Raw genomic sequence first — 56027 nt, 5'->3', positions numbered from 1 at the left:
CGTGACCATCGAATACAAGGAGTTCGGTATCCGCCTGACCCTCACGCCCACTATCGTCGACCGCGGGCGTATCTCCCTTAAGGTTGCCCCGGAGGTCAGCGAACTGGACTACAGCAACGCCGTGACCATTGCCGGGACCCAAGTCCCGGCGCTGACCATACGCCGCACCGATACCAGCATTTCCCTGGCCGACGGCGAAAGCTTCGTCATCAGCGGCCTGATCAGCACCAACAACAGCTCTCAAGTGAACAAGTTTCCAGGGCTGGGGGACATTCCGGTGCTCGGTGCCTTCTTTCGCGACACCACGATCAATCGCGAAGAGCGTGAACTGTTGATGGTAGTGACCCCGCACCTGGTCCAGCCCCTGGCCGCCGATGCCAAGCTGCCGGCCCTGCCCGGCGAACGGCTGCGCAACTACGACCCGAACTTCTACCGCATGTTCTTCCTCGAGAACGGCAACTTCGACAAGCGCAGCGGGTTGTCGCAATGAACCAGGACCTGAGCCAGACGTTTCTCGCCATCACCCGCAACAGCACCGACCTGGAGTGGCTGCAAGGCGCCCTGGCGCCCCTGGGCCAGGTCGTGGGTGCCGATGGCAGTCTCGACGAACTGCTGGCACTGGTGGATGTGACCTTCGCCAACCTGGTGTTCGTCGGCCTCGATCGCGAACACGTGGTGGCCCAGGCGGCCCTGATCGAAGGCGCCCTGGAGGCCAAGCCGATGCTGGCGATCGTCGCCCTCGGTGATGGCATGGACAACCAGCTGGTGCTCAATGCCATGCGCGCCGGCGCCCGCGACTTCGTCGCCTATGGCTCACGCTCCAGTGAAGTGGCCGGGCTGGTCCGGCGTCTGAGCAAACGCCTGCCGGCAGTGACACCCAACACGCAACTGGGCGGCCTGACCGTGCTCTATGGCGCCCAGGGCGATGGCGACGGCGCCCTCCTGGCCAGCCACCTGGCGCTGGTGGTGCAAAAGAGCGGCCAGCAGACCCTGCTGCTGGACCTGGGCCTGCCCCGGGGCGACAGCCTGGCGCTGCTGGGCCTGGAAAGCTCGTTCCACTTCGGCGACGCCCTGCGCCACCTGCGGCGCCTGGATGCCACGCTGATCGACAGCGCTTTCACCAGCGCCGAGGCAGGCCTGCGGATCCTCGCCTACGCCAGCCACGACGCGCCTCTGGAGCACACCAGCGCGGCGGAGCTGTACATGCTCCTCAGTGCCTTGCGCCAGCACTTCCAGCACATTGTGGTGAACCTTGTCGGCCAGCCGGACAGCGAGGCCCTGCGTACCTTCGTCAGCCATTGCGACAAGCTGCTGTGGTGCACCGACCAGAACGTGCTCGACTGCCGGCGCAACCTGGCCATACTCAATCACTGGCGTGAAAAAGGCATGAAACTCGAGCATGCGCGCTTGCTGGTCGACCGCTACCTGCGCACCGTGGCACCGGATTCCGAGACCCTGGGCAAGACCTTCGGCCTGGAGGTGATCGCGGTGCTGGCCTACAGCCCCGAGGTGCGCCTGAACGCCAAGAACCAGGGCGTTACCCTGTTCGAACTGGCCCCGCGCGAGGCCCTGAGCCAAAGCCTGCGTACCCTAGGCGAGCGGCTGGCGAAACGCTCCCAGGGCCTGCCCAAGCCCAAGGCCGGCTGGCTCAATCGCATCATGGGGGCAGATGAGCGGCGAAAAACTCTTTGGCGCCCCACCCCGCGCAGGCGCCGGCAACAGCGACCACGAAGGCCTGAAGCTGGTGCTGCATCGCTACATCATCGATGCCATCGAAGAGTCGGGGAAAAACCTGCTGGAAAGCTCCCGGCAGAACCTCTCGCAATTCGTCACCGACAAGGTGGCGGAGTACATCGCGCGCATGCACCTGGCGATCTCGCGCTATGAAATGGAGCGGCTGGCCGAGGAGATCGTCGACGAGCTGACCGGCTTCGGCCCCCTGGAAGTGCTGTTGCGCGATCCGGCGGTGACCGAGATCCTGGTGAACGGCCCGCATCGGGTGTTCGTCGAACGTGAAGGCGTGCTGCACCAGAGCGACCTGCGCTTCATCGACGCCCACCATGTGGAGCGGGTGATGCAGCGGATTCTCGCGCCCCTGGGCCGACGCCTCGACGAGTCCTCGCCAATGGTCGATGCGCGCCTGCCGGACGGCAGCCGGGTCAACGCGATCATCCCGCCCATCGCCCTGGACGGGCCCTGCCTGTCGATTCGAAAGTTTCGCAAGGACATGCTCAAGAGCAGCGACCTGATTGCCATGCAGACCATCGACCTGGCGATCTTCGAATTCATCCAGGAAGCGGTGGGCAAGCGCTGCAACATCCTGATCAGCGGCGGCACCGGCACCGGCAAGACCACCCTGCTGAACATCCTCAGCCAGTTGATCAACCCCCATGAACGGCTGGTCACCATCGAGGACGTGGCCGAACTGCAGCTGGGCCACCCCCACGTGGTCCGCCTGGAAACCCGCCCGCCCAATGCCGAGGGGCACGGCGAGGTGAAGGCCAGCGATCTGATCCGCAACGCCCTGCGGATGCGTCCGGACCGGATCATCCTCGGCGAGATCCGTGGTGTGGAAGTACTGGACGTGCTGACCGCAATGAACACCGGCCACGACGGCTCCATGAGCACCGTGCACGCCAACAACGCCCAGGATGCCCTGCTGCGCCTGGAAACCCTGGTGGGCCTGACCGGCCGCCAGATCGCCGAGCGCACCCTGCGGCAGATGATCTGTGCCGCCCTGGATGTGGTGATCCAGTTGACCCGCATGCCCGATGGCCGGCGTTGCGTCAGCGAAGTCGTGGAAGTGGTGGGCATACGTGACGACATCTACGTCACCAACACCCTGTTCCGCCTGGATCGTCGTACCGGCTTCGGCTTCCTGCGCGAGGCGATGAACCCTGCGGGTGACAAACTGCGCCGCGAAAGCGGGCTGGGCGTCAATTGAACCGGCGAGGTGGCCCATGATCGGTCTGCTGTTTACCTTGATCTGCCTGCTTCTGCTGGGGCTTTCCGGCTGGCTGTTCTACCACGGCGTGCGCAAGACCGAGCGGGAACGAGTGCTCAACCGCCTGGCCGAAGGGCAGCCCGACCTGACGCCGCAACGCACCTCCTGGGGTGGCCTGGAGCGCGCGTTCGCCCGGGCCGGCCTCGGCCAGCCCAGCGAGCGCCTGGGCCTGTGGCTGGCGGTGTGGGTGGTGCTGATGCTGCTGGGCTATGTACTGGCGAGCTGGCTCGGCCTGTTGGGCGGCATCCTCCTGCCACCCCTGCTGCTGCGGCTGTATATCGCCTGGCTGTATCAGCGCCGGCTCAAGCGCATGATCGAACAACTGCCGGCCTTGCTCGATCACAGCGTGCGCAGCCTGAAGTCCGGGCGCACCCTGGCGGACGCCGTGCTGGGTGCCATCGAGGCCAGCAACGACCCGCTGAAGAACGCCATGGGCCGCATCCAGCGCAACGTGCAACTGGGGGTCAACCTGCCGGACGCGGTCAGCGATTTTGCCGAGTTCTACGAGCAGGACGAACTGCGCATGTTCGCCCTGGGCCTGAAGGTCAATCATCGCTACGGCGGCAACGCCAGCGAGTTGCTGGAAAACCTGATCAAGCTGATCCGCGAGCGCGAGCAAGGGGCGCGGCAACTGAGCGCGATGACCGGGGAAACCCGCATGACCGCCTGGGTCCTGGGAACCCTGCCGCTGTTGCTGGTGGGCTACTTCATGCTGACCAACCCGGGCTACATGCTGGGCATGTGGCACGACTCCGCGGGGCAGAAAATGCTGATCACCGCGGTGTGCCTGCAGATCTTCGGCTGCCTGGCCCTTTGGCGCATGTTGAGGAGCATCTGAAATGCTGGTACTGGCCGCTGCACTGATGTTTCTCGGGGCGTTGCTGCTGCTTGGCAACGGTTTGCTGGAACAGCGCCGGCGCGAGCGCCAGATCGCCCAGCGCTTGCAGGGCAACATGACCCGCGACAGCCGCCTGGGCAACTGGCTGCGACTGCTGGGCGACAGCCGCTTCGGGCAGCGCGCGGTGAGCATGGACAGTGAAACCCAGACCCTGCTCAACCGTCTGGGCTGGCGCCGCGCCAGAGAGCGCTCACTGTTCGCCGCCAGCCAGATCGCCACGCCGGTGCTGGCCGTGTGCCTGGTGATCTTCATCCAGGAAGTGGCCTTTGCCCAGACCCAGAGCAAGTGGCTGGTACCCATGCTGGCACTCGGTGCCGGCTACCTGCTACCCAAGCGTGCGCTGGCCTACGCCGCCAAGCGCCGGCAGAAGCACATCGCCCTGGAGATCTCGACCTTCATTCCCCTGCTGCGCATCCTGTTCGAGTCGGGCATGGCAGTGGAGCAAGCGTTACGCGTACTGAGCAGCGAAGCGCAAAAGCTGCTGCCGGAACTGACCCAGGAACTGCGCCTGATCCTGGCCCGTGTCGACTCGGGGCTGGAGCTGGGCCATGAACTCAACCAGACCGCCACCCTGCTGGCGGTGGACGAGTTCACCGACACCTGCGTGATTCTCCAGCAACTGATCCTGCAGGGCGGCGGGGCAATGAAATCGCTGCAGGCGCTCAAACAACTGCTGGACGACCGGCGCCTGACCCGCCTGCAGGAATACATCTCGAAAATGTCCGCAAAAATGTCGGTGGTGATGATGCTGTTTCTCTTCCCCGCCCTGTTGATCGTGCTGGCCGGGCCAGGCTTCACCGCCATCGCCCGGGCCTTCGCTTCCTAAGAGGGAACCTGATGAAAGCCATGATTGCCGTTGCCAGCCTGTTGCTGCTCGGAGGATGCGCCAGCAACGGCCAGACGCCCTGGGCGGCCCTGACCAACTCCAGCAGTTGCGCCAAGCTCAGCTCCGAGCAGGAACTGGCAGTGAACCTCGCCGACGAAATGGCCACCGATGGCAAGCTGCACGCCAGCCTGGCCAACCTGCAGAACCTGCCGGACAACCTCGCCGAGGTGCGCGTACGCAAGGCGCGAGTCTATCGGTTGCTGGGCCGCAGTGAGGCCGAACCCTTGTACCGCAGCCTGCTGGGCTCGTGCCTGGCCGCCGAAGGCGAGCACGGCCTGGGGCAGTTGGCGGCAGCCAGGGGCGACAACGGCCAGGCCCAGGCGCACCTGCAACGGGCCGCGCGCCTGGCGCCGACCAATGAAAGAATCCGCAATGACCTGGGGGTGGTCTACCTCAACCAGTTGCGCATCGAGGATGCGCGCTTCGAGTTCCTCACCGCCATTGAGCTCAAGCAGTCCGAGCCCCTGGCGGCCATCAACCTGGTGACCCTGTTGCTCTACCAGGACAACTGGCAGCAGGCCGCGCAAGTGGTCAGCCAGGCAAGCCTGAACCCGCAGCAGTTCGCCCAGGCCCAGGCCCGCGCCGAAGAGCTCAAGGCCCCGACCGCCCCGCGCGCCAAGGTGACCCAGGTCGCCAGTGGCGCTACCACCTTGCAGCCAGACACCGCACCCGCCAAGGAGCGCTGATGATGAAACTGCCGATGTTCTATTGCACTGCCCTGCTGGCGCTGCCCCTGGCCGCCCAGGCCATCGAGGCCGGCCCTGCTTCGCCCCAGCAACAGGAAACCGAAGCCTGGCTACTGTTGCAGAACCGCAACCTGGCGTCCTCGCCCCAGCCTCAGACGGCCACGCCCACCGAACGCGAGCTGGCGCTGCAGCGCTGGATGAAGAAATACAAATACGAGATCCCGGACCTGTACGACCCGGACGCCGGCGGCAAGGTGGAAACCAAGTAGGAGAAAGCCCGCAACCGGCGGCGAACGGCTCGCCGCCGCAGGCTCAGTGGGCAGTCACCCGCTGGCGCAGCCCGGAATTGCTCGGTGACAGGGCCAGGGCCAGCTGTGTGCGGTTATGCATGTGGGTCAGGCGCAGTACCTGGGAGACATACAGCTTGACGGTGTTTTCGGTGATCCCCAGCTCGCAGGCAATCTGGTAGTTGGTCTGGCCCTTGCCCACCAGTCGGGCCACATCCAGTTGCCGCGGCGACAGCTGGTTGAAGATGGCCGGGATCTCGATGGCATCCCCTTCGCCGGCGCCTTCGCCCCGGGGCTCTTCGCTGCGGCTGGTAGCCGGGCTGCGCCGGACCTTGTCCAGGTCCTGGTACAGGTCATCGATGGATTCGGAAAGAAACTGCAGCTTCTGGTTGAGGTGCCCCAGGTGCAGGTTCTTCTGCCGTTCCTGCAAGGCGACCTCCTGACGCTGCAGGCCTTCGAGGAGTTCGTCCAGGTCGATGGGCTTCTGGTAGTAGTCGGCGATGCCGGCGCGCAGGGCCTTGATCACGTCCTGCTTGTCGGACTGCCCGGTGAGCATGATGGCTTCGAACACCCGCTGCTTGCCGGCCATCCGTTGCAGTTCCTGGACCAGCTGAATGCCGTCCATATCGGGCATGTGCAGATCGCAGAGCACCAGGGAAATTTCCGGGTCCCTGTTGAAGCACTCCAGCGCCTGGCGGCTGGATTGGCAAGGGACACAACGGTAACCGCTGCTTTCGAGGAACTCGCAAAGCTCTTCGACAATCAGGGGCTGATCGTCGACCACGAGCACCTTCATCTGTGAGGTGAGCTTGTTCACGTGCTACTCCGTGCGGGCCAATCGCCGATTGGCCACTCCTGTGCTGCCACGCATGATCCGGGCAGCCACGACTTAAAACCTAGACCTACTTTCCGACTATGTACATAGCATTAATGGGTCCGGCGACTAGTGGATCACGCTCACAGTTAAGACCATTCCAGCCAGGACAAAGGGGGCAAAAGGGTATTTTTTTGACCCCCTCCCAGCGCGCCCTGCCACGGGGGTATCAAGTGCTTGTTTCTGCTGGGGCCAGAGCCTGAGCACAAGCAGCCAGAGCAGGCTGCACAGACCGGCGGCGATGAACGTCCCCAGCAGATACAGGGGGCCGGAGGCCAGCCCCAGGGCCGCCATCAACTTGACGTCGCCGGCGCCCATTCGTCCGCTGGCGTAGCCGGGCAAGGTGAACAGCAACGCCAGCAACAACGCCCAACCGCCCTGGCTCGCGCCGGCCCCCAGCCAGGTCGTGCCGCTCCACAGCAGGTAGACCGTCGCCAAGAGCGCGGCGCCAAGAGTCAAGCCATTGGCAATATGCCGCTGACGCAAATCCTGCAGCGCACAGATTGCCAACCAGACCCACAAAACCCAGAAATGCATCAGCCAGAACGGTCCCTTTTGCCGGAATGGTCCTATGCTCAATGGACATAGTGGTTGTCAGGGTAGACGCACTCATGAAACCGGGCCTCCCTAGAAAGCAGAAAGGCGCTGTGGCGATCGAATTCGCCGCGGTGTTCGTGATCTTTTTCGCGGTGTTCTACGGTCTTGTCAGCTACAGCCTGCCGCTGCTGATGATGCAGTCGTTCCACCAGGCCACTGCCGAAGCGGTGCGGCGCGCGGTGATGGTCGACCCCAATACCCCGAACTACGCCACCACGGTGCAGAACCTCGCCAACAGCGTGGTGCAGACCCAGACCCAGTGGATTCCCCCGCCCTTCAACTTCGCCGCCACCGACTACAGCGCGGTGTACAGCGCCGGGGTGCTGACGGTCTCGGTGAACTACCCCACCAGCAAGCTGAACCAGGTGCTGCCGCGGCTGGTGCTACCGGGAATCGGCCCGGTACCCAGCCTGCCCACCACCCTGACCGCTAGCTCGAGTCTGCAATTTTGACCTCTGGCGACAAGCTGCTCGGACGTCTACTGGGCCGCCAGGCGCTTCCCGCCGCCCCGCCGCACAGCCCGCTGCCGCCCCAGGCGGTGGGCCTGCAACTGGTGCTCGATCAACAGGGGCGCATCCTCACCAGCCACGGCCCGCTGCGCCACAGCCTGATCCAGCTGCCCCCCTCCCGGGAGCCACCGCACCTGCTGGACTACGTATTGCCCGGCAGCGTCCTGGCCCTTGAGGGCGGCCCTGCCGACTGGAGCGGCCAGGTGCTGGACCTGGACCTGCGCGGCGCCGGCGGCCAACCCCTGCACCTGCGCGGCTGGGTCCAGCGCTGTGGGCAGGAATGGCACCTGCAACTGCTGGATATCGGCGACCTGGTCCAGCAGCGGCAACAGGCCCTGGGGCGCGAGCAGTGCCGGGTGTTTGCCGCCCAGGCCAGCGAACAGTTGCGCCTGTGCAACCTGACCCGCCTGCCGGACGTGCTCCACGACCAACTCACCGACCTGGCCCGCTATTGGCACATTCCCTGTCTCGGCCTGGCCCTGCTCGACGAGCAGGAGCAGGGCTGGGTGATCCACAGCTGCTACAGCGCCCATGACGCCCCACGCCTGTGGCAGAAAGGCCAGGCCCTGGGGGCCGGCCTGGACAGCCTGAGCGGCAACACCCCGCAGCACCTGAACCAGATCCAGGGCCTCAACGAACACCCGCGACTGCAAGGCATCTTCGGCCATCGCGAAGGCTTCCTGGTGCCGTATCGGGATGATCACGGCGTCGCCGCCTGGCTCTTGTGCGGCTGCTACGCGGTCCAGCAGCATGCCCCGTACCTGCTGGATCGCGACTGGCTGATGCTCGCCGCAGCCCTGGCCGGGCCCTTGCTCAGTCGCCTGCGGGAGCATCGCCATCACCTGCACCTGGAACGCCTGGAGGCCCTCCAAGGGCTGCTGGGCGCCGGCTGGTGGGAGCTGTGCCCGGACACCGCCGAAGTAGTGCTGGCCAGCCGCCTGGCCGCCAGCCTGCACCTGCCTGAGGATGGCGCTCGCCTGAGCGTGCAGGCATGGCTGGAACTGATTCATCCCGCCGACCGCGGCGAACTCAGCAGCCGCCTGCAGGAACTGAAACTGGGCAAGCCGCTGCTGCTCAATGTGCGCCTGCACGAGCCCAACCCCAGCGCCCCCCAGCGCTGGTATCGCTTGCAGGGCCAGGCCCTGGGCCGAGGGGAAAGCCAACGCCTGGTGGGTTTCATGCTGGACATCAGCGACATCAAGAACCAACAGCAGCAGGCCGCCGCCGCCCATGCCCGGCTGGACAACCTGATCGCCAGTTCACCGGCGGTGATCTACGTCCAGCGTTACCAGGAAGGCGCCTTGCAGCCGAGCTTTTTCAGCGCCAGCCTGCAACCCCTGCTGGGCTGGAGCCTAGCGGACTGCACGGCGCAGCCCCTGGCGGAGTGGGTGCACCCCGACGACCGCGACCTGTATTTCCAGCGCTGCCGCCAGTTGCTGCGCGAAGGCAGTGTGCATACCCGCTATCGGCTGCGCGATCGCCACGGGGCATACCACTGGGTGCTGGACGAAGCCAAGCTGCTGCGCGACGACCTGGGGTTGCCGGTAGAAGCCGTCGGCCTGTGGCTGGACGTCACCGAGGCAACCCTGGCCGCCGAGCAGGTGCGCCAGAGCGAAGAGCGCTATCGGATCCTGGTGGAAGATTCGCCGGCGATGATCTGCCGCTATCGCCCGGACCTGACCCTGACCTTTGGCAACCGGCCGCTGGCGGCCTACCTGGAATGCGCCCCCGAGGAACTGCCGGGCAGCAACCTGGGGCAGTGGCTGTCCGCCGAACAGCGTGAAGGCTTCGAGCGCCGGCTCAAGCTGTTGAGCCCGGAATATCCCGTGAGCACCGCCGAGATCAACCTGCAATTGCCCGGGCGCGAACATGCCTGGTGGGTGTGGTCGGATCGCGGAGTGTTCGATGAACAGGGGCAACTGCTGGAAATCCAGGCCGTGGGCCGCGACAACACCGAAGTCCGGCGCGCCCAGCAGCAGCTCACGCAAAGCGCGAAAATGGCCACCCTGGGGGAAATGGCCACCGGGCTTGCCCACGAGATCAACCAGCCGCTCAACGTGATGCGCATGGCCATCGTCAACGTGCTCAAGCGCCTGGGCAATGGCGACGTGCAGATCGACTACCTCACCGACAAGCTCAAGCGCATCGACGCCCAGGTCCAGCGTGCGGCCCGGGTGGTGGACCACATGCGGGTGTTCGGCCGACGCTCGGAAGTGGAACAGCAGCCGTTCAACCCGGCCCACGCCATCGAAGGCACCCTCTCGCTGCTGGCCGAAGGCATGCGTGGCAAGGGTCTGGAGTTGCGGATCAGCGAGCTGGGGTTCGAGGTCCAGGTGCTGGGGTTTGTCGACCAGTTGGAGCAGGTATTGATCAACCTGCTGGTCAATGCCCGGGACGCCCTGCTGGGCAAACAGGAAAAGCAGCACGACTTCAAACCCTGGATCGCCGTGTACGGCCAGCGCGACGAGCAGTGGGTACGCCTGTGGGTCGAGGACAATGGTGGCGGTATCGACCCGCGCCTGCTGGAGCGGATCTTCGAGCCGTTCTTCACCACCAAGCCGGTGGGCATCGGCACCGGGCTCGGGCTGTCGGTGAGCTATGGCATCGTGCAGAACATGGGGGGCCGCCTGAGCGTCAGCAACAGCCAGGACGGCGCGCGCTTCTGCATCGAACTGCCGATCGCCGAGGCAGATCAGATCACCAGGTAGGCCTTGCCGGTCTGCCCGCAGGTGAGGTTGGCCCCCACTTCCACGTCCATCAGGTTGATCCCCAGCGCCGTCAGCAAGTTGTTCAACAGCGGATCGAGCAGGGGGCTCAGCAGGTTGCTGATCAACGGCATGATCAGGCTGGTGACACCGTTGATCACTCCTCCCGCTACTGCCACCACCGAGCCAAGGAGGTTGGCGCTGACCGGCTGGTAAACCTGCAGGCTGATCCCGGCAATAGTGCCCGACAGGCTGTTGACGAGGTTGTTGGTCGGGGCGGCGTTCTGGTAGGTCGGCGCCTGGTTGACATTGCGCGGTACGGAAAAATCCGGCGCACCGCTTGAGTAGATCAGATCCCGCCCCACGTTCGGTCCGGTCTGGCTGAGCCCCAGCGAACTATCGACCTTGATGCCGATGCCCCCTGCGGCGAAAGCCGTGCGCGCCGGCCCGCAACTGCCGATCCCCAGAATCTTGTGACAGGTCCAGATACCCAGGTCGATGATCGGCAGCGGCGTCACCACAGGTTCCGTCGAGGAAGAGAACGCGGTGTTGGGATCAATCTGCCCCACCTTGATGTCGGCCAGGGACGACTCGCTGTGCACCGTGAGGCTTTTGGTTCCGGTGTTACCCGTCGGACAACTGTAGTTGGTGACATAGGCCTTGGCGCCCCCCAGCTCCAGGTTGATATCGATTCGCGGAGAAGGCAGCACTTGCGGGTCCACTTGCTGGCACCCGGCGCCCAGCAGGCAGCCCAAGGAGTTGATGGTATCGGCCAGATTCAGGCTCAGGACACTGTTGAGGGTCGGAGTCAGCGAGCCCACCAGCCCCAGCAAGGCGTTGGCCAGGCCGGTCACCCCGGACAGGCCTGTGAGGTTGACCGAAACCAGCGTCCGAACCTGGGCTGTGCGCACGTAGATGCGATTGGCCCCCAACGGATCGAGGATGGCCAGCCGAGGGTCACCAACAGCGGAGAACTGAGGCGGCTCAATGACCTTGACCCGGACCGTCACACTGGCCAGGCCCAGCAGGTTGGCCGGTATCACCGCTGCCACTGCGCTCTTGCTGTTGGCCAGTTGAATCATCGCTTGCAGCAGTTGGAAGAGCTGCAAGTTGGCATCCAGCGCGGTGGATGCAGCACCGGTCTGCAGTTTCAGGATGTCCCCCAGTTTCAACTGCGGTATCTGGGCACTCACCGCTACTTGTAGAGCCCCCAGGGCCGCCAGTATGTCGGCGGTCGCGCCATTGGCCTGGACCACGGTGGCGGCGGTCTGGATCAGCCGGGTCAGGCTGGCCTGGGTGTTGAGCAACTGGGTGTAGTTGCCGGCGGCGACGCCCAGGTCGATCGCCAGTTGATCGAGGTAGCGCAGTAAATTGATATCGCTGTTGAGCAGGCCATTCCAGCCCACAGCACTGATGTTCACACTGCCGCCGAGCATATTGCCCACCAAGGCATTGAGTATCGGTGAATTGGTGCTGTTGACGGTGGCTATGGTGCTGCGAATGCTCAGTTGCGCCAGCGGTGGCGTCGGCGCAGCAGCCACGGCCGTGGCGCTGAGCTGAGTGGTGAGGTTGATCGGGCCTGGCGAGAACAGCGCCCCCACCCCCGACGCCACGCTGATGGGTACGGTATTGGTGGCGATCACCCGCACGGCCGCCGACTGCGCCGGGTTGGCATTGAAGGTACGCAAGCTGTTGGCTCCGGTGGTCAGGGAGCCACAGGTGGTGGTGAGAGTACTGCCGGTGGCGATGACGAAACCATTGCGCACTGCACTCTGCCCGGCATAGGTGGCGGCAGTCAGGCCGGCCTGGCAGGTGCCGCCACGGCTGACGGCCTCCAGCGCGGCGTTGTCCGCCACGCGCTGCAACTTGCGCTGTTCCATGTAGAGCCGGCCGCTGTCCACTACCAGCAGCATCAGCAACAACGCCAGGCCGAAGGTCACCGCCGCCATCAGGCCAATGGCCCCGCGCTGACGGGCCGGGCCGTAAAACCGCTTCAGGGGAGACATCGGGGCACTCCTTTACCGGCTCGCAGCCGAGCGCTATCTCCATCGATGAAAGCAGTGTAGTCAAAGGCCGTGGCAGACGCCGGCCGGGGCGCAGGGGCGCCGGACTGGCGGCAGCAGGCAGGGCCGCACACCCTGTGCCGCCCTGCCCGGTCGAAGGTTTCAGTGGGGCGGGTAGTTCTGCAGGATGCGCATCACCGTGGTGCGGACCGCGGCGCTGCGATCTGCCGGGTTGGGCGAGCTGCTGAGCATCTGCTCGTCGCTGCCGCGCCACACCAGCTTGCCGTCCTTGCCGTCCAGCAGGTCGATCTGGATGGTTGCCACCTTATAGGTGATGTTGCGGGTTTCGTTGTACATCGGCCCGCCCCAGTAGCCATTCCACGGGCCGCCCCAACCGCCGCCATAGTTGGTGGTGACCTGCTGCTGGCGGTCCTCGACGATCAGGTACGCCTGCACATTCAGGTCGGCCCGGGCACCGCCCTGGGCCGGACGCAGGCCGCGCTGGTCCAGTTGCTCGGCCACCGCCTGGCGGATGCGCTGTTCGGTCAAGTCGCTCTTGATCCGTGGATCATCCGGGCGGTATTGCAGGGCGGGTTCTTTCCAGTTCCAACTGCGGTAGGCGCCAAAGTCCCGGCTGGCGTCGAAGTCATGATTGACCTGGTTGGCGGCGCAGGCACTGAGCAAGGCGGCACACACCAGTAGAGCGATTCGATGGAACATGCTGTTTCTCCGCTTGAAGACAAAAACCGGGGGCGATCCTAACTGGGAGGATAGGCCGCCATTGCCTTTTGCACCGCCTCACGCAAGGCATCGGCCCGCTCGCCGAGGCTGCCGCGGCTGCTGGTCTCGGCGCTGGCGCTCCAGACCGGCTGGCCGCTGGCGCCGTCATACAGGTTGACCCGCACCACCACCACTTCCACCTCGTAGGTGCGCACCACCGGTACGCTGCCGTACATGCCGTAGCCCGGGCCATAACGGTTATAGCCGCCGTAACCGCCATACCCGTAGTCGTCCTGGACCTGGCGCAGGCGCTTTTCCAGGTGCAGGTCGGCGCTGACCCACAGGTCCGCCGGCCGGTTGTCATGCACAGGGCGCAAACCCTGCTGATCCAGGGCATTGCTGACCGCCTCGGCAATCTGCGCCGAGTCGGCCCAGGCCGAACCGCTGGGCAGGCGGCCATTGAGCCAGGCCCAGTTGCGGTAGCGGCCATAGTCCCGTTGCGGCGCCGGGTAGGCGCTGCGGTCAAAGGTGCCCGCCGCTTGCGGCGGGGCCGGCGGCAGCGGGTTGGAGCTGGCGACATAGGGGTTGCTGCCCTGACAGGCGGCAAGCCCCGAACACAGGAGGATCAGACCCAGGCGGTGTTTCATTGCACACTCCGTTAGACCGGCCGGCACAGCCAATGCAGATAACGCCCAAGCCCGGCGAAACTTGGGTGTCGACGGTGAGCCAGCTCCATTTCCAGCAGATCCGTCAGCTCGGCACGGGCCTGGAACTCCACCGGCATGTAATCGTGGAAAACCCGCACTCCGCTCTGGCTTTCGACTCGCCACAGGCCCTCAAGTTGCGCCGCCAGCTCGCGAGGATCAAGGGGCTGTTGCGGGGTCAGGCTCTGTTTCTCGCCGGCCATGTCGTTCTTGCGCATCTTGCGGAAGTGGCCCTTGAGCAGGTTGCGGTAGACCAGTGCGTCGCGGTTGTAGAAGGCCAGGGACAGCCAGCCATCGGCGGCGGTCAACTGATGCAGCACCGGCAGGATCGCGTGGGGTTCGGCCAGCCATTCCAGCACCGCGTGGCACAGCACCAGGTCGTAGGGTTCGGTCAGTTGCCCCAGCAGTTCCTGCCAGGGCGCCTGGATGAAGGTGGCCTGCTGCCCGGCGTCGACAAAGCGCTGGCGGGCGCCTTCAAGCATGGGCGCGGCGGGCTCGGCCAGGGTGACCTGGTGCCCGCGCTCGGCCAGCCACAAGGACATGTGCCCCAACCCGGCGCCGATATCCAGCACCCGCAGTGGCCGCTCGGGCAGCGCTTCCTTGAGATCGGCCTGGAGCACCGCCAGGCGGATCGCGCCTTTGGCGCCGCCATAGATCTTCTCGGCGAAACGGGTCGCCAACTGGTCGAAATGCCGGTCGCTCATGAGCAGAACCGCCGTTCGCTGTCCGCCAGCTTGCTGCGTACCACCTGGTCCATGTCCAACCCCAGCTCGCTGCACAGCAACAGCAGGTAGAGGACGATATCCCCCACTTCCTGGCCGGCATGGGCCAGCTTGTCTGCTGGCAGTTGCCGCGACTGGTCCTCGCTCAGCCACTGGAAGATTTCCACCAGCTCGGCCATTTCGACGCTGGCGGCCATGGCCAGGTTCTTCGGGCTGTGAAATTGCCGCCAATCGTTGCGGTCACGGATGGCGTGCAGGCGTTGGGTCAGTTGCTCTAGGTTCATCGGGGTCTCCTGAAGGCGTATAGCTTCCGGGGGATGGGCGTGGGACGCAAGCGCGCTTTCGCCGGCAAGCCGGCTCCTCCAGAATGCGCAACCCCCGGCAGCTTCTATGCTTAACAGGGAACTCGCCACGGGTGTTCATGGCCCAAGCTTGAGCTCGGGCACTCGGCCCATCTTTCATCAGGACGCGCACATGCAGGTAGAAAGTTTCTTCGAATGGCTCGGCCAGGCCATCGGCTCGGTGATCCGCTTTATCGTCGACCTGCTCAGCGGGTTGTTCAATACCCTGACCCACGCCGGGGGCAACTTTGTCGACGGCCTGTCCCGCGCTCTGGGCATGGACACCTCGATCGTCAGCATCATTGCCCTGATCATCGGCCTGATGTTCCTGTACTCGGCGATCCGCGCCTTCATGCGAGCCTCGATCATCCTCGGCATCATCTGGCTGGTGCTCGGCCTCTGGCTGCTGAGCTGGATCATCCACTGATCCCCCCGCACTAACCCCCGGCGCCCGCGGGCGCCGGGTACAATGCCCGCTCTCGCAAGGAGCCTGCATGCCCCCCCTGATTTCCGATTGGCGTCACCGCCCCACCCATCGCCGCGTCTGGGCCCTGGCCGCGCCGATGATCCTGTCGAACATTTCCGTGCCCCTGGTAGCGCTGGTGGACAGCACGGTGATCGGCCACCTGCCCCACGCCCACCAGCTGGGCGCCGTGGCGGTCGGTGCCAGCCTCTATACCTTCCTGGCCTGGGCCATGGGCTTCCTGCGCATGGGCGCCACCGGCTTCGCCGCCCAGGCCGCCGGGCGCGGCGACGGGGCGGCGTTGCGGCAGATCCTGCTCCAGGGCTTGATACTGGCCATGGGGCTGGCGCTGCTGCTGGGCGCCATAGGCGTGCCCCTGAGCGGCGCGGCGCTGCACCTGATGCAGCCCTCGGCGGAGCTGGACCAGATGACCCGGAGCTTTTTCCACACCCGCCTGCTGGGCCTGCCCGCGGCCCTGGCCAGTTTCGCCCTGGTGGGCTGGTTTCTCGGTACCCAGAACGCCCGGGCACCGCTGGCCATCCTGCTCAGCACCAACGTGCTGAACATCGCCCTCAACCTGTGGTTCGTCCTCGGCCTGGACTGGGGCGTGGTGGGCTCGGCCCGGGCTTCGGTGATCGCCGAATGGAGCGGCGCGCTGGTCGGCCTGGCCATGACCCGGCCGGCCCTGCGGGCCTATCCGGGGCAAATCGCCTGGGCGGCATTGCGCCGCTGGCAGAGCTGGCGCCCGCTGCTGGCGGTCAATCGTGACATCTTCATCCGCAGCCTGGCCCTGCAGTCGGTGTTCTTCCTGATCACCGTGCAGGGCGCCCGTCTGGGCGATGCCACAGTGGCGGCCAATGCCCTGCTGCTCAACGGCCTGCTGCTTACCGCCCATGCCCTCGATGGCCTGGCCCACGCAGTGGAGGCCCTGTGCGGCCACGCCATCGGCGCCCATGACCGCCCGGCCCTGCGCCGATCGCTGGTGGTAGCCGGTGGCTGGTCGCTGCTGGCCAGCCTGGGGTTCGCCGTGCTGTTCCTGCTGGGCGGCCACCTGTTCATCGAAATGCAGACCGATATTCCCGACGTGCGCCAGACCGCCTTTACCTACCTGCCCTACCTCGCCGTACTGCCGTTGATTGCGGTCTGGAGCTACCTGCTGGACGGCCTGTTCATCGGCGCCACCCGGGCCCGGGAAATGCGCAACGGCATGTTGCTGACCGTGCTCCTGCTGCTGCCTTTTGCCTGGGCGCTGCAAGGCCTGGGCAACCACGGCCTGTGGCTGACGTTCCTGCTGTTAATGTTCCTGCGCAGCCTGACCCTGGGCGCCTTCGCCTGGCACCTGCAGCGCCGCGACCGCTGGTTCGCCGAGGCTCGCTGAACCTCGTGCCCGCAGGCCGTACAGCCTGAATTGCGGGCAAAAAAAACCCACCGCAAGCGGTGGGTTTCCAGGGTTCGCCGGGGCTGTCAGGAAGACAGGTAGGACGAACGGGTCAGGCCCAGGCGCAATGCGTCAAGGAACTGGGTACGCTCGGCGGCGCTGATCTTGGCGCTGGCCACCTTGTCGCGGTAGTGGGTCATCAACTCCTCCGGCGACAGGTGCACGTAGCGCAGCATGTCTTCGATGGTGTCGTGGGTCTCGATCCCGGCGTGGTACACGCTGCCATTGGCCCGCTGGTAGATGTTCACCGAGTCGGTGTCGCCGAACAGGTTGTGCATGTCACCAAGGATTTCCTGGTAGGCGCCCACCAGGAAGATCCCCAGCAGGTAGTCCTCACCCTCGTTGAGGCCGTGTACCGGCAGGCTGGTCTCGATGCTCTGCTCGTCGACGTACTGCTTGATCTTGCCGTCGGAGTCGCAGGTCAGGTCCTGCAGCACCGCGCGGCGCAGCGGCTCTTCGTCGAGGCGGTGCAGCGGCAGGATCGGCAGGACCTGGCCGATGGCCCAGGTGTCCGGCAGGCTCTGGAATACCGAGAAGTTGCAGATGTACTTGTCGGCCAGCTTGTCGTTGAGCTCGTCCAGCACCTGGCGGTGGGAACGCTGGCGCGCCTTGAGCGAGTTGTGCAGGCGCCGGCATACGGCGAAGTAGCACTGCTCGGCCAGGGCTTTCTCGGCCAGGGTCAGCTTGCCGTCGGCATACTGGGCCGCCACGTCGCTCATGTAGTGAGTGGCGCGCCAGTAGGTTTCGGTGACCATTTCAATGTCAGTCGGGCCCAGCAGGTCCACCAGCCATTGCACGGTTTCCGGCAGCTCTTCCTTGTTTTCGATCTTCGGCACGTCGTCGTTGTGTTTCTCGACGTCGGTGACCTGCACCACCAGCATGGCGTGGTGGGCAGTCAGGGAACGACCGCTCTCGGAGAAGATGTGCGGGTGCGGCAGGTTCTGCGCATCGCAGAATTCCTTGAGCATGCCCACCACCACGCCGGCGTAATCGTCCATGTCGTAGTTGATCGAGCTGGCGTTGCGCGAGTGGGTACCGTCGTAATCCACGCCGAGGCCGCCGCCGACGTCGATGTGGTCCACCGGCAGGCCGAGGTTGCGCAATTCGCCGTAGTAGCGGATGGCTTCCTTGAAGCCGTGCTGGTAGTCCGCCAGGTTGGCGATCTGCGAGCCCATGTGGAAGTGCAGCAGGCGGATGCCCTGATCCAGGCCGGCGGCGCGGAAACGCTCTACCACCGACAGCAGCTGCGCCGCCGACAGGCCGAACTTGGACTTTTCACCACCGGTGTCGGCCCACTTGCTCGATGCCAGGGACGACAGGCGCACCCGCAGGCCCACTTGTGGCTTGACCTTGAGGGACGCCGCTTCCTCGATCACCAGGCCCACTTCGGACTCTTTCTCGATGACGATGAACACGTTGTGGCCCAGCTTCTGGCCCATCAGCGCCAGGCGGATGAATTCGCGGTCCTTGTAGCCGTTGCAGACAATGGTGCCGCCCTTGGGCGCCAGGGCCAGTACCGCCAGCAGCTCCGGCTTGGAGCCGGCTTCCAGGCCGATGGAAACATTCTGGGTGGCGATGATGTTCTCGATCACCGCTTCTTGCTGGTTGACCTTGATCGGGTACAGGGCGGTGTACTTGCTCTGGTATTCCAGGCGCCCGATGTTGGCATCGAAGGCACCGGTCAGCTGGCGCACGCGGTCCTGGAGGATGTCCGGGAAGCGCACCAGCAACGGCAGGGACAAGCCGCTCTTGCGCAGTTCTTCGACCTGTTCGAACAGATCGATGGGCAAGCTGCTCGGGCCGTTCGGACGAACTTCGACGCGACCGGCGTCATTGATCGCGAAATACCCGGCCCCCCAATGGCGAATCCCGTAGACACTGCGGCTGTCCGCAACTGTCCATTGGCTGCCATCGTCTTTACGTGTGCGTCGTACGGACATCGAAGTCCCCTATAAAGAAGTCATAGAGCGCCGCCCCACTCCAGGGCTGGCGCAGTCTAAAGAATGAAAATGACGATTAGCCTGCAAGCGCAATAGACCGCGCCCGCCGTGCCGAGTTTAGAAACCGTTCATGAACAGGCTCTGTGAAAACCATGGAGACGACGCCGGTGTCCTGAGCGAATCAAGACAGGGTCCAGTCACAGGTGGTTTTCACAGAGGCTGCTAGCCGCCGGACTTCTTCGCCTTGAAACCGTGCTTGACCAGTTCCGCCAAGAGTAGCTCGACATGGTCGCCCTGGATTTCGATGACGCCGTCTTTCAGGGCGCCACCGGTGCCACAGCGTTTCTTCAGCGTCGTGGCCAGCTCCTTGAGAGCATCTTCGGCCAGGGGCACGCCGGTGATGGTAGTCACCGTCTTGCCGCCACGGCCCTTGCTTTCGCGGCGCACGCGGGCAATGCCGTCGCCGGCCGGGATCACGGTTTGTTTGCAGATACAGGCGGCTACCGGCTGGCTACAGTCCGGGCAATGTCGACCTGCGTCGGTGGAAAATACCAGGCCACCAAGGGCGGCGAAGGATGCGGCTTTTTTGGCCACCGGCAATCCTCTTGGGAGGACAAAGACTGGTCGAAGCACATGGCGGTGCCATCGACCGCGAAGCCCCACTCAGGCAGGGGCAGCGCTACTGAACCAGGGCAGCCTGGTTCAGCTTGAAAAGTCGCGCAGTGTAACGGCAAAAAGCCCGGTTGCTAAGAGCCAATCAGCGCCAATTTATGCAACTTTAGCGACGCCGTGCCAGATAGCGCTGCAAGGCAGCCAGCGAGTCCGGGCAATAGGGCTTTTCGTGGATTTCCCGCAGCACCTGATCCAATGGCAGGAAGTGCGCTTCGAGGACTTCTTCCGGCTGCAGGCGCAGCGGGCCGTCCCACACCGCACAGAACGCCGAGCACCAGAGGCGATTGCCGGTGTCCTCGAAGAAGAAATGATCGTGGGCGACCAGTTCCACCCCGCTCACCCCCAGTTCCTCCTCCAGTTCCCGGGCAGCCGACTCGGCGTAGCTCTCGCTGGCCAGGACCATGCCGCCGGCGGCGACGTCCCAGTAGCCCGGGTAGATGGCCTTGCTCAGGGTTCGCCGGTGCACGCACAGCTCACCGGCGGAGTTGAACAGCATGATGTAGGTGCCACGCCCGATCAGGCCGCGCTCGCGCAACTCGGAACGGACCATGGCGCCCAGCAACTGGTCTTCGCCATCGACCCAGGCAATCTGTTCTGCATCGGAGGCGGCGCGGTGGGCCGCCTCTTTGTCGGTTGCGACCATGGATCAGCCTTGATTGAGCAATTGACGCAAGTCGATGACCGCCGCGTTGGCCCGGGAAATATAGTTGGCCATCACCAGCGAGTGGTTGGCCAGCACGCCGAAGCCGCTGCCATTGAGAATCATCGGGCTCCAGACCGGCTCCTGGGACGCTTCCAGTTCGCGAATGATCTGGCGCACGCTGACGGTGGCGTTCTTCTTCGCCAGCACATCGGCGAAGTCCACCTCGATGGCCCGCAGCAGATGCGACAGCGCCCAGGCCTGGCCACGGGCTTCGTAGAACACGTTGTCGATCTGCATCCACGGGGTTTCCACCACTTCTTCATCAACCTGCGGGCCCTGGCCCGGGGCCGGCACTTCGGTCTTCAGAGCAGTATTGAGCTTGACCCGGCCGACGCTGGCCGACAGGCGCTGGGACAGCGAGCCCAGGCGCGTGCCAACGTCACCCAGCCAGTTGTTGAGGTTGTCGGCGCGGGCATAGAACTGCGCGGTCTTCTGGTTCGGATCGGACAGACGCGCCTGGTAGCGGCTCAGGGAGTTGATGCCTTCCTGGTATTCCGATTCGCTGGACGGCAGGATCCAGCTCTTGTTGTCGAAGTTGAAGCGCGGCTCGGCCTTGGCCAGGTCGGCGTCTTCGGCGGACTGCGACTGGGAACGGGCGAAGTCCTTGCGCAGGGCACGGGTCAGGTCGCGGACCTGGACCAGCACGCCGTATTCCCAGCTCGGCATGTTGTCCATCCACAGCCCCGGTGGAAAACGGTCGTTGGAAATGTAGCCACCCGGCTTGTCCAGCAGGGTGCCGACCACGGTCTTCAGGGTTTCCACGGTGGTGTAGCCCACCACCATCTGTCGGCCTTCCTTCTCGGCGGCGATCTGGGCGTTCTGCTGGACCGGGAACAGCGCCGGCTCCTGGCTCCAGTACCAGCCCAGGGCACCGGTGACCAGCAGATACAGGCCCAGCAAGGTGGCCAGGGCACGACTGAACAGCAGGCCACCGAAATAGCTGCGTGTCGCCGACTTGGGTTCGGCAGCACGATCTGGCGCGCTGCCTGCGCGATTCTTCCAATCCAGCATGGCTATGTCCTTTCAATCACTTGAGTTCATCGGTTCGACCACAACCCTACTCCATCGTGCCTTGCCTTGACGGGATAAATCTTCCGGCAAATGCGCGCCGCGCAATGATTGCGAATCAGCTGGCCACTATAAATGAAGCACAGTCCGGAGCCTACGCGACCAGTCGGTCAGGAACTGAATAACGTCGCTTTGCACATTATTGACGTACGACACTCATGGGACACAAAAGTGGTGCTAGCATAGAGCCACCAGTCGATCTCAGCATGCACCCTAACTAGTAGTCAGGATATGACCGAGCCAGAAGACCCCAGCCGTGAGCGCCTCAAGCACCACTTTGCCCAGCGGGTAATTCATCAGGCACGTCAGATTCTTGAGATATGGCAGCGTCTGCAACGCAGCGAATGGTCGACCACCGACATGTCGGAGCTGTGCGAGGCCAACCTGCGCCTGCTGCGCTTCGCCGAACGTTTCGAACAACCCGAACATACCCAGCTGGCCCGCAGCATCAGCCAGTCCCTGGAAGCGGTGGACGCCAACCGTGGCCGCCTCAGCAGCAACCTGATCACCGACCTCAACCGCCTGATGCAGCGCCTGTCGCGCACCGGGCTGCGCCACGGCGACCAACTGGAACAGACCTTCCTGCCGCCCCTGCGCAAGCCGATCTACGTGATGCTGCAGGACCACGACCGGGCCGAGCGCCTGGCCAAGCAGTTGGAATTCTTCGGCCTCAGCGCCCAGTCCCTGGACAGCATTCCGGCCTTTCGTTCGTCCATGGTCGAACGCCTGCCGGCGGCCATCGTCATCGATGTGGATTTCTGCGGTGCCGGCATGGGCCTGACCCTGGCCGCCGAGGCCCAGGTCGGCCTGGAGCAGAAACTCCCGCTGCTGTTCTTCAGCCTGCATGAAACCGACACCCCGACGCGCCTGGCCGCAGTGCGCGCCGGCGGCCAGGAATTCCTCACCGGCACCCTGGAAGCCTCCAGCCTGCTGGAAAAAATCGAAGTACTGACCTGCGTCGCCCAGTACGAACCTTATAAAGTGCTGATCATCGACGACTCCCGGGCCCAGGCCCTGCACACCGAGCGCCTGCTCAACAGTGCCGGGATCGTCACCCGCACCCTGATCGAACCGATCCAGGCCATGGCCGAGCTGGCGGACTTCCAGCCGGACCTGATCATTCTCGACATGTACATGCCGGCCTGCACCGGCACCGAGCTGGCCAAAGTAATCCGCCACAACGACCGCTACGTCAGCGTGCCGATCATCTACCTGTCCGCCGAGGACGACCTAGACAAGCAGTTGGACGCCATGAGCGAAGGCGGCGACGACTTTCTCACCAAGCCGATCAAGCCCCGGCACCTGATCACCACCGTGCGCAACCGCGCGGCCCGGGCGCGCAACCTCAAGGCGCGAATGGTCCGCGACAGCCTCACCGGCCTGTACAACCACACCCATATCCTGCAACTGCTGGAAGACTGCAGTTTCCGCGCCCGCCGCGAGGGCAAGCCGCTGAGCTTCGCCATGCTCGACATCGACCACTTCAAGCGGGTCAATGACAGCCACGGCCACCCCATGGGCGACCGGGTGATCAAGAGCCTGGCGCTGTTTCTCAAGCAGCGCCTGCGCAAGACCGACTTCATCGGCCGCTACGGCGGCGAAGAATTCGCCATTGTCATGCCCGACACCGACCAGGACGCCGCGTGCAAGGTTCTGGACGAAATCCGCCAGCGCTTTGCCGAGATCCACTACCCGGCCCAGCCCCAGGACCTGTGGTGCACCTTCAGCGCCGGGGTGGTGGAAATGCAGGAGGATTCCGACAGCCTGATGATGGCCAGCCAGGCCGACGAAGCCCTGTACCGGGCCAAGCATGGCGGGCGCAATCGGGTCCAGGCCGCGCGATCAAGTCAAAGTGCCATCTTTTCATCCGAATCCACCGATTCGGTCATAACCTTGTAATACAAACGCAATAAATTCAGGCGCTTACCATTTAAGCCGTTGGTAGAGCCCCGATGCGCCTGAAGCTGCTGACCAATCTCAATACCCTGCTGCTCGTTGCCGTTTGCCTCGCCCTGGGGGCGACGCTGTGGTGGTCGCAACGGGCCCTGGAACGCCCCTATCTATTGATGGAGCGCTACCTGGGGCTGTCCCAGCAGTTTCAGAACCAGGTGGCGCGCAATATCGAAGACTACCTGGCCAGCGGCGATGCCCTGCGCCTGAGCAGTGCGGCCCAGGCCCTGGAAACCCTGCAGGGCGAGCTGGGCGAACTGCCGCCCCCGCTGGCGCAAAGCCTGCGCCCGAGCCTGGCCAGCCTCGACGACTTCAGCAAGACCGACCTGCTGGCCGCCGGCAAGCTGGCAGGCGATCCCCAGGCCCTGCTGTTGCAGGCCGAACGCGAGCTGGGCGCCAACCTGGAGCAGCTCAGCCAGTACGCCAGCGGGGCCAAGAGCGCGGAAGCGGCGAACTACCTGCCTTTATTGCTCACCGCCTCCCAGCACCTGGGCAAGCTCTCCCTGGCCCGGGACAAGCTGGTGAGCAGTGGCCGCAGCGAGCTGGCCGCCGATGTGGAACGGGAAGTGAACAGCATCCGCGCCCAGGCCGATCAGCTCGAAGCCCTGCCTTTATTGGGCGTGGCCGCCAGCAGCGAATCGGGCACCGATGATTTCGCCGCCATGATGGGCCTGGAAAACACCGAAAAAGCCGCCGCCGAAGATGCCGGCATAGGCTTCAAGCGTGAACTCAACAGCCTGCTCAGCCGCTATCCGGCAGAACTGCAGCGCACCCGCGAGCAGATCCAGAAGCGCGCCGACCTGAGCGCCGCAACCCTGCTGAAGATCAATGCCGTGCGCCAGGCCATCGCCGAGCTGGAACCGGCGGTACGGGCCCAGCACGGGCAGATCCAGGGCGAAGTGCGGCTGATGCAGGGGCTGATGATCGGCCTGATCCTGTTGATCGCCCTGGTGATCGACACCTTGCAGCGCAAGCTGGCACGGGTTCTGACCAACCTCGCCCCGGCGCTGTCGACCTGGGCCGAAGGCGACTTCAGCCGACCGATCCAGCTGGGCAAGACCAACCGCGAGCTGCATGACATCGAGGAATCCCTGAACCGCCTGCGCGCCTACCTGGTGGACCTGGTGGGCACCATCCGCCAGAACGCCGAACAAGTGGCCGGCAGCAGCCGTGCCCTGGCCGACCTGAGCAGCGGCCTGCACAGCGGCGCCGAGCGCCAGGCCGGCGACACCGCACAGATCCGCGATGCCCTGGGCGAACTGGAAGCCACCATCCAGCAGGTCGCCGGGGACGCCAGCCAGGCCGCCGACGCCAGCCGCAGTGCTGGCCTCGCCGTGCAGCAGGGGCAGAAAGTCATAGGCCTGAGCCTCACCGGGCTGCACGCCCTTGTCGGGGAAGTCCAGGGCAACGCGCAGATGATCGAACACCTGGCGCAAGAATCCGCCACCATCGGCGGCGTGCTGACGGTGATCCGCTCCATCGCCGACCAGACCAACCTGCTGGCTCTCAACGCCGCCATCGAAGCCGCCCGCGCCGGGGAAATGGGCCGCGGTTTTGCCGTGGTCGCCGAAGAAGTGCGCTCCCTGGCCCAGCGCACCGCCGGGGCCACCGCGGAGATCCAGGCCCTGATCGCCGGCCTGCAGGCCGCCGCCCAGCAATCGGTACAAGGCATGCGCGCCCAGGTCGAACACGCCGAGGCCACCGCCGGCCAGGCCCAGGCCGCCGATGGCGCCCTGGACGAAATCGTCGGGGCGATCCAGACCATCGCCGATACCGCCGTGCGGATCGCCGATGTCACTGCCCAACAGAGCGGCGCGGTGAGCGAAATCCGCGATCACAGCGAACGCATCCACCAGTTGGGCGGCGACAACCTGCTGCGCATCGGCGAAGGCCGGGCCCAGGGCGAAAACCTGCTGGACCTGGGCGGGCAATTGCATACGGCAGTCCAAGCGTTCCGCGTCTAGGCTCTGAAACGGGCGCGCAAACCACAACCCACCGCCATCAGCGACGAAACGGACAACAAGAAGCACGCCCCCCTTCTTGAGGGCAAATGACCGGATTTAATCTGTCGGTCACATATTTTGCGCAAACATCGGTCATCGTGCTGGCTATTGCAGAGAACTGGACAGTCATAAAGTCTTTCCGGCATAGTCGCCGGGTTCTGACAACAGCCCCCGATAACAAGGAACAACCGATGGCCACCCTACTGGTTCTTCACGGACCCAACCTGAACCTGCTCGGCACCCGTGAACCGGGGGTCTACGGTGCAACCACCCTGGCCCAGATCAACCAGGACCTGGAGCAACGGGCCCGTGATGCCGGGCACCATCTGCAGTACCTGCAGAGCAATGCCGAGTACGAATTGATCGAGCGCATCCATGCCGCCCGCGATGAAGGCGTGGATTTCATTTTGATCAATCCAGCAGCTTTTACGCATACAAGCGTCGCATTACGTGACGCGCTGCTGGCGGTGAGCATCCCATTCATCGAAGTGCATTTGTCCAACGTGCACAAACGCGAACCTTTCCGTCATCACTCCTACTTCTCCGATGTTGCGGTGGGAGTGATCTGCGGCCTTGGCGCCAGCGGTTACCGACTGGCCCTGGAGGCCGCCCTAGAACAGCTTGAACGTCAGGCAAACGCTTGAACGACAAGCGATAAACGCCCCTGACCGACCCTTGGGAGTTGATGATTCATGGATATCCGTAAAGTTAAGAAACTGATCGAACTGCTGGAAGAGTCCGGCATCGACGAGCTGGAGATCAAGGAAGGCGAAGAGTCCGTACGCATCAGCCGCCACAGCAAGACTCCAGCCCAGCAGTACTACGCACCGGCTCCGGTTGCCGCTCCAGTGGCTGCGCCTGCCGCTGCCGCTCCTGCTGCTGCCGCCGCTCCTGCAGCACCGGCCGCACCCGCGCTGAACGGCACCGTGGCCCGTTCGCCAATGGTCGGTACTTTCTACCGCAAGTCTTCGCCTACCTCGCCAGCCTTCGTTGAAGTCGGCCAGAGCGTGAAGAAGGGCGACACCCTGTGCATCGTCGAAGCGATGAAGATGATGAACCACATCGAAGCTGAAACCAGCGGTGTGATCGAGTCCATTCTTGTCGAAGACGGCCAGCCGGTTGAGTACGACCAACCGCTGTTCACCATCGTTTGAACCGCGGAGAGTCTTTGATGTTGAAGCCTGCGAAGTTGGAAAAAGTCCTGATCGCCAACCGCGGCGAAATCGCCCTGCGGATCCTGCGTGCCTGCAAGGAAATGGGGATCAAGACCGTAGCCGTCTACTCCAAGGCCGACAAGGAGCTGATGCACCTGGGCCTGGCAGACGAATCGGTATGCATCGGCCCTGCGCAAGCCGCGCAGTCCTACCTGCACATCCCGGCCATCATCGCGGCCGCTGAAGTCACTGGCGCCACGGCGATCCACCCTGGCTACGGCTTCCTCGCGGAAAACGCCGACTTCGCCGAACAGGTGGAAAACTCCGGCTTCGCCTTCATCGGCCCGAAAGCCGAGACCATCCGCCTGATGGGCGACAAGGTTTCCGCCAAGCACGCCATGATCGCTGCCGGCGTACCGACGGTTCCAGGTTCCGACGGCCCGCTGCCGGAAGACGAGGAAACCGCCCTGCGCATCGGCCGTGAAGTCGGCTACCCGGTGATCATCAAGGCCGCCGGTGGCGGTGGTGGTCGCGGCATGCGCGTGGTGCACAAGGAAGAAGACCTGATCGCCTCGGCGAAGCTGACCCGCTCCGAAGCCGGCGCGGCGTTCGGCAACCCGATGGTCTACCTCGAGAAGTTCCTGACCAACCCACGTCACGTGGAAGTCCAGGTGCTGTCCGACGGCCAGGGCAATGCCATCCACCTGGGCGACCGCGACTGCTCGCTGCAGCGTCGGCACCAGAAGGTCCTCGAAGAAGCGCCGGCACCGGGCATCGACGAGACCGCCCGCCAGGAAGTCTTCGCTCGCTGCGTCAAGGCGTGCATCGACATCGGCTACCGTGGCGCCGGCACGTTCGAGTTCCTCTACGAGAACGGCCGCTTCTACTTCATCGAGATGAACACTCGCGTGCAGGTAGAGCACCCGGTATCGGAAATGGTGACCGGTATCGACATCGTCAAGGAAATGCTCAGCATTGCCGCCGGCAACAAGCTGTCGTTCACCCAGGACGACGTCGTGATCCGCGGCCACGCGCTGGAATGCCGGATCAACGCCGAAGACCCGAAAACCTTCATGCCAAGCCCAGGCACGGTCAAGCATTTCCATGCCCCGGGCGGCAACGGCGTGCGCGTCGACTCGCACCTGTACAGCGGTTACGCGGTTCCACCGAACTACGATTCGTTGATCGGCAAGCTGATCACCTACGGGGCCACCCGTGACGAAGCCATGGCGCGCATGCGCAATGCGCTGGACGAAATCGTCGTCGACGGGATCAAGACCAACATCCCGCTGCACCGCGACCTGACCCGTGACGAAGGCTTCTGCAAAGGGGGCGTGAACATTCACTACCTCGAGCACAAGCTGGCCGAGCAACACTGATCGGCACCCGCCACACCGACAAGGCCGCTTTCGAGCGGCCTTGTCGTATCCGCCGCCCTGCAGGAGCGAGCCTGCTCGCGAACCGCGCAGCGGCCATTCCCTGATCAACCGTCCTTGCGACCAAGCACAAGGCATCCCCCTCGCTCCCAAGGGGCGTCTCGCGTAAACTTGCGCGCTTCTCGCGGCCCACTAGGCTGCACATCACATATTTTCAAAGGTGCCCGCCATGCCTTGGCTGCAAGTCCGTCTCGCCATCAGCCCAGAACAAGCCGAAACCTACGAAGACGCTTTTCTTGAAGTCGGTGCCGTCTCGGTCACCTTCATGGACGCCGAGGATCAGCCGATCTTCGAACCTGAACTGAACACCACCCCGCTCTGGTCCCACACCCATCTGCTGGCCCTGTTCGAGGGCGGCACCGAAGCCGCCAGCGTACTCGCCCACATGGAACTGCTGACCGGCGGCCCGCTGCCCGAGCATCACAGCGAAGTCATCGAAGACCAGGATTGGGAGCGCAGCTGGATGGACAACTTCCAGCCCATGCGTTTCGGCCAGCGCCTGTGGATCGTTCCCAGCTGGCACGCCGCGCCGGAGCCCGAGGCCGTGAACCTGCTGCTGGACCCGGGGCTGGCCTTCGGCACCGGCACCCACCCGACCACCGCCCTGTGCCTGGAATGGCTGGACGGCCAGGACCTGAAGGACTGCAACGTGCTGGACTTCGGCTGCGGCTCGGGGATCCTGGCCATTGCCGCCCTGTTGCTGGGCGCCAAACAGGCGGTGGGCACCGATATCGACGTGCAAGCCCTGGAAGCCTCCCGTGACAACGCCGGGCGCAACGGCATTGCCGACGAGCTGTTCCCGCTCTACCTGCCCGAGCAACTGCCCCAGGTGCAGGCCGATGTACTGGTGGCCAACATCCTGGCCGGGCCACTGGTGGCCCTGGCGCCGCAGCTTTCGGGGCTGGTCAAGTCCGGCGGGCGCCTGGCGCTTTCCGGCATCCTTGCCGAACAGGGCGAGGAAGTCGCCGCGGCTTATGCCCAGGACTTCGATCTGGACCCGATCGCCACCCTTGATGGCTGGGTGCGCATCACCGGCCGTCGGCGCTAGAATGGCCGCCTGCATAATCCGGATGGCCGCATGACCGACAGTTTCGTCACCCAGTGCCCGCATTGCCAAACCCGCTTCCGCGTCAGCCACGCCCAGTTGAGCGTGGCCCGTGGAGTGGTTCGCTGTGGCTCCTGCCTGCAGGTGTTCAACGCCGCACGGCAGTTGCTCGAGCAGCGCGCGGCCAAGGAAGCTGCCACCTCGAAAGCCGCTGCCAAACCCGTAGCGCCACCGGCTGCTCCCGCAGCGACCGTGGCGCCGGCACCGGCGGCACCCGAGTCGGATCTGCCACCCCCCGCGGCCCCTGCCGCTCCTCAGCGCGCCATCAGCCAGAAGCAATGGTCGGCCGCCGAGATGGACCTGGATCACCTGGACCTCGATGAGGAACTGGCCAAGCTCGAACAGCGCGAAATCCAGCCAGCCAAGGCCTTTGGCCTGGAACGCGAGCACAAGGAAGGCAGCCTCAGCGCCCGGCGCGACACCCAGGACGCCGACGAGGCACACTGGCCGGACGGACTGTTCGGCAGCGCCGCCGAACGGGACGACAGCGAGCCTTCGCCCCCCAAGGTGCAACCGGACGACGCCGAACCCAGCGCCGAACCACCCAAGCCCAGCCGCACCGAACCGTCGCTGTCGTTCAACCTCGCGGACCTGGACGACGAACCCCAGGCGCCCAGGTTGCGCCTGGACGATGACCTGGAACCTCACTCGCCTGCCAACCCGGAAGACCAGGACGACGAGCCCGCCGTCTCCGGCAAGAAGCGCCGCGAGCGCAACGAGCCCGGGGTCAAGGAAGAGGTGCTGCTGGACCTGGTGGACGACCCGCTCCACCTCGACTGGCAGAAGCGCCGCTCGCCCTGGGGCAAGCGCCTGCTCTGGCTGCTGCTGATCCTGCTGGCCGCCGGCGGCCTGGTGGGACAATACGTCGCCTATCACTTTGATGAGCTGGCCCGCCAGGACCAGTACCGCCCCTGGTTCCAGCAACTGTGCCCGGAATTCGGCTGCACGGTACCTTCCCGGGTCGACATCGCCCGGATCAAGAGCAGCAACCTGGTGGTACGCAGCCATCCGGAATTCAGCGGCGCCCTGGTGGTGGACGCCATCATCTATAACCGCGCGCCCTTCTCCCAACCCTTCCCGCTGCTTGAGCTGCGCTTCGCCGACCTCAACGGCCACCTGATCGCCAGCCGCAGCTTCAAGCCCGGGGAATACCTGGACGGTGACTTGCAGGATGCGGCGGAAATGCCGCCGCAGACCCCGATTCACATCGCCCTGGATATTCTTGACCCCGGCCCGAAAGCGGTGAACTACAGTCTGAGTTTCCACTCGCCTGAGTGAATCGGCTGCACAAGTTCACGGACGACTCTGGATTAACGACAGTTTTATGACTGTTTCGCCTGGATTGCTCCCAGGACGTTACAGAAGAACTGTTCAGATTTTATCCAATTCAGCCTTTATCCGGTCATCGAGAGCGGGTATCATGCCAACCCTTTTTCGAACTCTCATGATCCGGCCCCACAACAGGGAAGTCCTATGTCGGCGGTACGCATCGGCCCATATACAGTGCACAACGGTTTGATTCTCGCCCCGATGGCGGGGGTTACAGACCAGCCCTTTCGTCAGCTTTGCAAGCAATTGGGCGCGGGCCTTGTAGTCTCGGAAATGGTCACCAGCGACATGAGCTTGTGGAACAGCCGCAAATCGCGGTTGCGCATGATCCACGAAGGCGATCCCGAGCCCCGCTCGGTGCAGATTGCCGGGGGTGATGCACAGATGCTGGCAGACGCCGCCCGCGCCAACGTCGAGTTGGGCGCACAGATTATTGATATCAACATGGGTTGCCCGGCCAAGAAGGTCTGCAATAAGGCCGCCGGCTCCGCGTTGCTGAAGGACGAAGCCCTGGTCAACGAGATTCTCCAGGCAGTAGTGGCCGCTGTGGATGTACCGGTCACCCTGAAGATCCGCACCGGCTGGGACCGGGAGAACAAGAACGGCCTGACGGTGGCGAAGATCGCCGAGCAGGCCGGCATCACGGCACTGGCGGTCCATGGTCGGACCCGGGCCGACCTGTACACCGGTGAAGCCGAGTACGACACCATTGCCGCGATCAAGCAGGCGGTGTCGATCCCGGTCTTTGCCAATGGCGATATCGACTCGCCGGAAAAGGCCCGGCGGGTGTTGCACGCCACCGGCGCCGACGGGCTGTTGATCGGCCGGGCCGCCCAGGGGCGGCCATGGATTTTTCGTGAGATCGAACACTTCCTCAGTACCGGTGAAACCCTCCCGGCACCGGAGCTGTTCGAGGTGGAACGTATTCTGCTAGAGCACCTGGCCGCGCTGCATGCCTTCTATGGAGATGTCATGGGCGTACGCATTGCGCGCAAGCATGTGGGCTGGTATCTCGCAACCCTGCCGGGCGCCAGGGAGTTTCGCGCCCACTTCAATCGTTTGGAAGATACGGAAGCACAATGCGCCAACGTTCGTGAGTTCTTTGCCGGACGTTACAAGAGCCTGGAAACAGGGGACGGAGAGGGGGTGGCCGCATGACGATGATGACCGAGACTTTAGTGAGTGGAACAACACCCGTGAGCGACAACGTGAATTTGAAACAGCACCTCAATACACCCAGCGAAGAAGGCCAGACCCTTCGCGGGAGTGTCGAGAAGGCGCTGCACAATTATTTCGCCCACCTTGAGGGCGCTGCCGTCACGGACGTGTACAACCTGGTGCTCTCCGAAGTCGAGGCTCCGTTGCTCGAAAGCGTGATGAACTACGTCAAGGGCAACCAGACCAAGGCCAGCGAACTCCTGGGTCTGAACCGCGGTACCCTGCGCAAGAAACTCAAGCAGTACGATTTGCTGTAAGCATTCAATCAAACCAGAAAGGCGCCCGCGTAAAAAACGGTCGCCTTTTTTGCTGACTCCTTTGCTTTTGATGGAAATTGAGATGACCGACCAGACTACCCGCCTGCCGATCCGCCGCGCCTTGATCAGTGTTTCCGACAAGACCGGGATCCTCGAATTCGCCAAGGAGCTGGAAGCCCTTGGTGTGGAGATCCTCTCCACCGGCGGGACCTTCAAACTGCTGCAGGACAACGGCGTGTCCGCAGTGGAAGTCGCGGATTACACCGGTTTCGCGGAAATGATGGATGGCCGGGTGAAGACCCTGCACCCGAAAATCCACGGCGGTATCCTCGGCCGTCGCGGCATTGACGACGCCATCATGAACGAGCACGGGATCAAGCCGATCGACCTGGTCGCGGTCAACCTCTACCCGTTCGAAGCCACCATCAACAAGCCAGGCTGCGACCTGCCGACCGCCATCGAGAACATCGACATCGGCGGCCCGACCATGGTCCGCTCGGCGGCCAAGAACCATAAGGACGTAGCCATCGTGGTCAATGCCAGCGACTACGCCGGCGTCCTGGAAAGCCTCAAGGCCGGTGGCCTGACTTACGCCCAGCGCTTCGACCTGATGCTCAAGGCCTTCGAACACACCGCTGCGTACGACGGCATGATCGCCAACTACATGGGCACCGTGAACCAGGCCGCCGAAACCCTCTCGACATCCGGCCGCAGCGAATTCCCGCGCACCTTCAACAGCCAGTTCATCAAGGCCCAGGAAATGCGCTACGGCGAGAACCCGCACCAGAGCGCGGCGTTCTACGTTGAGGCCAAGCCTGCTGAAGTCGGCATCGCCACCGCGACCCAACTGCAAGGCAAAGAACTGTCCTACAACAACGTGGCCGACACCGACGCCGCGCTGGAATGCGTGAAGAGCTTCGTCAAGCCGGCCTGCGTCATCGTCAAGCACGCCAACCCGTGCGGCGTGGCGGTCAGCCCGGACGCTGAAGGCGGTATCCGCCAGGCGTACGAACTGGCCTACGCCACCGACACCGAATCGGCCTTCGGCGGCATCATCGCCTTCAACCGCGAGCTGGATGCAGCCACCGCCAAGGCCATCGTCGAGCGTCAGTTCGTCGAAGTGATCATTGCCCCATCCGTGAGTGAAGAAGCCCGCGCCATCGTCGCTGCCAAGGCCAACGTGCGCCTGCTGGCCTGCGGCCAGTGGTCGGCTGAGCGCGCTGCGGCCTGGGATTACAAGCGCGTCAACGGCGGCCTGCTGGTGCAGAGCCGCGACATCGGCATGATCAGTGCCGATGACCTGAAAGTCGTGACCAAGCGCGCCCCGACCGAGCAAGAGATCAACGACCTGATCTTCGCCTGGAAAGTCGCCAAGTACGTCAAGTCCAACGCCATCGTCTACGCCAAGAACCGCCAGACCATCGGTGTCGGCGCCGGCCAGATGAGCCGCGTGAACTCCGCGCGAATCGCCGCCATCAAGGCCGAGCACGCCGGCTTGCAAGTCGCCGGTTCGGTCATGGCCTCCGACGCGTTCTTCCCGTTCCGCGACGGCCTGGACAACGCCGCCAAGGTCGGCATCACCGCAGTGATCCAGCCCGGCGGCTCGATGCGTGACAACGAAGTGATTGCCGCGGCCGACGAAGCGGGCATTGCCATGGTGTTCACCGGCATGCGCCACTTCCGTCACTGATACGACAACGGTCGCACTGACACCGGCATCTGCTGCGTTGGAGCCCACCTCGATGATGCTCATTGCCAACAGGCAACTGCGCTCATCGAGGTGGGCTCCGCCTTGCATCTACCACTGTCATCGCAACCTCCTGAGGCGTCCAGCTCTTCAGGTTCCAAAACAGAATTAGCGTCATCCGAGGTTTTTGAAATGAATGTACTGATCATTGGTAGCGGCGGTCGTGAACACGCTCTGGCCTGGAAAGTCGCTCAGGACCCACGGGTTCAGAAAGTGTTCGTCGCCCCAGGCAACGCCGGCACCGCCATCGAGGCCAAGTGCGAGAACGTCGCCATCGACGTCCTGGCCCTGGAGCAGCTTGCAGACTTTGCTCAGAAGAATGTGTCCCTGACCATCGTCGGCCCGGAAGTGCCGCTGGTGGCTGGCGTGGTCGACCTGTTCCGCTCCCGTGGCCTGGACTGCTTCGGCCCGACGGCCGGTGCTGCGCAGCTGGAAGGTTCGAAAGCCTTCACCAAGGATTTCCTCGCCCGCCACAAGATCCCTACTGCCGACTATCAGAACTTCACCGAGATCGAGCCGGCCCTGGCTTACCTGCGTGAAAAAGGCGCCCCGATCGTGATCAAGGCCGACGGCCTGGCCGCCGGCAAAGGCGTGATCGTGGCCATGACCCTGGCCGAAGCCGAGGAAGCGGTGCGCGACATGCTGGCCGGCAATGCCTTCGGCGACGCCGGTTCCCGCGTGGTGATCGAGGAGTTCCTCGACGGCGAGGAAGCCAGCTTCATCGTCATGGTCGACGGCAAGAACGTGCTGCCCATGGCCACCAGCCAGGACCACAAGCGCGTCGGCGACGGCGACACTGGCCCCAATACCGGTGGCATGGGCGCCTACTCCCCGGCACCGGTGGTCACTTCAGAAGTGCACCAGCGGGTGATGGATCTGGTGATCTGGCCCACCGTGCGCGGCATGGCCGAGGAAGGCAACGTCTACACCGGCTTCCTCTATGCCGGGCTGATGATCGACAAGGCCGGCAACCCGAAAGTCATCGAGTTCAACTGCCGCTTCGGCGACCCGGAAACCCAACCGGTGATGCTGCGCCTGCAATCGAGCCTGGTGCTGCTGGTGGAAGCCGCCCTGGCCCAGGCCCTGGACAAGGTCGAAGCGCAGTGGGACCCACGCCCGAGCCTGGGTATCGTTCTGGCGGCAGGCGGCTATCCTGGTGACTACGCCAAGGGCGCGGCCATCACTGGCCTGGACGCCGCGGCAGCACTGGAAGGCAAGGTGTTCCACGCCGGTACCGCACTCAAGGATGGCCAGGTCGTGACCTCCGGCGGCCGGGTACTGTGCGCTACCGCCATGGGTGACAGCGTCGACGCGGCTCAGCAACAGGCCTACCGCCTGGCGGCCGAGATCGACTGGCAGGGCTGCTTCTACCGCAAGGACATCGGCTACCGCGCCATTGCCCGCGAGCGCGGCCAGGAGTAAGGCTGTCGTTGACCCCGGCAAGGGCACACGCCCTTGCCGTGCGGTCATTACGCCGCGCATAGTTATAATCAGGCATCAACCAACGAAGGGATTTCGCCGTGCGCTGGCTCAGGATTGCCCTAGGCTTCACCGTCACCTTGCTGACCCTGCTCTGCTTGAACCCGGCCCTGGCCGCTCAAGGCAGTGGCTGGGCGGTTTTGCTCGACGAACAGGCCGACCTGCAGCTCAGTGACATCCGCTCCCCGCGCTACACCAACCAGTTCAGCCCGATCGAGCTGGACAAGCTCACCGCCGCCGAGCCCGATGGCGCCCTGTGGCTACGCTTCAAGCTGCAACCGGGAACCCATGAGCAGATCCTGCGGATCTTCGCCCCCGACCTGTCCCACCTGAACCTCTACGTGCTCGAAGGCGACAAGCTGATCGAGCAAGTGAACACCGGCTCCGGCCCGTCGCAGGCGCAAAAGCCCCTGCCCAGCAGCGACTTCATGCTGCCACTGCCGCAAAGCGCCAAGCCACTGGACGTCTATGTACGCCTGGTGTCCGAACACGAACTGCGCCCCTTCATCACCCTGCAATCGGCGGTGATGGGCGCGGCCGACCAGAGCCAGACGCTGATCTACGGCCTGCTGTTCGGCTGCCTGGCGATGCTGATCCTGCACAACCTCACCCGCTTCGCCTACACCCGTTCGCGCAGCAGCCTGTGGCTGGCAGCCTGCGAAGGGCTGCTGACCCTCAGCCTGCTGATGCTGCTGAACCTGTTCGGGCCCTGGCTCCCGGCCTGGGAAGCCCTGCAGACGCCGGGGGCCTATATCGCCCTGCTGCTGACCGCGCCCTGCGGGATGATGTTCGCCTACCGCTTTTTCGCCCCCCTGGGCGCGCATCCGCTGAACCGCCTGCTGCTGGGCAACATCCTGCTGATCAGCCTGTTCGGCCTGTTGCTGCTGTTCGTCGATACCCTGCCGCTGAACATCATCACCTACGGCCTGGTGGCCCTGGCCGGCCTGAGCATGCTGTTCGTCGGTGGCTATCACTGGCACAAGGGCTATCGCCCGGCGCGCCTGTTCGTCGCCGCCATGGTGATCTTCAACCTCGGCACCCTGGTGATCCTGCCGGCCCTGCTGGGGCTGACCCTGGTGGCCCCGCAAGGCCTGATCGTCACCCTCTTGAGCGTGGTGTGCATCGCCGGGCTGCTGATGAGCATTGCCCTGGGCGAGCGCCAGCGCAACATCACCGAGAACCGCTTCAGCGTCAGCCGCGACCTGGCCGCCAGCACCGCCGAGGTCAATGCCAAGGCCGAGTTCCTGGCCAAGATAAGCCACGAGATCCGCACCCCGATGAACGGCGTGCTGGGCATGACCGAGCTGCTGCTGGGCACCCCGCTGTCGGTCAAGCAGCGCGATTACGTGCAGACCATCCACAGTGCCGGCAACGAGCTGCTGACCCTGATCAACGAGATCCTCGACATCTCCAAGCTGGAGTCCGGGCAGATCGAACTGGACGATGTGCAGTTCGACCTCAACGCCCTGATCGAAGACTGCCTGAGCATCTTCCGGGCCAAGGCCGAACAGCAGAACGTCGAGCTGATCAGTTTCATCCAGCCCCAGGTGCCACGGGTCATCAGCGGTGACCCGACACGCCTGCGCCAGGCCCTGCTGAGCCTGTTGGAAAATGCCCTGAAGAAGACCGATGAAGGCGAAGTGCTGATCGTCGTCGCCCTCGACGAGCGCAGCAGCAAACCGCGCCTGCGCATCGCCGTGCAGGACAGCGGCCAGCCGATGGAGGCCGAAGAGCGCGAAGCCCTGCTGCACACCGAGCTGCACAGCAAGAACTTCCTCGCCACCACCCGCCTGGGGGGCAACCTGGGGCTGGTGATCGCCCGTCAACTGATCCTGCTGATGCATGGCGAGTTCGGCATCAAGAGCGGCACCAACCAGGGCAGCACCCTGTGGCTGACCCTGCCCCTGGATGCCGAGCGCCTGGAACACCCGACCGCCGACCTCGACGGCCCCCTGCAGGGCGCGCGGGTACTGGTGGTGGACGACAACGACACCTGCCGCAAGGTGCTGGTACAGCAGTGCAGTGCCTGGGGCCTGAACGTCAGCGCCGTGCCATCGGGCAAGGAAGCCCTGGCCCTGCTACGCACCAAGGCGCACCTGCGGGACTACTTCGACGTGGTATTGCTGGACCAGAACATGCCCGGCATGACCGGCATGCAACTGGCGGCGAAGATCAAGGAAGACCCGAGCCTGAACCACGACATCCTGCTGATCATGCTCACCGGCATCAGCAATGCGCCGAGCAAGGTGATTGCACGCAATGCCGGGATCAAGCGCATCCTCGCCAAGCCAGTGGCCGGCTACACCCTCAAGACCACCCTGGCGGACGAACTCAATCAGCGCGACAAGGCCCCCGCCGCCCCCTACAACCAGCCGGCGCACGCTGCCCAGGCCCCGGCGCCAGTCACCGTGCCCAGCGACTTCCGCATCCTGGTGGCCGAGGACAACAGTATTTCCACCAAGGTCATCCGCGGCATGCTCGGCAAGCTCAACCTGCAGCCCGATACCGCCAGCAACGGCGAGGAAGCCTTGCAGGCAATGAAAGCCAACCGCTACGACCTGGTACTGATGGACTGCGAAATGCCGGTGCTCGACGGCTTCTCCGCCACCCAGCAACTGCGCGCCTGGGAAGTCGGCAACCAGCGGGTACGCACCCCGGTAGTGGCGCTCACCGCGCACATCCTCGCCGAGCACAAGGAGCGCGCGCGCCAGGCCGGCATGGACGGGCACATGGCCAAGCCCGTGGAGCTCTCGCAACTGCGGGAACTGGTGGAACACTGGGTGACCCAGCGCGACCTGCGCGAGCGCAGCACCGCGCACACCAGTTGAGCCGACAGGCTCTGCGGCGCCTGTTAAACTCTCGCTCGCCCTCCTTTAGTCGTGAGCTCCCACCATGCTCCACGTGCTGTTCAGCGTTTACCTGAAGATGCTGGTGCTCTACAGCCCCTTCTTCGTGCTCTCGTGCTTCATCAGCCTGACCCGCGGCTATTCGCTCAAGGAGCGCCGGCGCCTGGCCTGGAAAGTGGCCCTGGCGACCCTGGTCTCCAGCATCCTGCTGTACCTGTTCGGCCGGGTGATCTTCGGCGTGTTCGGCATCACCGTGGACGCCTTCCGCATCGGTGCCGGCAGCGTGCTGTTCATCTCTGCCCTGGGCATGGCCCAGGGCAAATCGGCGGTGCAGACCGACAACGTGCAGCAGGACGTGACCATAGTCCCGCTGACCATTCCCCTGACCGTGGGCCCGGGCACCATCGGCGCCCTGCTGGTGATGGGCGTCAGCCAGCCGCACTGGGACGACAAGCTCACCGCCATCCTCAGCATCGCCCTGGCCAGCCTCACCGTGGGGGTGGTGCTGTACCTGTCCAACCGCATCGAACGCATCCTCGGCGAGCAGGGCTTGCAGATCGTCAGCCGGTTGATGGGGCTGTTCGTCTGCGCCCTGGCGGCGCAGATCATCTTCACCGGGGTCAGGGGCTACCTGGTCCCTTAGGGCCCCGGCCACCCTCCCATCAAGCGACAGGCAACGGAATGCAGACTCTTCAACGACCCACTGGCACGGGCCCCGTCGCCGCGCGCGCCCTGTGCCTTGCGCAGATCGGGCGCGGCCTGGCCTGCCTGCTGGCCGGGCTCCTGCTCATGCCCCTCCCGGCACTGGCTGGCGAATCGCCCCAGGCCAAGCTCGAGGCCTGGCTGAACAAGACCAGTGAATCCATTGAGCGCTTTGGCGACTTCAAGGTGTACCACCGTCGGGACGGCAGCAGCCCCCGGGAAATCACCTACAAGGGCCAGCTCTATCGGCCGCTGAACGCCTGGCAGATCACCGATGTAAAACCCACCGGGGCGACCCGGGGCGGGCAACCGGTACTGCTGGCCACCACCATCGAATGGATGGGCGTCGGCACGGTGCTGATCGCCGTGCAGAACGACACGCCCCTGGCCCGCATCCTCAGCCCGGTCAAGAGCAAGAGCGAACCCGACTGGGGCCAGCCGCAACCCGGACGCAGCGACCTGCTGCTGTTTCCCGAGGGCGCGCGGGCCCTGGTGCCCTCCACCGGGCAAGTGCTGTGGTTCGACGAGCGGCTGCCCGGCTGGGGGTTCTCCCACTACGCCATGCTGGTGTCGGTGTCGCCGGACAACAGCAGTGCTGCGTTCCTCGGCAAGGAAGGGCTGCTGCTCAGTTCGGCGGAGCAGGGCGTGTATGCCCAGTTGCCGATCAGCAAGGAGCTGAACCTGAGCCAGCTCTGGCCCCTGTTCAACCAAGCCGGCGACCGCGCGCGAAAGGCCCTGGACGAAGGCCGGCGCATTGACCAGAGCCGCCTGCATCACGCCTTGCAGGTGGACTGGGTCGGCCGCCAGTTCAGCTGGCAGCAGGTGCAGGGAAGCTGGCAGCTCAAGGGGCTGGGCCTGAACTCCAGCCCGCTGAAGAAGGAGCATTGAGTGATGACCGTTCTACGTCCATGGCCCGCCCGACAGCTGCTGCAACTGACTACGGCCATGGTGCTGGCCGGTTGCGCCAGCCATGGCAGCGAGCAACCCAGCGATATACGCACCGAGCACGCCAAGGCCTCAGACGCGGTGCTGGAGCTTGAAGTCAGCTTCGCCAAAGCGCCGGACTACAAGCCTGAAACCCGCGGCCCCTATGCATCCAGCCAGTACGTGAAGATCGAGGGCGCACCGGCCCTGGAGATACCCTTCTACCAAAAAGGTATCGGCTTCGAACTGGGCGTGGTGGGTGACCCGCGGGCGCTGCTGGCCCTGCCCTACCCTTCGCCCAAGGCCGACTCATCGAGCAAGAACCTGCGGGTCATCGGCCAACGCCTGGACAGCACCCGCTACCGTTTTGTAGTGCTGCCGCTGTCGGGCTGGAACAGCCTCGACAGCTTCGAGGTGGCCTTCGCCCACAACGACCGGCGCGAGGCCATGACCTTCACCTACAGCACGCAAGTGGCCTGCAACAGCAGCTTTGCGGTGACCACGCCGACCTACGGTTTCGCTATGTCGGTGGAGGCGCGCTTTCCCAAGGGCGTCCAGGGTTGCCTCAAGGCCTGTGATGCACGCCCCGAGTACGCCGGGCAATGCGCCTACAACTCCGGTTTTCGCCAGGTCTCGAACCTGTAGACCCCCCCTTCCAGCAGGAGCAGGAACCACCCAATGCCCTACAGCGCCGATGCCGCTTTCATTCAGGAACAATGGCTGGGCGGGTGTTTCCCCCGGGAAAACACCCTGGTCCTCGGCAGCGGATTCTACTGCCTGTTCGACCTGCCCTATGAACATCCCCGGCTGATCAACAACGTCTGGATGCCGGCCCTGGACTATCCCCAACAGGATGAGCCTGACTTCGTCACCACCCTGGGCTTGTGCACCGACGGTCCACAGTCGTTCTATGCCCGGGGTGGGGAGACGGCAGGCTACGGCGGCGATGGCTTCCTGGCCTTGCAGGAAAAAGGCTCGGATGCACTGATCTGGCTGATTGCCCTGCGGGACACCAACCCCTTCAACCGGGTAGAGATCCAGGACCAGTACCTCCATGGCGAATCGACCTCCGGGGTCAGGGTACGAATACCCATTCAGCGCCCTGACCAATTGACCCTGACCTGGCCCTGAACCGCCCCCTCGAAAAGCCGAGCCCCCATGGAAAAACTCACCGCCAACGCAGCCATCGACCTTCTGAGCCGCCACAGGTTGCCCGGCCTCGACGCCGCCGCGCGCTTCTCCCACCTCCTGAACTGGTGGGGAATAGACAGCGACGACCTTGAATTCGCGGCACTTGCACCCAGCCTGCAACAACAGATCCTGACCCAACCGGAGCCCCCGCAAGAGGTGCAAGACCCACGCTACGACGCGCTGCTGCTGATCGCCCTGCGCGCCGAATATCGCGGCGTGACCCACCTGTACCTGAGGCGCTGCCTGCGTGAAGCCGGGCTGGGTGACTACACCGTCAGCGCGAACATCGAGTGCCTGGAGGCCTGCCCCTGCTGCGGCTACCTGACCCTGGGCGCACGAGGCGAATACGAGATCTGCGACCTGTGCCACTGGGAAGACGACGGCAGCGAAGCGCTGGATGTGCCGAGCGGGCCGAACCATAAAACCCTGGGCCAGGCCCGGGAACAATTCACCCGCGACATGAACCATCTGCCGCTGGACAAATGGCCACGCGCCACCGAGTACCCGGCATGATTCCAGCGCCACTGATTGCCCTGATCGAAGCCCAGCCCCGCTACCGCCCGCTTCCTGAAAGCGCCGAGGTCACCCTGGCGCTGGAAACCCTGGGCATTGCCCCGGACAGCGAGTTCGCACAGATCTACCTGGCCTGCCACCCCGCCGATTTCAGCAGCCGCGTCAGCGACGAAGTGCTCCTCGACATTGCCGGGCCCGGCGAGGAAGTTCGCATGGGCACCGAGTTCATCCATGAGGTCTGGGAGCTGCCAGAGAACTTTGTGGCCTTCACCTCATTGCAAGGCGAAGGCGGCTACTTGCTGGACAAGGACAGCGGCGGCGTCTGGGATTTCGACCTGGGCGACTGGGAAGCTTTCGTCGCCGGCCGCATCCCCGCCAGATGGGCCGGCTTCTTCGAATTCATCACCTGGCTGCTGACCGCCAAGGATGAGGATGAGGACCCTGCGCGCTAGAAGCCGCTGCCGACGATGGCGATCTTACGAGCGCCTTCGCCGGCAAGCCGGCTCCTACAAGGGTTTATTGCCGTACCAGCGCGGGGTGTACACCCAGTCGCCGCCCCCGGCCCGGGGGAAGACGCAGGTGGTGGAGGAACCCACCAGCACCATGGTGCGCATGTCCACCTGCTCCGGGGTCAGCTCGCCCAGGGTGATGACCCGCAGGGTCTGGCCCGGGCGGCCAATGTCGCGCCCCAATACCACAGGCGTTTGCGGCGTACGGTGCTGGCGCACGATCTCCAGGGCCCGGCCCAGTTGCCAGGGCCGCGAGCGGGAAATCGGGTTGTAGAAGGCCAGGGCCAGATCCGCCTGGGAGGCGAGGTCCAGGCGCTTCTCGATGATGTCCCAGGGTTTGAGATTGTCCGACAGCGACAGCACGCAGAAGTCATGGCCCAGAGGCGCACCGGCCTGTGCCGCGGTAGCCAGGGAGGCGGAGACGCCCGGGAGGATCTCCAGATCGACGCTGTGCCAGGCCGGGTCGCTGGATTCGTGCAGGGCTTCGAGCACCGCCGCGGCCATGGCGAACACTCCCGGGTCGCCGGACGACACCACCACCACCGAACGGCCCTGGGCCGCCAGCTCGAAGGCGTGACGGGCGCGCTGCATCTCTTCGCGGTTATCGGTGCAGTGCATCACCTGGTCGGCGCGAAACGGACCGGCCATGCGCACGTAGGTTTCATAACCGAGAATGTCGTTGGCCCGGGCCAGTTCGGCTTTCACTGCCGGCACCATCAGCTCGGCGGCGCCAGGGCCGAGGCCGATCACGGCAAGGCGCCCACGGGGGCGGCCAATCTGCTCCGGGTCCAGGGGCTGGCTGGCCACAGCAATGGCGATGTCCTCGCCCACCTTCAGCGGCGGCAGCAATTGCGGCACGGCCTGTTGCGCCAGTTCGGCGACACTGTCGGCGGCCGGCAGGAAACGCAACGGTACGCCCAGTTGCGCCGCTGCCTGGTGCAGGGCACGGTCGGCCATGTCGCGGTCAGCGGCCAGCAGGCACGCCACCGACTGCACCGCGATGCGCGCCTGATGCAAAGCCTGGCGGATGTGGGTGGCCAGGTCGCTATCAGCTTCGCCGGCCAGTCGCTGCCCACGGCAGGCAACCAGCACGCTGCGGGGGTAGATCAACAGTTCATTGGCCACGGGCTCGCGCTCGGCTGAACCGACCCGGATGGTCAGGCGGGCCTGGTCGTCCTCGGGCAGCTTCGCTGCGGCCAGCCAGGGTGCTGCGCCTTCGATGCGCACGCTTTCGCCACCCAGCAGGTCGGAGACGAATCGCTTGCCCAGCTCCAGGTCGCCCAGCGCATAACCGCTGGGCGGGTTGAGCAGGCAAGTGCCGAAGCGCAATTCACCACTGGTGGTAATGGCCGCCACCACGCCAAGGCCGGCGGCGATTTCCCGGGCCATGAGATTGACCCCGCCCAGGCCGCCCAGCAGCGGCACCACGGCGCTGCCGTCTTCGGCCACCGCCAGCACCGGCGGCTCGGCGCCCTTTTCCAGCAGCAGCGGCGCCAGGGTGCGGATCACGATGCCGGCCGCACACAGGGCGATGATGGGCGTGTCCTGCTGATAGAGCTGGCGCAGGGTCGCGCCGAATTCGTGGTAGACCCGGTCGGCGCCTTCGACCCGTTCCGCCAGACCGTGGATCAACGAGTCGGGATACAGCCGCTGGATCTGCCGTGCGGTGTCGAGGCTGCCTTGGCCAAGGATGACGATGGCCGGAGTTGAACGGGCCATCAGCCTTGCCACCTTTCGCCGGGAACGATGATCAGCGAGAAGTACGGCGAGGACATCGGCTCCACGTCATCCAGCGGCACGATCTTCTGGTTGGCCATGGTGGCGCGCTCGACGTACAGCGCACGCCGCGCCAGCCCCAGTTCTTCCAGGACCTGGCGCACCTTGGGGAAGTTGCGCCCCAGCTTCATCACCACCGCCGCATCGGCGTCCGCCAGGCGACGCTTGAGTTCCTCATGGGGCAGCACCCCGGAAAGCACCGACAGGCTCTGGTTGCGATACACCAACGGCGCGCCCAGCACCGAAGCGCCGCCCAGCATCGAGCACACCCCCGGCACCACTTCGGCCTGGTAACGCTCGGCCAACCGGTCGTGCAGGTACATGTAGGAGCCGTAGAAGAACGGGTCGCCTTCGCAGATCACCGCCACGTCGCGGCCGGCGTCCAGGTGCTGCGCCAGCTCCTCGCTGGCGCTGTCGTAGAAGTCGCTGATCACTTGTTCGTAGGACAGCGGCGCCGGCAGCACCTCGGTGGTGACCGGGTACACCAGGGGCAGCAGGGTCTGGGCCTGTTGCAGATGCCCTTCGATGATGCCGAAGGCATTGCCCTTCTTGCCCTTGGCCACGAAGTAGGCCACCACCGGTGATTCGCGCAGCAGGCGCAGGGCCTTCACAGTAATCAGTTCCGGGTCACCGGGGCCCACGCCAAGGCCGATCAAACGTCCGGGCTGCTGCATCATTCGACCTCCGTGGCCAGGGCATTGACCGCAGCCGCCGCCATGGCGCTGCCGCCCAGGCGGCCCTGCATGATCACGAAGGGCACCCCACGGCTGTCGGCGGCGAGCATCGCCTTGGATTCGGCGGCACCGACGAAGCCCACCGGGAAGCCGAGGATCAGCGCCGGTTTCGGCGCGCCCGCATCGAGCATTTCCAGCAGGTAGAACAAGGCCGTGGGCGCGTTGCCGATCACCACCACGCTGCCTTCCAGGTGCGGGCGCCACAGCTCCAGGGCCGCAGCGGAACGGGTGTTGCCCAGCTCCCGGGCCAGCGCTGGCACGCTGTCGTCGCGCAGGGTGCAGATCACCTGGTTGTTGGCCGGCAAGCGGGCCCGGGTAATACCCTCGGAAACCATGCGCGCATCGCAGAGAATCGGTGCACCGGCCGCCAGGGCATGGCGCCCGGCCTTGCCGGCGCCCTCGGAAAACTGCAGGCCATCGACGGCCTCGACCATGCCGCAGGCATGGATCACCCGCACGGCGAGTTTCTCCAGGTCGGCGGGAATGCGCTCCAGCCGGGCTTCTTCGCGAATGATCGCGAAGGAGTTGCGATAGATCTCCTGACCGTCGCGGATGTAATCAAGCATCAAGGTTGCTCCGTGGGCGGGCATCGAGCAATGCCTCTGCCGCTTCAATAGAAAGGTTGCGTGCGTGCAGCGTGCCGAAACCCGGCTGCGTTGCATCGCGCAAATACAAGTCATAGCGCCCTGGGGCCACCGCCAGCAGGGTGGCCGGCGCCACATGAGCGGCGGCGCAGGAACGCGGGCAGGCGGACAGGTGCACATCCAGTTGGCGGCCATGGCGCTGGAGCAGTCCTGCCAGTTGCAGGGCGTCGCTTTTGGTATCGGCCAGGGCCTTGCCGCAACCACTGGAACCGGTGCAGGCAATCAAGTGAGCCAAGGCCTGTTGCGGGCTGCACAGCAGGCCCAGTTGTTCCAGGGCTGCAGTGGCCGCCGGCGCATCCGCCGCGGCGATCGAGGGCAGCAGCAGGCTCTGCCAGGGGGTCAGGCGCAGGCTGGCGTCGCCGTACTGTCGGGCCAATTGCGCCGCGCCCTTGAGCATGGCCGGATCGAGCCGCCCCAGGGGCGTGCCCGCGCCAACATAGACCTGCCCGGGCGCAGCCTGTGGATAAGTACCGATGTGCAGCCCGGCGTCACTGGCCTGGCGCCGCCAGCCACCGATATTCAACAGCGGCCGGCTCAGGCGGGGCTCCAGTTGAGCGAGGAAATCCTCCCGCGACATGTCCATCAGCAGGTGACGCATGCGCGTCTGTTCCGGCCGCGCCAGGTCGAGAAACAGCTCCAGCACGGCCACCAGCAGCTCGTGGCCTTGGTCCTGCGCCACCGCCGCCAGGGGTTCATCCACCGGGCAGCCAGCCAGCCCGAACGCCAGCAGCCCCTGGCCGTCGCGCTCAAGGGCCGACAGCCACAGGTCATGGTGATGTTCGAGCATGGCCAGGGCTTCGCCACCGTCGAGCTGTACGGCGAACTTGGCCGACAGTTGGTGAAAGCGCGGATGGCCCTGCAAGGTGTCGAGAATCTGTGCGGCCAGGGGCCGGGTATCCATCAAGCACTGCCGATCGATCCCGGCGCAGGGGCTGAGCATCAGGTTGCGCACATCGTCACCGGCGGCAGTAGTCGGCCCAAGCCCGGCAGCCAGCAGTGCGGCGATCAGTGCCTGATGCTCCGGGCCGATGCCGCGAATCTGCAGGTTGGCGCGGTTGGTGGCCTCGATCACGCCACCGGCGTAAGCCTGCGCCGCCTCGGCCACTGCCACGGCCTGCTCCGCGCTGATGACGCCGCCAGCCAGCTTGATCCGGCAGATGCCACCGTCCAGCGCCGGGACGATGCGCAGCAACCCCGGGCAGGCCGAGGGGCGGATGGCAGTGGACATCGAGCGTTCGTTCAAGGGGGTGACCGGCCGTGTGGGAAAAGCGCTTCGTCAGCGAAGGCGCGGTATTATGCCTGCTTTGTCCGAAGGCATGAAAAGCCTGCCTGTCGGAACAACAGGTTTTGCGTTCGAGGAATAGAGATGTCGCCCTGGCTGACAGTAGTGGGAATCGGTGAAGACGGCTTCAAGGGCCTGGGCAGAAATGCCCGGCATGCCCTGCTGGGCGCATCAAAGATCGTCGGCGCCCAACGCCAGCTGGACCTGCTGCCACCCTGCATCCGTGGCCAGCGCCAGCTGTGGCCCAGCCCGTTTTCCCTGGAGCCGGTGCTGAGCCAGCGTGGTGCTGCAGTCTGCGTCCTGGCCAGCGGTGACCCCATGCTGTTCGGCGTTGGCGCCAGCCTGGCGCGGCAGCTGCCCGCAGAGGAAATCCAGGTACTGTCCTTTCCTTCGTCCTATTCCCTGGCGGCTGCGCGCCTGGGCTGGCCTTTGCAGGAGGTGATCACGCTCTCTGTGGTCGCGCGGCCGATCAGCGCACTCAGCGCCCAACTGTCCGGCGGGGTACGCCTGCTGGTGCTGAGCAATGACGGCCACAGCCCGGCCGCCATCGCCGGCCTGCTGCGCGAGCGCGGTTTCGGCCCGAGCCGGATCAGCGTGCTGGAACACCTGGGCGGCCCCCTGGAGCGGCGCATCGACGGCACCGCCAATGACTGGGCCGACCCGGCAATCGCCGACCTCAACCTGCTGGCCATCGAATGCCTCGCCGAAGCCAGCACCCCGCGCCTGTCGCGGCTCGCCGGCCTGCCGGACTCGGCCTTTCGCCACGACGGCCAGTTGACCAAGCGCGACGTGCGGGCCATGACCCTGGCGCGCCTGGCACCGGTGCCCGGCGAGCTGCTCTGGGACGTGGGTGCCGGCAGCGGCTCCATCGGCATCGAGTGGATGCGTACCCACCCCAGCTGCCGCGCCCTAGCCATCGAGGCCGACGACGGCCGCCAGCAATTGATCGAACACAACCGCGAGGTACTCGGCGTGCCCGGGCTGCAACTGATACGCGGCCGCGCGCCCCAGGCACTGGCCGGGCTGGAACGCCCGGATGCGATCTTCATCGGTGGCGGCGTGACCCGCGTAGGCGTGCTGCAGGCCTGCTGGGAACAACTCAAGCCCGGCGGGCGCCTGGTGGCCAATGCCGTGACCCTGCAAAGCGAAATGACCCTGATGGACTGGCGAGAACGCCACGGCGGCGAGCTGACCCGCATTCACATCGCCCAGGCCCAGCCACTGGGAGAGTTCGACACCTGGCGCCAGGCCCTGCCGATCACCCTGCTGGACCTGCACAAGCCCCGGGACCTGCCATGAACCTTGCAGGTGCGGGCTTGCTCGCGAATACGTCCGCCCAAGAGACCGAAGTACGCCCTTGGCGAGCAAGCTCGCCCCTTCGAGGGCTGGGACATGCGTGAAGAAACAGCGGAACAGCCCGCGCCCCTGCGCAGCGGCCTGACCACCGGCAGTTGCGCCACCGCCACCAGCCTGGCCGCCGCGCGCCTGCTGCTCGAGGGCAGCAATGCCGACGCGGTGCAGATCATCCTGCCCAAGGGCAAGCAGGTGCAGATGCGCCTGGAATTCTGCCGCCACACCGCCGACGGCGCCGAAGCCGGCACTATCAAGGACGCCGGCGACGATCCGGACGTGACCCACGGCGCCCTGCTGTACTCCCGGGTGCGCCTGACCCCTGAACCGGGCATTCGCTTCGTCGCCGGTCAGGGCGTCGGCACCGTGACCCGCCCCGGCCTGGTGCTGGCGGTGGGCGAGCCGGCGATCAATCCCGTACCGCGCCGGATGATCGGCGAGCACCTGCAACGGCTCGCCGAAGAACGGGCCTACCCCGGCGGTTTCGAGGTCACGGTGAACGTCGAGGGCGGAGCGGAACTGGCCCTGAAAACCATGAACCCGCGCCTGGGGATTCTTGGCGGGCTGTCGATCCTGGGCACTAGCGGCATCGTCCGGCCCTTCTCCTGCGCGGCCTACATCGCTTCGATCCATCAAGGCATCGACGTGGCCAAAACCAATGGCTACCTGCACATCGCCGCCTGCACCGGCAACGCCAGCGAAGACACCATGCGCCGGGTCTACGAGCTGCCGGAAATCGCCCTGATCGAAATGGGCGACTTCGTCGGCGCGGTGCTCAAGCACTTGCGCAAAGTACCGGTGGATAAACTCAGCCTGTGCGGCGGCTTCGGCAAGATCAGCAAGCTGGCCGCCGGGCACATGGACTTGCACAGCCGCCACTCCAGTATCGACCTGCCGCAACTGGCGCAATGGGCCGCCGATGCGGGGGCCGACCCAGCCCTGCAACAGGCGATCCGCCAAGCCAATACCAGCCAGCAGGCATTGGCCATGGCCAGCGCCGCCGGAGTCGCGCTGGGCGATGCGGTATGCCGGCACGCCCTGGATTTCGCCCGCAGCGTGGTGCCGCCCCAGGTCCAGGTAGAGGTCTTTGCCATCGACCGCCAGGGCGGCATCGTCGGCCACGCCGGAGGTTTCCAATGACCCGTATCCTGCTGCTGGGCGGGGTCACCGAGGCCCTGGCCATCGCCCGCACCCTGGGCCCGGAACATATCTACAGCCTGGCCGGGGTCGGCCGGGTGCCCGGTGACCTGCGGTGCCAGGTACGGGTCGGCGGCTACGGCGGCGCCGAGGGCCTGGCGCGCTTTATCCGCGAGCAGCGGATCGGCCTGCTGCTGGATGCCACCCACCCCTACGCAGCACAGATCAGCGCCAATGCCGTGGCCGCCGCGAAGAGCGCTGGCGTGCCCTGCTGGGCCTTGCGGCGCCCGGCCTGGCAGCCTCAACCGGGTGACGACTGGCGCGAGATCGACGGCTGGGCGCAACTGGTGGAGGCCCTGCGCCCCTTCAAGCGGCCACTGTTCACCCTGGGCCGCGAGCCCCTGCAGCACCTGGATGAAATTCCCCCCGGGCAATTCTGGACCCTGCGCGCCCTGGAGGCCTGCCCGGGCAACGAGCACTGCGAAGTCATAGGTGCCCGCGGGCCGTTCCTGATCGAAGACGAGCGGCAGTTGTTCGCCCGCCGGCAGATCGACGTGCTGATCAGCAAGAACAGTGGCAGCAGCGCCACCGAACCCAAGCTGGAAGTGGCCCGCGAGCGCGGGCTGCCGGTGCTGGTACTCAAGCGTCCGGACCTGCCCGAAACGGATCGCAATTTCAGCAGCACGGCCCAGTTGCTGCTGGCCCTGGGCTTGCCGGATAAAGCCTGACAGACAAAACCATCGCGCCCCACAGCAACATGGGAAACCCCTGGCAGCGCGCGCCAACTCCTTGCTTTAGCCTTCCTTGAACAGCCTCAGTGACGCCGGCGCCGGGCAGGACCGCCTGTCGCTTCACTGGGTTTTTCGCGGGCAAATGGGTTGCCGCGACGTATCCCAAGGAATACATTTTCCATGTTCGTTTTCGAGCAGACTCCTGAGTTCAGCCGCTGGCTGCTGAACCTGAAGGACCCGCAAGGGAAAACCCGTGTACTGGCCAGGATCCGCGCCGCACAGCTGGGCCGTTTTGGCGACTGCGAACCTGTGGGCGAAGGCGTCCACGAGATGCGCATCCACCGTGGCCCGGGTTACCGGGTGTACTTCTCGCGCCGCGGCAAAGTGATCTACCTGCTGTTGATCGGCGGCGACAAGGCCACCCAGAAACGCGATATCCAACGGGCCAGTCAACTGGCCTGCGACCTCAAGAGCGAGGGCTGAAACATGCGCACCCCAGTGACCCGCTTCGACGCGGCGGAGTACCTCAAGACCCCTGAAGACATGGTCGCCTACCTCGACGCCTGCTTCGAGGAAGACACCGGCGACGGCGTGCTGATCCGCGCCGCACTCAACGACATTGCCCGTGCCCGCGGCATGACCCAGGTCGCCCGTGACACCGGCCTGGGCCGCGAAAGCCTGTACAAGGCCCTCGGCAGCCAGGGCAACCCGGAGTTCGCGACTATCATCAAGGTGATGAAGGCCCTGGGGTTGAAGATCAACGTCAGCAACGCCTGAACCGCTCCTGCGACACCACACCGCACACGGTGTTTTTTTACTTATCCACAGCGATCAGGCTAAATACCCGCCTGATCGCTCAACCGACGGATCGCCCACCATGTCCCGACAACGGCTCGCATTTGCCTGGATCGCCTGCTTCGCAGTGCTGTTCAACATGCTTGCCATGCCGCTTTCCGGGGCCATGCAGCGCAGCGATTCGGGGCTGGAGGAGCAACTGCTGTGGGGCAGCTTCTGCTCCTCCACCGGCACCAAGCTGGTGGCCATTTCCCTGGGCAAGCTCGATCAGCAAGCGCCGCAGAACGACGACCATTCCACCATGCAGCACTGCTGGTGCTGCTCCGGCTCGCCGCCGCTGGTGGCCTTGCCCGGGCACGTTCCCCAGCTGTCTTTCACCCGCTTCGCAGTCCAGCCGGGCGCACCGCAACCGCAGGTAGAACGGCTCACCCTGCGCCAGCAATGGCCCAGCCTGAACCCCGGTGCCCCGCCTCTGGCATGATTCCCTTTCGCAAGTGATCTGCGTCTTTGAATCGTTCTGGAGAACTCACATGTCCAAACCATCCCTGGTCAAGCAATCCCTGCTGCTGGCCGCACTGCTGCTGCCTGCCTGTTTCGCCACCGCCCACGACTACAAGGCCGGTGACCTGCAGATCGCCCATCCCTGGTCTCAGGAACTGCCGCCGAACGCGCCCACCGTGGCCGCCTACTTCGTGGTGCACAACCCGGGCAAGAGCGCCGACACCCTGCTCAGCGTCGACTCGCCGATCGCCGGCAAGGCCGAGCTGCACGAGCACGTCAAGCAAGGCGACATGATGAAGATGCAACAAGTGGCCAAGGTGGCGGTGCCCGCCGGTGGCGAGGCGACCTTCGCCCCCATGGGCTACCACGTGATGTTGCTGGAGTTCAAGGACCGCAGCCTGCTCACCGACGGCAAGCGTTTCCCGCTGACCCTGCACTTTGAAAAAGCCGGTGACGTCACGGTCGAAGTGGCGGTGCAGAAGCAGGCGCCGGACGCCATGCAAGGGCATATGCACGCCCAGTAAGCACTGACCGGCCCTCTCCGTGAACGCCCCGCACGCGCCTGGCCGCAGGCGGTCCGTGCCGCGCCGCGACTCGTCTGGAGTCCGCCGCGGCAGCTGGATCAGCCTGTTCGCCATGCTGATGATCTTTATCGGCCCGCTGATTTCCCAGTCGATGCCGATGGATCACGCGATGCCGATGAACATGTCCGTTTCCATGGACATGGGCGACGCTGCGCCCGGCTGCCACGGTGAAGGCCCGCACCACGCACAGAAGGGCAGATCCCAGGGCGAAGAGCATGTGCTCTGGGAAAAATGCGGCTATTGCAGCCTGCTGTTCAATTGCCCGGCGCTGCCTTCGGCGCTGTCGTTCGCCGCTCTGTTCACGCCGCCCACACCGTATTTCCTGATCCCCGCCACGCGCCTGGGCCACGCCCGGCAGACCGTGTTCCCCGGCGCCCTGACCCGCGCCCCACCGTTCCTCGCCTGAGTCTTCAGCTCATCTCACACGGCCGGCTGTCAGCGCGACAGACGCGTACCTGCGGCCGTGTCATTCAAGACCGAACGATGGAACATCTATGTTTTCTGCCGACTCTCGCCTGGGCGTTGCCCAGCCACTCAAGACCTTCGCCCTGAACCCTGCGCGCCAGCACTTCAACCGCGCCCTCGCGGTCCTCTGCGGCGCTCTGCTGACGCCCCTGGCGCTGGCCGACGATGCCGCAACGGACCACTCCCGGCACAGCACCGAACTGAGCCCGACGGTGATCACCGCCATCGCCCCCAGCTCGCCCCTGACCGTGGTCACCAACCCCAAGGACCCGCGCCAGCCGGTGCCGGCCAGTGACGGCGGCGACTACCTCAAGACCATTCCCGGCTTTGCGCTGGTACGCAACGGCGGCACCAACGGCGACCCGGTGCTGCGAGGCATGTTCGGCTCGCGGCTGAACATCCTCACCAACGGCGGCATGATGCTCGGCGCCTGCCCGGGCCGCATGGACGCGCCGACCTCTTATATCTCTCCGGAAACCTACGACCGGCTGACCGTGATCAAGGGCCCGCAGACCGTGCTCTGGGGCCCGGGCGCCTCGGCCGGCACGGTGCTTTTCGAGCGCGAACCGGAACATTTCGGCGAACTCGGCACCCGGGTCAATGCCAGCCTGCTGGCCGGCTCCAACGGGCGCTTCGACAAGACCCTGGATGCCGCTGCCGGTGGCCCCCTGGGTTATGTACGGGTGATCGGCAACACCGCCCACGCCGACGACTACCGCGACGGCAACAATGACACCGTGGCCTCGCGCTATGACAAGTGGAACGGTGACGTGGCCCTGGGCTGGACCCCGGACGCCGACACCCTGCTGGAACTCACCGCCGGCAAGGGCGATGGCAAAGCCCGCTACGCCGGGCGCGGCATGGACGGCTCGCAATTCAAGCGCGAAAGCCTGGGCCTGCGTTTCGAGAAGTCCAACCTTGGCGAGGTGCTGGACAAGGTCGAGGCCCAGGTCTACTACAACTACGCCGACCACGTGATGGACAACTACAGCCTGCGCACCCCATCCGGCACCGGAATGATGGCCGGCCCCATGGCCTCCAACGTCGACCGTCGCACCCTCGGGGCGCGGATCAAGGCCACCTGGCGCTGGGCCGACCTGCAGTTGATCGGCGGCCTGGACGCCCAGACCAACGAACACCGCAACCGCGCCAGCAGCGGCGTCGACACCTACAAGGAGCTGCCTCGCACCAAGGACGCCGACTTCCACAACTACGGGGCCTTCGGCGAGCTGACCTGGTACGCCGCCGAGCGTGACCGCATGATCACCGGCGCGCGCCTGGACCGCGCCTCGGCCAAGGACTACCGACAAAGCATCGGCTCGGGAATGATGACCCGCTCCAACCCCACCGCCGGCGACACCCGGGCCGATACCCTGCCCAGCGGCTTCGTGCGCTACGAGCATGACCTGGCCGACAGCCCGACCACGCTCTACGTCGGCCTTGGCCACACCCAGCGCTTCCCCGACTACTGGGAGCTGTTCTCGCCGAAAATGGGCCCGGCCGGCTCGGTGAACGCCTTCGATTCGATCAAGCCGGAAAAGACCACCCAGCTCGACTTCGGCCTGCAATACCAGGGTGAAGACCTGGAAGCCTGGGCCTCGGGCTACATCGGCCAGGTGCGCGACTACATCCTCTTCGACTACAACTCGAAAATGATGGGCATGAGCACCTCTCGGGCCGAGAACATCGACGCCCGGATCATGGGCGGCGAACTGGGCGCGGCCTACAAGCTGACCTCCAACTGGAAAGCCGACGCGACCCTGGCCTACGCCTGGGGCAAGAACAGCAGCGACGGCAAGGCCCTGCCACAGATGCCGCCGCTGGACGCGCGCCTGGGCCTGACCTACAGCGAGGACGACTGGAGCGCCGGGGCCTTGTGGCGCGTGGTCGCCGCGCAGAACCGGGTGGACCTGAACAAGGGCAACGTGGTCGGCAAGGACTTCGGCAAGAGCGGCGGCTTCGGCGTGTTCTCCCTCAACGGCGCCTACCGGGTGACCAAGAACCTCAAGCTCAGCACCGGGGTCGACAACCTGTTCGGCAAGGCCTACGCCGAGCACCTGAACCTGGCGGGCAATGCCGGCTTCGGCTACCCGGCGACGGACCCGCAAGCCATCAAGGAACCGGGGCGCACGCTCTGGACCAAGGTTGACCTGAGTTTCTGATGCCCCTTCGCCGGCACGCCGTCTCCTTGTCGCAGGAGCCGGCTTGCCGGCGAACAGCCCCCATAAGAAAAGATCCACAGCCCTGCGGAGCCTTCCCCGATGAACCGACCCAAAGTGTCTTTCTACAACCTGGCCTGGCGCTGGCATTTCTACGCCGGGCTGTTCGTCGCCCCCTTCATGGTGATGCTGGCCCTGACCGGCATCGTCTACCTGTTCAAACCGCAGCTGGACCCGCTGATGTACCCCAGCCTGCTCAAGGTGCCTGCCGCCCACCACAGCCTCAGCGCCGATGAGCTGTTGCAACGGGTTCAGGCCGCCTACCCCCAGGGCCATATCAAGCAGTACCTGCCCCCAGTGGATGCCGAGCGCAGCGCGCAGTTCGTGGTGCAGCACAAAGGCCAGGAACTCAATGTATTCATCGACCCCTACCACGGCGACGTGCTCGGCGAGCAGGATGCCAAGGGCAACCTGCAGGCCATGGCCCGGGCCATTCATGGCGAGCTGATGATCGGCACCCCGGGTGACCGGCTGGTGGAACTGGCCGCGAGCTGGGGCATTGTCCTGGTGGTCTCGGGCCTGTACCTGTGGTGGCCGCGGGGCAAGTCTTCGGCCGGGGTACTCTGGCCACGCTGGAGTGCCCGCGGCCGCCTGTTCTGGCGTGACCTGCACGGTGTGCTGGGTTTCTGGGGCTCGGCCTTCCTGCTGCTGATGCTGCTCAGCGGCATGACCTGGACCGGCTTCTGGGGCAAGCAGTACGCCGACCTGTGGAACCGCTTTCCGGCGGCCATGTGGAACGAGGTGCCGACCTCCGACCAGCAGGCCGGAGAGCTCAACAGCGCCAGCCGCCAGACCGTGCCCTGGGCCCTGGAAAACACCCCCATGCCGATGTCCGGCGACCACGCCGAGCACATGGCCCACAACGCCGGCAATACCGCTCCGGCCGTCCCCGCCATCAGCCTGCAGGCGGTGCAGGACATCGCCCGTCAGCGCCAGGTCGAAGCGGGCTACAGCATCACCCTGCCGAGCACGGCGACAGGGGTATTCACCATCGCCGTATTCGCCGACGACCCGCGCCACGACGCCACCCTGCACGTCGACCAGTACAGCGGCCAGGTGCTCGCCGATGTGCGCTGGAAGGACTACAGCAACGTGGCCCGGGCCACCGAGCTGGGAGTGATGCTGCACGAAGGCAAGATGTTCGGGCGCTTCAACCAGATCCTGGTGCTGGTGGTGTGCCTGATGATCCTGCTCGGCGCCGTGAGTGGTCTCATCATGTGGTGGCAACGACGGCCCCAGGGCCGGCTCGGCGTACCACCACTGCGCCACGACCTGCCACGCTGGAAGACCGCAATGCTGGTCATCGGCCTGCTGGCCCTGGCCTTCCCGCTGGTGGGGGCTTCGCTGGTCGTGGTCTGGCTGCTGGACCGCCTGCTGCTATCGCGCTGGAACCGTGATCCTGAATCAGCCTCATCTTCAACATGAATCAGCCGAGATGCGCATTCCAGAGGGCTCTGTACACTCCGCGCGCTTCAGTCGCGCACAGTTATAATGTTACTTTATAACGCCTAGTGTAAGATCCCCGCCCGCAGCCTCATCCGCTGCGGGCAACCCTCTGGAAGAAGTGATTCACCGTCCCGATGAACAAGTACCTGCTGCCCAGCCTCTGCCTGATGGCCCTGACTTCCCCGGCCCAGGCCGACGACTCCGCCCTGACCCTGCCCACCGGCACCATCTCCGCCGCCGCCAGCGAAGCCGACGACAGCATCAGCCTGGCCACCCCCACCAGCGCCGGTTCGCGCCTGGGCCTGAGCGCCCTGGAAACCCCGGCCAGCACCGACAGCCTGAGCGGCGATCGAATCCGCGCCCGGGGCGATCGGAGCATCCAGGACGCGGTATCGCGCAGCGCCGGCATCAGCCGCACCGGCACCCCGGGCGACGGCGGCACCTCGCTGTCGGCACGGGGCTTTACCGGGCAGAGCTCGGTGATGCAACTGTATGACGGCAACCGCATGTACACCGGCATGGGCACCGTGACCTTCCCGGTGGACACCTGGGCGGTGGAGCGGGTCGACGTGCTGCGCGGCCCGGCCTCGGTGCTGTACGGCGAAGGCGCCACCGGTGCGGTGATCAACACCGTTGCGAAAAAGCCGTTCAGCGGCGAAATCGAAAACCACCTGCGCCTGGGCTACGGCTCCTTCGATCGCCAGCAGCAGGCCCTGGACAGCGGCGGCTCCCTGAGCGACACCCTGAGCTACCGGCTCAACCTCAACCGCGAACGCAGCA

The 56027-nt window shown here is 65.1% G+C and carries 54 protein-coding genes and 1 pseudogene (2 of these 55 cut by a window edge); 40 read left to right on the top strand and 15 right to left on the bottom strand.

Annotated elements, in window-relative coordinates:
• From KI242_RS03575 to KI242_RS03545, 7 genes and pseudogenes are all read left to right on the top strand, one after another.
• Window positions 1-490, top strand: partial view of a type II and III secretion system protein family protein gene (locus KI242_RS03575; protein WP_053148923.1) — the end only. 764 nt of this gene lie to the left of the window's left edge; the window shows 490 of its 1254 coding nt (coding positions 765-1254); its start codon lies off the left edge, out of view; it ends in the stop codon at window positions 488-490.
• Window positions 487-1659: pseudogene (locus KI242_RS03570) on the top strand (pilus assembly protein); the annotation flags it as partial. The gene KI242_RS03575 and the pseudogene KI242_RS03570, both read left to right, overlap by 4 nt.
• Before the next feature lie 10 nt (window positions 1660-1669).
• Window positions 1670-2944, top strand: a complete 1275-nt coding sequence (locus tag KI242_RS03565) for a CpaF family protein (protein ID WP_011059064.1) — start codon at window positions 1670-1672, stop codon at window positions 2942-2944.
• A 16-nt stretch (window positions 2945-2960) separates the two neighbouring features.
• Entirely contained in the window at window positions 2961-3842 is an 882-nt protein-coding gene (locus KI242_RS03560) for a type II secretion system F family protein (protein WP_041115745.1), read from the top strand.
• A gap of 1 nt (window position 3843) precedes the next feature.
• Complete coding sequence (locus tag KI242_RS03555) at window positions 3844-4728, top strand: type II secretion system F family protein (protein WP_212805906.1); 885 nt, start codon at window positions 3844-3846, stop codon at window positions 4726-4728.
• A gap of 11 nt (window positions 4729-4739) precedes the next feature.
• Complete coding sequence (locus tag KI242_RS03550) at window positions 4740-5474, top strand: tetratricopeptide repeat protein (RefSeq protein ID WP_212805905.1); 735 nt, start codon at window positions 4740-4742, stop codon at window positions 5472-5474.
• Window positions 5474-5743: a DUF3613 domain-containing protein gene (locus tag KI242_RS03545; RefSeq protein WP_077933287.1), complete on the top strand. Its 270-nt coding sequence runs from the start codon at window positions 5474-5476 to the stop codon at window positions 5741-5743. Before KI242_RS03550 ends, KI242_RS03545 begins: the two co-directional genes overlap by 1 nt.
• A 43-nt stretch (window positions 5744-5786) precedes the next feature.
• Here the strand turns inward: KI242_RS03545 and KI242_RS03540 are convergent, their stop codons facing one another.
• Both KI242_RS03540 and KI242_RS03535 read right to left on the bottom strand, forming a co-directional pair.
• A complete protein-coding gene (locus tag KI242_RS03540) occupies window positions 5787-6578 on the bottom strand; it encodes a response regulator transcription factor (protein WP_011059059.1) in 792 nt (263 codons plus the stop codon).
• Between the two features lie 126 nt (window positions 6579-6704).
• Window positions 6705-7172, bottom strand: a complete 468-nt coding sequence (locus KI242_RS03535) for a prepilin peptidase (RefSeq protein ID WP_072443991.1) — start codon at window positions 7170-7172, stop codon at window positions 6705-6707.
• Between the two features lie 74 nt (window positions 7173-7246).
• On the opposite strand from KI242_RS03535, the gene KI242_RS03530 reads away from it, so the two are divergent.
• Together KI242_RS03530 and KI242_RS03525 are read left to right on the top strand one after the other, a co-directional pair.
• Window positions 7247-7684 (top strand): TadE/TadG family type IV pilus assembly protein, encoded by a 438-nt coding sequence (locus KI242_RS03530; RefSeq protein ID WP_011059057.1) that lies wholly within the window; start codon window positions 7247-7249, stop codon window positions 7682-7684.
• Complete coding sequence (locus KI242_RS03525) at window positions 7681-10449, top strand: PAS domain-containing sensor histidine kinase (RefSeq protein ID WP_210482711.1); 2769 nt, start codon at window positions 7681-7683, stop codon at window positions 10447-10449. The genes KI242_RS03530 and KI242_RS03525 overlap by 4 nt, the downstream gene beginning before the upstream one ends.
• On the opposite strand, the gene KI242_RS03520 is transcribed toward KI242_RS03525, so the two are convergent.
• The 5 genes from KI242_RS03520 to KI242_RS03500 all read right to left on the bottom strand — a co-directional run bounded on the left by KI242_RS03520 (window position 10434) and on the right by KI242_RS03500 (window position 14879).
• On the bottom strand, window positions 10434-12452 hold the full coding sequence (locus KI242_RS03520; RefSeq protein WP_210457640.1) for a pilus assembly protein TadG-related protein: 2019 nt from the start codon (window positions 12450-12452) through the stop codon (window positions 10434-10436). The two genes, KI242_RS03525 and KI242_RS03520, sit on opposite strands and share 16 nt — an antisense overlap.
• 159 nt (window positions 12453-12611) lie before the next feature.
• A complete protein-coding gene (locus tag KI242_RS03515) occupies window positions 12612-13169 on the bottom strand; it encodes a DUF4136 domain-containing protein (RefSeq protein ID WP_011059054.1) in 558 nt (185 codons plus the stop codon).
• Between the two features lie 38 nt (window positions 13170-13207).
• A complete protein-coding gene (locus KI242_RS03510) occupies window positions 13208-13816 on the bottom strand; it encodes a DUF4136 domain-containing protein (RefSeq protein WP_041115730.1) in 609 nt (202 codons plus the stop codon).
• Window positions 13817-13827: 11 nt separating this feature from the next.
• The gene (locus tag KI242_RS03505) at window positions 13828-14577 is read right to left on the bottom strand and encodes a methyltransferase domain-containing protein (RefSeq protein ID WP_174395742.1); all 750 of its coding nucleotides are present in this window, start codon (window positions 14575-14577) and stop codon (window positions 13828-13830) included.
• A complete protein-coding gene (locus KI242_RS03500; protein WP_011059051.1) occupies window positions 14574-14879 on the bottom strand; it encodes a MazG-like family protein in 306 nt (101 codons plus the stop codon). The genes KI242_RS03505 and KI242_RS03500 overlap by 4 nt, the downstream gene beginning before the upstream one ends.
• A 190-nt stretch (window positions 14880-15069) precedes the next feature.
• Here KI242_RS03500 and KI242_RS03495 point away from each other — a divergent pair, with 190 nt between their 5' ends.
• Both KI242_RS03495 and KI242_RS03490 read left to right on the top strand, forming a co-directional pair.
• Entirely contained in the window at window positions 15070-15363 is a 294-nt protein-coding gene (locus tag KI242_RS03495; RefSeq protein ID WP_011059050.1) for a hypothetical protein, read from the top strand.
• 67 nt (window positions 15364-15430) lie between these two features.
• Entirely contained in the window at window positions 15431-16777 is a 1347-nt protein-coding gene (locus tag KI242_RS03490) for an MATE family efflux transporter (RefSeq protein ID WP_212805904.1), read from the top strand.
• A gap of 86 nt (window positions 16778-16863) precedes the next feature.
• Here KI242_RS03490 and speA read toward each other — a convergent pair whose 3' ends face one another.
• The 4 genes from speA to KI242_RS03470 form a co-directional block, all read right to left on the bottom strand.
• Complete coding sequence (gene speA, locus KI242_RS03485; RefSeq protein WP_053148866.1) at window positions 16864-18777, bottom strand: arginine decarboxylase; 1914 nt, start codon at window positions 18775-18777, stop codon at window positions 16864-16866.
• Window positions 18778-18999: 222 nt separating this feature from the next.
• Entirely contained in the window at window positions 19000-19371 is a 372-nt protein-coding gene (locus KI242_RS03480) for a translation initiation factor Sui1 (protein WP_015634001.1), read from the bottom strand.
• A gap of 184 nt (window positions 19372-19555) precedes the next feature.
• Window positions 19556-20092 (bottom strand): NUDIX hydrolase, encoded by a 537-nt coding sequence (locus KI242_RS03475; protein ID WP_174395743.1) that lies wholly within the window; start codon window positions 20090-20092, stop codon window positions 19556-19558.
• 3 nt (window positions 20093-20095) lie between these two features.
• Window positions 20096-21163, bottom strand: a complete 1068-nt coding sequence (locus KI242_RS03470; RefSeq protein WP_011059045.1) for a DUF2333 family protein — start codon at window positions 21161-21163, stop codon at window positions 20096-20098.
• 288 nt (window positions 21164-21451) lie between these two features.
• Here KI242_RS03470 and gcbA point away from each other — a divergent pair, with 288 nt between their 5' ends.
• The 18 genes from gcbA (at window position 21452) to KI242_RS03380 (ending at window position 41526) form a co-directional block, all read left to right on the top strand.
• Complete coding sequence (gcbA, locus tag KI242_RS03465; protein WP_015634000.1) at window positions 21452-23119, top strand: diguanylate cyclase GcbA; 1668 nt, start codon at window positions 21452-21454, stop codon at window positions 23117-23119.
• Between the two features lie 53 nt (window positions 23120-23172).
• On the top strand, window positions 23173-25134 hold the full coding sequence (locus tag KI242_RS03460) for a methyl-accepting chemotaxis protein (RefSeq protein WP_212805903.1): 1962 nt from the start codon (window positions 23173-23175) through the stop codon (window positions 25132-25134).
• A gap of 230 nt (window positions 25135-25364) precedes the next feature.
• Window positions 25365-25817: a type II 3-dehydroquinate dehydratase gene (gene aroQ / locus KI242_RS03455; protein WP_011059042.1), complete on the top strand. Its 453-nt coding sequence runs from the start codon at window positions 25365-25367 to the stop codon at window positions 25815-25817.
• A 48-nt stretch (window positions 25818-25865) separates the two neighbouring features.
• Window positions 25866-26327, top strand: coding sequence for an acetyl-CoA carboxylase biotin carboxyl carrier protein (accB, locus tag KI242_RS03450; protein ID WP_015633997.1), 462 nt, complete (start codon window positions 25866-25868; stop codon window positions 26325-26327).
• Between the two features lie 17 nt (window positions 26328-26344).
• Window positions 26345-27706, top strand: a complete 1362-nt coding sequence (gene accC, locus KI242_RS03445; RefSeq protein WP_015633996.1) for an acetyl-CoA carboxylase biotin carboxylase subunit — start codon at window positions 26345-26347, stop codon at window positions 27704-27706.
• A 226-nt stretch (window positions 27707-27932) separates the two neighbouring features.
• On the top strand, window positions 27933-28811 hold the full coding sequence (prmA, locus tag KI242_RS03440) for a 50S ribosomal protein L11 methyltransferase (protein ID WP_011059039.1): 879 nt from the start codon (window positions 27933-27935) through the stop codon (window positions 28809-28811).
• A 30-nt stretch (window positions 28812-28841) separates the two neighbouring features.
• Entirely contained in the window at window positions 28842-30146 is a 1305-nt protein-coding gene (locus tag KI242_RS03435; protein WP_212805902.1) for a DUF3426 domain-containing protein, read from the top strand.
• A 195-nt stretch (window positions 30147-30341) separates the two neighbouring features.
• Window positions 30342-31355: a tRNA dihydrouridine synthase DusB gene (gene dusB / locus KI242_RS03430; protein ID WP_011059037.1), complete on the top strand. Its 1014-nt coding sequence runs from the start codon at window positions 30342-30344 to the stop codon at window positions 31353-31355.
• Window positions 31352-31672 carry a DNA-binding transcriptional regulator Fis gene (fis, locus tag KI242_RS03425; RefSeq protein WP_003186237.1) on the top strand — a complete coding sequence of 107 codons (321 nt, stop codon included), beginning with the start codon at window positions 31352-31354 and terminating at the stop codon, window positions 31670-31672. The genes dusB and fis overlap by 4 nt, the downstream gene beginning before the upstream one ends.
• Before the next feature lie 82 nt (window positions 31673-31754).
• Window positions 31755-33362 (top strand): bifunctional phosphoribosylaminoimidazolecarboxamide formyltransferase/IMP cyclohydrolase, encoded by a 1608-nt coding sequence (purH, locus tag KI242_RS03420; protein WP_011059036.1) that lies wholly within the window; start codon window positions 31755-31757, stop codon window positions 33360-33362.
• Window positions 33363-33551: 189 nt separating this feature from the next.
• The gene (gene purD, locus KI242_RS03415) at window positions 33552-34841 is read left to right on the top strand and encodes a phosphoribosylamine--glycine ligase (protein ID WP_011059035.1); all 1290 of its coding nucleotides are present in this window, start codon (window positions 33552-33554) and stop codon (window positions 34839-34841) included.
• Window positions 34842-34939: 98 nt separating this feature from the next.
• On the top strand, window positions 34940-37726 hold the full coding sequence (locus KI242_RS03410) for a hybrid sensor histidine kinase/response regulator (RefSeq protein ID WP_019096153.1): 2787 nt from the start codon (window positions 34940-34942) through the stop codon (window positions 37724-37726).
• Between the two features lie 64 nt (window positions 37727-37790).
• The gene (locus tag KI242_RS03405) at window positions 37791-38387 is read left to right on the top strand and encodes a MarC family protein (RefSeq protein WP_212805901.1); all 597 of its coding nucleotides are present in this window, start codon (window positions 37791-37793) and stop codon (window positions 38385-38387) included.
• A gap of 38 nt (window positions 38388-38425) precedes the next feature.
• A complete protein-coding gene (locus tag KI242_RS03400; protein ID WP_072443981.1) occupies window positions 38426-39334 on the top strand; it encodes a hypothetical protein in 909 nt (302 codons plus the stop codon).
• Between the two features lie 3 nt (window positions 39335-39337).
• On the top strand, window positions 39338-40015 hold the full coding sequence (locus tag KI242_RS03395) for a hypothetical protein (RefSeq protein ID WP_015633991.1): 678 nt from the start codon (window positions 39338-39340) through the stop codon (window positions 40013-40015).
• Between the two features lie 33 nt (window positions 40016-40048).
• Window positions 40049-40501 (top strand): hypothetical protein, encoded by a 453-nt coding sequence (locus tag KI242_RS03390; protein WP_072451995.1) that lies wholly within the window; start codon window positions 40049-40051, stop codon window positions 40499-40501.
• A gap of 27 nt (window positions 40502-40528) precedes the next feature.
• On the top strand, window positions 40529-41074 hold the full coding sequence (locus tag KI242_RS03385; RefSeq protein ID WP_065364912.1) for a CPCC family cysteine-rich protein: 546 nt from the start codon (window positions 40529-40531) through the stop codon (window positions 41072-41074).
• Window positions 41071-41526, top strand: coding sequence for an SMI1/KNR4 family protein (locus KI242_RS03380; RefSeq protein WP_103290417.1), 456 nt, complete (start codon window positions 41071-41073; stop codon window positions 41524-41526). Before KI242_RS03385 ends, KI242_RS03380 begins: the two co-directional genes overlap by 4 nt.
• 54 nt (window positions 41527-41580) lie before the next feature.
• Here the strand turns inward: KI242_RS03380 and cobJ are convergent, their stop codons facing one another.
• Genes cobJ through cobG form a run of 4 tightly spaced genes read right to left on the bottom strand, consistent with a single transcriptional unit; the run spans window position 41581 to window position 45965 of the window.
• On the bottom strand, window positions 41581-43302 hold the full coding sequence (gene cobJ, locus KI242_RS03375) for a precorrin-3B C(17)-methyltransferase (RefSeq protein ID WP_212805900.1): 1722 nt from the start codon (window positions 43300-43302) through the stop codon (window positions 41581-41583).
• Window positions 43302-44033: a precorrin-2 C(20)-methyltransferase gene (locus KI242_RS03370; protein ID WP_015633986.1), complete on the bottom strand. Its 732-nt coding sequence runs from the start codon at window positions 44031-44033 to the stop codon at window positions 43302-43304. The genes cobJ and KI242_RS03370 overlap by 1 nt, the downstream gene beginning before the upstream one ends.
• The gene (locus KI242_RS03365) at window positions 44033-44659 is read right to left on the bottom strand and encodes a precorrin-8X methylmutase (protein WP_053156147.1); all 627 of its coding nucleotides are present in this window, start codon (window positions 44657-44659) and stop codon (window positions 44033-44035) included. Before KI242_RS03365 ends, KI242_RS03370 begins: the two co-directional genes overlap by 1 nt.
• Window positions 44652-45965: a precorrin-3B synthase gene (cobG, locus tag KI242_RS03360; RefSeq protein ID WP_169893062.1), complete on the bottom strand. Its 1314-nt coding sequence runs from the start codon at window positions 45963-45965 to the stop codon at window positions 44652-44654. Before cobG ends, KI242_RS03365 begins: the two co-directional genes overlap by 8 nt.
• 138 nt (window positions 45966-46103) lie before the next feature.
• On the opposite strand from cobG, the gene KI242_RS03355 reads away from it, so the two are divergent.
• From KI242_RS03355 to KI242_RS03305, 11 genes are all read left to right on the top strand, one after another.
• Window positions 46104-47318, top strand: a complete 1215-nt coding sequence (locus KI242_RS03355) for a bifunctional cobalt-precorrin-7 (C(5))-methyltransferase/cobalt-precorrin-6B (C(15))-methyltransferase (protein ID WP_053156141.1) — start codon at window positions 46104-46106, stop codon at window positions 47316-47318.
• Between the two features lie 93 nt (window positions 47319-47411).
• A complete protein-coding gene (locus KI242_RS03350) occupies window positions 47412-48509 on the top strand; it encodes a cobalt-precorrin-5B (C(1))-methyltransferase (RefSeq protein WP_053156138.1) in 1098 nt (365 codons plus the stop codon).
• Window positions 48506-49234: a cobalt-precorrin-6A reductase gene (locus tag KI242_RS03345; protein WP_011059022.1), complete on the top strand. Its 729-nt coding sequence runs from the start codon at window positions 48506-48508 to the stop codon at window positions 49232-49234. The genes KI242_RS03350 and KI242_RS03345 overlap by 4 nt, the downstream gene beginning before the upstream one ends.
• A 183-nt stretch (window positions 49235-49417) precedes the next feature.
• Complete coding sequence (locus tag KI242_RS03340) at window positions 49418-49720, top strand: type II toxin-antitoxin system RelE/ParE family toxin (RefSeq protein WP_194237384.1); 303 nt, start codon at window positions 49418-49420, stop codon at window positions 49718-49720.
• A 3-nt stretch (window positions 49721-49723) separates the two neighbouring features.
• Window positions 49724-50014: an addiction module antidote protein gene (locus tag KI242_RS03335; protein WP_011059020.1), complete on the top strand. Its 291-nt coding sequence runs from the start codon at window positions 49724-49726 to the stop codon at window positions 50012-50014.
• A 100-nt stretch (window positions 50015-50114) separates the two neighbouring features.
• On the top strand, window positions 50115-50513 hold the full coding sequence (locus KI242_RS03330; RefSeq protein WP_161466589.1) for a DUF2946 domain-containing protein: 399 nt from the start codon (window positions 50115-50117) through the stop codon (window positions 50511-50513).
• 49 nt (window positions 50514-50562) lie between these two features.
• Complete coding sequence (locus tag KI242_RS03325) at window positions 50563-51057, top strand: copper chaperone PCu(A)C (protein WP_244868163.1); 495 nt, start codon at window positions 50563-50565, stop codon at window positions 51055-51057.
• Between the two features lie 55 nt (window positions 51058-51112).
• On the top strand, window positions 51113-51523 hold the full coding sequence (locus KI242_RS03320) for a DUF2946 domain-containing protein (RefSeq protein ID WP_011059017.1): 411 nt from the start codon (window positions 51113-51115) through the stop codon (window positions 51521-51523).
• An 88-nt stretch (window positions 51524-51611) separates the two neighbouring features.
• Window positions 51612-53744 carry a TonB-dependent copper receptor gene (locus KI242_RS03315; protein WP_212805899.1) on the top strand — a complete coding sequence of 711 codons (2133 nt, stop codon included), beginning with the start codon at window positions 51612-51614 and terminating at the stop codon, window positions 53742-53744.
• A 99-nt stretch (window positions 53745-53843) separates the two neighbouring features.
• Entirely contained in the window at window positions 53844-55226 is a 1383-nt protein-coding gene (locus tag KI242_RS03310; protein WP_210482717.1) for a PepSY domain-containing protein, read from the top strand.
• A gap of 155 nt (window positions 55227-55381) precedes the next feature.
• Window positions 55382-56027, top strand: partial view of a TonB-dependent receptor gene (locus KI242_RS03305; protein ID WP_212805898.1) — the beginning only. 1484 nt of this gene lie beyond the right edge of the window; 646 of the gene's 2130 nt are visible here — the first part of the coding sequence; the start codon lies at window positions 55382-55384; the stop codon falls past the right edge of the window.

It is taken from the genome of Pseudomonas sp. Eqa60 (genome assembly GCF_018326405.1).
GTDB lineage: Bacteria > Pseudomonadota > Gammaproteobacteria > Pseudomonadales > Pseudomonadaceae > Aquipseudomonas > Aquipseudomonas protegens.
Note: the sequence above shows the minus strand (reverse complement) of the source record. Positions and strands in the feature narration are given on the sequence as shown.

What these genes read in the sequence shown, in the direction of transcription:
- KI242_RS03505 (WP_174395742.1), bottom strand. Translation starts at nt 14,577, where the DNA reads ATGAGCGACCGGCATTTCGACCAGTTGGCGACCCGTTTCGCCGAGAAG.
- KI242_RS03475 (WP_174395743.1), bottom strand. Translation starts at nt 20,092, where the DNA reads ATGGTCGCAACCGACAAAGAGGCGGCCCACCGCGCCGCCTCCGATGCA.
- KI242_RS03405 (WP_212805901.1), top strand. Translation starts at nt 37,791, where the DNA reads ATGCTCCACGTGCTGTTCAGCGTTTACCTGAAGATGCTGGTGCTCTAC.
- KI242_RS03355 (WP_053156141.1), top strand. Translation starts at nt 46,104, where the DNA reads ATGTCGCCCTGGCTGACAGTAGTGGGAATCGGTGAAGACGGCTTCAAG.
- KI242_RS03310 (WP_210482717.1), top strand. Translation starts at nt 53,844, where the DNA reads ATGAACCGACCCAAAGTGTCTTTCTACAACCTGGCCTGGCGCTGGCAT.
- KI242_RS03365 (WP_053156147.1), bottom strand. Translation starts at nt 44,659, where the DNA reads ATGCTTGATTACATCCGCGACGGTCAGGAGATCTATCGCAACTCCTTC.
- KI242_RS03380 (WP_103290417.1), top strand. Translation starts at nt 41,071, where the DNA reads ATGATTCCAGCGCCACTGATTGCCCTGATCGAAGCCCAGCCCCGCTAC.
- KI242_RS03495 (WP_011059050.1), top strand. Translation starts at nt 15,070, where the DNA reads ATGCAGGTAGAAAGTTTCTTCGAATGGCTCGGCCAGGCCATCGGCTCG.
- KI242_RS03565 (WP_011059064.1), top strand. Translation starts at nt 1,670, where the DNA reads ATGAGCGGCGAAAAACTCTTTGGCGCCCCACCCCGCGCAGGCGCCGGC.
- KI242_RS03340 (WP_194237384.1), top strand. Translation starts at nt 49,418, where the DNA reads ATGTTCGTTTTCGAGCAGACTCCTGAGTTCAGCCGCTGGCTGCTGAAC.
- KI242_RS03550 (WP_212805905.1), top strand. Translation starts at nt 4,740, where the DNA reads ATGAAAGCCATGATTGCCGTTGCCAGCCTGTTGCTGCTCGGAGGATGC.
- purD (WP_011059035.1), top strand. Translation starts at nt 33,552, where the DNA reads ATGAATGTACTGATCATTGGTAGCGGCGGTCGTGAACACGCTCTGGCC.
- KI242_RS03350 (WP_053156138.1), top strand. Translation starts at nt 47,412, where the DNA reads ATGCGTGAAGAAACAGCGGAACAGCCCGCGCCCCTGCGCAGCGGCCTG.
- KI242_RS03335 (WP_011059020.1), top strand. Translation starts at nt 49,724, where the DNA reads ATGCGCACCCCAGTGACCCGCTTCGACGCGGCGGAGTACCTCAAGACC.
- KI242_RS03520 (WP_210457640.1), bottom strand. Translation starts at nt 12,452, where the DNA reads ATGTCTCCCCTGAAGCGGTTTTACGGCCCGGCCCGTCAGCGCGGGGCC.
- KI242_RS03490 (WP_212805904.1), top strand. Translation starts at nt 15,431, where the DNA reads ATGCCCCCCCTGATTTCCGATTGGCGTCACCGCCCCACCCATCGCCGC.
- KI242_RS03470 (WP_011059045.1), bottom strand. Translation starts at nt 21,163, where the DNA reads ATGCTGGATTGGAAGAATCGCGCAGGCAGCGCGCCAGATCGTGCTGCC.
- KI242_RS03400 (WP_072443981.1), top strand. Translation starts at nt 38,426, where the DNA reads ATGCAGACTCTTCAACGACCCACTGGCACGGGCCCCGTCGCCGCGCGC.
- KI242_RS03460 (WP_212805903.1), top strand. Translation starts at nt 23,173, where the DNA reads ATGCGCCTGAAGCTGCTGACCAATCTCAATACCCTGCTGCTCGTTGCC.
- accC (WP_015633996.1), top strand. Translation starts at nt 26,345, where the DNA reads ATGTTGAAGCCTGCGAAGTTGGAAAAAGTCCTGATCGCCAACCGCGGC.
- KI242_RS03390 (WP_072451995.1), top strand. Translation starts at nt 40,049, where the DNA reads ATGCCCTACAGCGCCGATGCCGCTTTCATTCAGGAACAATGGCTGGGC.
- purH (WP_011059036.1), top strand. Translation starts at nt 31,755, where the DNA reads ATGACCGACCAGACTACCCGCCTGCCGATCCGCCGCGCCTTGATCAGT.
- KI242_RS03370 (WP_015633986.1), bottom strand. Translation starts at nt 44,033, where the DNA reads ATGCAGCAGCCCGGACGTTTGATCGGCCTTGGCGTGGGCCCCGGTGAC.
- dusB (WP_011059037.1), top strand. Translation starts at nt 30,342, where the DNA reads ATGTCGGCGGTACGCATCGGCCCATATACAGTGCACAACGGTTTGATT.
- speA (WP_053148866.1), bottom strand. Translation starts at nt 18,777, where the DNA reads ATGTCCGTACGACGCACACGTAAAGACGATGGCAGCCAATGGACAGTT.
- cobG (WP_169893062.1), bottom strand. Translation starts at nt 45,965, where the DNA reads ATGTCCACTGCCATCCGCCCCTCGGCCTGCCCGGGGTTGCTGCGCATC.
- KI242_RS03535 (WP_072443991.1), bottom strand. Translation starts at nt 7,172, where the DNA reads ATGCATTTCTGGGTTTTGTGGGTCTGGTTGGCAATCTGTGCGCTGCAG.
- KI242_RS03315 (WP_212805899.1), top strand. Translation starts at nt 51,612, where the DNA reads ATGTTTTCTGCCGACTCTCGCCTGGGCGTTGCCCAGCCACTCAAGACC.
- KI242_RS03395 (WP_015633991.1), top strand. Translation starts at nt 39,338, where the DNA reads ATGACCGTTCTACGTCCATGGCCCGCCCGACAGCTGCTGCAACTGACT.
- accB (WP_015633997.1), top strand. Translation starts at nt 25,866, where the DNA reads ATGGATATCCGTAAAGTTAAGAAACTGATCGAACTGCTGGAAGAGTCC.
- cobJ (WP_212805900.1), bottom strand. Translation starts at nt 43,302, where the DNA reads ATGGCCCGTTCAACTCCGGCCATCGTCATCCTTGGCCAAGGCAGCCTC.
- KI242_RS03385 (WP_065364912.1), top strand. Translation starts at nt 40,529, where the DNA reads ATGGAAAAACTCACCGCCAACGCAGCCATCGACCTTCTGAGCCGCCAC.
- prmA (WP_011059039.1), top strand. Translation starts at nt 27,933, where the DNA reads ATGCCTTGGCTGCAAGTCCGTCTCGCCATCAGCCCAGAACAAGCCGAA.
- gcbA (WP_015634000.1), top strand. Translation starts at nt 21,452, where the DNA reads ATGACCGAGCCAGAAGACCCCAGCCGTGAGCGCCTCAAGCACCACTTT.
- KI242_RS03325 (WP_244868163.1), top strand. Translation starts at nt 50,563, where the DNA reads ATGTCCAAACCATCCCTGGTCAAGCAATCCCTGCTGCTGGCCGCACTG.
- KI242_RS03510 (WP_041115730.1), bottom strand. Translation starts at nt 13,816, where the DNA reads ATGAAACACCGCCTGGGTCTGATCCTCCTGTGTTCGGGGCTTGCCGCC.
- KI242_RS03330 (WP_161466589.1), top strand. Translation starts at nt 50,115, where the DNA reads ATGTCCCGACAACGGCTCGCATTTGCCTGGATCGCCTGCTTCGCAGTG.
- KI242_RS03345 (WP_011059022.1), top strand. Translation starts at nt 48,506, where the DNA reads ATGACCCGTATCCTGCTGCTGGGCGGGGTCACCGAGGCCCTGGCCATC.
- KI242_RS03560 (WP_041115745.1), top strand. Translation starts at nt 2,961, where the DNA reads ATGATCGGTCTGCTGTTTACCTTGATCTGCCTGCTTCTGCTGGGGCTT.
- fis (WP_003186237.1), top strand. Translation starts at nt 31,352, where the DNA reads ATGACGATGATGACCGAGACTTTAGTGAGTGGAACAACACCCGTGAGC.
- KI242_RS03435 (WP_212805902.1), top strand. Translation starts at nt 28,842, where the DNA reads ATGACCGACAGTTTCGTCACCCAGTGCCCGCATTGCCAAACCCGCTTC.
- KI242_RS03545 (WP_077933287.1), top strand. Translation starts at nt 5,474, where the DNA reads ATGATGAAACTGCCGATGTTCTATTGCACTGCCCTGCTGGCGCTGCCC.
- KI242_RS03515 (WP_011059054.1), bottom strand. Translation starts at nt 13,169, where the DNA reads ATGTTCCATCGAATCGCTCTACTGGTGTGTGCCGCCTTGCTCAGTGCC.
- aroQ (WP_011059042.1), top strand. Translation starts at nt 25,365, where the DNA reads ATGGCCACCCTACTGGTTCTTCACGGACCCAACCTGAACCTGCTCGGC.
- KI242_RS03500 (WP_011059051.1), bottom strand. Translation starts at nt 14,879, where the DNA reads ATGAACCTAGAGCAACTGACCCAACGCCTGCACGCCATCCGTGACCGC.
- KI242_RS03530 (WP_011059057.1), top strand. Translation starts at nt 7,247, where the DNA reads ATGAAACCGGGCCTCCCTAGAAAGCAGAAAGGCGCTGTGGCGATCGAA.
- KI242_RS03555 (WP_212805906.1), top strand. Translation starts at nt 3,844, where the DNA reads ATGCTGGTACTGGCCGCTGCACTGATGTTTCTCGGGGCGTTGCTGCTG.